We start from the raw sequence: 57,671 nt of genomic DNA, 5'->3' as shown, positions 1-57,671 counted from the left end.
ATCATCCTCATGACGCTCGCGTTCACCTGGCTCAATCCGCACGTGTATCTCGACACCTTCCTGCTGATCGGCACGGCCGGCGCGCGCGAACCGCAGGGCAGCCGCCTCGCCTTCGCGATCGGCGCGATGTCCGTGAGCGCAGTGTGGTTCGTCGCGCTCGGCTACGGTGCGCGCGTGCTCGCGCCGCTGTTCCGGCGTGCGGGTGCATGGCGCGTGCTCGACGGCGCCATCGGCGGCATGGTCCTGTTGATCGCCTTCGCGCAATTGCGCTGAAGTCCGCGAAAGCGCCGAGCGCGCGTTACGCGTTCGCCGCGTTTTCCATACGACCCGCTACTGCGCCGCGCCCCGCGCCTTCTGCTGCTGCAGCAGGCCCTCGACGAGCTCCGGCGACATGTAGTGCGGGCCGTCGAAGAGATACACGCGATAACCGTGATACGCCTCGAGCTGCGGCGCCAGCTCGGCGGCCGTGGCCGCGCGAAAGCCGCCGCCCTGTTTGGGCCGGAACGCCTCCGCGATGATGCGCACGCGCTTGTGGCCCAGATGCGCGGAGAGCGCATCCGCATATTCGCGCGCTGCCGCCGGGCCGCGCGCATAGACGCCGCAGCCGTCCTGCAGCAACACGCCGACATCGCGCGGCAGCCAGGAGTCGAGCCATTTCGCGAGCGCTTCGCCGCCGAGGTTGCTGGTGTCGTACACGCTGATCCACAGCGGATGCGGCAGCTTCTTCAGTAGCGGCGCCATGCGTGGCGCGTCGGTCCAGGTGGGATCGACTTCGACCGGAAAATACCAGCCTGTGATGTGCACCGGCGGGCGCACGGCCGCGAGCTTGAGCGAACGATCGACGAGCGTTTCGAGGTTCTCGCGCGCCTTCTTCTCGTCCGAATAGCCCGCGAGGCCGACGATCACGCCGCGCGCCCACGGTTCGCTGGCAATGCGCACCCAGTCGGGCACGCGCGGCGCGGGAATGCCCGCGCCCGCCATGAACGCGACGTCGTCCACGGCGATCCATTGCACCAGCAGCTCGTTGACGCCCAACCGGTCCCAGTCGCCGCGCAAGTCGAGATGGTCGTTGTCGGGCTGCCAGACGATGCCTTGCGCGAGCGCATCCGCGTGTGCGGGCACCTGCAGCGTGCATCCGGCGGCAGCGAGCGCGCACAGCGCCGCGCATGCGAGGCGCGCGTAGCGCGGCCGCGCACGCAAGCGCGTTCGGCTGCCCGCCTCTGCCTCGTCCGCGATGCCTCGAGCCTTTCTGCGCACCATCATCAGGTTTCCTCAATAAGAGAGCACGGCACCGAAGAACACGCCGCCCGCCCGGTCGTCGCCCGTGATGCGCCAGCGGTACTGCACCGTCACGTCGACGTAGGAGCGCGGCGCGTCGTAGAAGCTGTCGCGGAACCAGTAGCGCGTCGAGACGCCCACGCCCATGCCGACCGGCGCGCTGCGGTTGATGCTCGAATCGTAGTCCACGCCGGCCACCGCGTACGGAAAGACCGTGAGCCTCGGGCTGATGGTGTCGAGCCGCCAGGTACGGCCCGCCTCGATATAGCCCGTGCCGTAGTTCCAGCCGTTGCTCACGTAATGGCCGATTTCGCCATAGTCCTGCACCGTCCACCACGAAGGCACGTCGAGCCGTCGCTCGGTGCCGATGCCGCCCGAGTAGGCGAGGCGCAGCAGCCAGTCGGAAGGCGCGCGCGAGCCGATGGGGATGAGCCGCTCGAACGCCACCACCGCGTTGATCGACTCGAACGGCTTGGCGCGCGCGCCGATCGCGCCGAGCGCCGTGGAGATGCCGCTCGGCGCGTCGCCCTTTGCGCCGACGTCCTGATAGACGCGCGCGTAGACCTCGAAGTTGCGGTCGCCGAGCGAGCCGAACGGCCGCCAGTATCCTTCGACGCCCATCTGCCAGTTGTTGTACGAGCCGGGCACTTCGCCGGTCGAGACGCCGGGCTGCAGGCCTGCGCCGCGATAGTTGACCGAGGCGATCGCGCCCCAGTCGCGCGTGACGTCGGCGTGGGCGTTGCGCAGGTCTTGCAGCTGCACCAGCGTGGCCGGGGCCACGCCCGGCGGCGGCGAGGTACCGTAATCGATCGCGTGTTTGAAATAGCTTGCGGCCAGCGCGTCGAACGTCGCGCGGTACGCGCTGTAGCCGGCATCGCCAGTGGCCTGCTCAGGCAACTGGCCGGCTTCGTCGGCCTGCGCGAAGTACGTGGACGCGCGCCGGTCGTCACCCGCGCGCTGCGCGACGTACGCGGCGGAAAGCGGCGGCAGCGCGTCGAGCAGGCCCGCCTCAAGCATCGCGCGCGCTTCGCGCGTCGCGCCTTCGGTATCGCCCGCGGCCGTGAGCGCGTCGATCAGTTCGAGCCGATGCTGCGGATTGCGCGGGTCTGCGGCGACGGCCCGGCGCTGCGCGTCGAGCGCGGCCGCCTGATCGCCGCGCTGCGCAGCGACGATTGCCGCGCGCCGGTACGCAAAGCCGGGATCGGCCGCGTAGACGTCGCAGGCGCTGCCGTACTGGTCCACCGTGCAGTCGAGCACCGGGCGCGCCGCCGCGGCCACCCGCTCACCGGGCGTAGCCGGCGAGGTCGGCGCGGCGGCCTGCGCGAGCGCCGCGCGCGCGTAGTACCGGCGCATCGCGATCAGCGCGTTGGTGTCGTCGCCGACGGGCGGCAGCGTGGCAAGCAAGTCGAGCGCGCGCTGCGGCTGCCCTTCGGCCGTCCACACATCGGCGATGATCGCGTGCGCCACGCGCTCGTCGCGCAGCGAGGCGCCTTCGCTCAGCAGCGCCTGCGCGAAATCCTCATCGGCCTGCGCCGACCTGCCCTGCGCTGCACGTGCATAGCCGCGCAACACGTACGGCATCAGCGTCGGCGTGGCACCCGATGCAATCGCCTCGCCCGCCGCCGCTTCGAGGCCCGCCATGTCGTTCTGTTCGAGCAGCATCTCGCACAGCAGCAGCCGGTTGCCCAGTTCCAGCGGCGCGTAGCCGATCGCCTCGTGCATGAGCGCGACAGCCTGCGCGGTGTCGCTGCGCGTGCGCGCCGCCTGGGCCGCCTGCACCGCCGCGGGCGCGAGCCGCGCGCCGATCTGCGTGCGGCGCTCGCGCAGCGCCTCGCTGTCGCCGAAACGCCGCTGCGCGTCCTGCGCAGCCTGCCAGGCTTCGCGGTCGTGGCCGCCCGCCGCGGCGGCGTCGATGGCGAGCAGCCGCAGACGCAAGATGTCGGGCCGCAATGCGATGACGGCATTCGCCTCCCGCCACGCGGCGTCGTATTGCTTCGCCCCGTATGACTTGTAGGCATCCTGAGCAAGCTGCCATGCGCGGCCGGTCAGATGGTCGGGCGGACCGGAACCCGGCGGCGGCGCGGCGCGCGCCGTGCGGCCGCCAGCGGTTGGCGCGCCCGGCCGCGCCAGCGCCGCCACCTGCGCATCGACCTCGCGCCGCCGGGCCGTGAGCGCCGCGTCGGGACCGACCTGCGCGATCGCGTCGGAGAGCGTGCGGCTCGCCTCGCGCCATTGCCCGCGCGCCGCCTGGGAGTCCGCGAGCAACAAGCGTAGCGTGGCGAGATCGGGCCGTTGCCGGATCGCCTCGCGCGCATAGCGCTCCGCCGCCGCGTAGTCGTGGCGCGCATAAGCGTCGTAGCCTTGCTGGGCGACGCGATAGGCCGCACCGCTCAACGGCAACGGCTGCGTACCCTGCGGCAACGCCTCGGCCTGAGCGCGCCCCGCGCCCGCGAGCGCCGCCCACAACGCGGCGAGCAGGAACACACGCGGCATCGCCGCACGACGCGGCACACCCCCACCCCAGCCGGATGAAGATCGCGTCGCCGGAAAACGCTTCGGAGTCCGTCTCATGACGCGGCTGCACCTTCGGCGCGCAGGCGTTCCTGCTCCGCGATCGCCGCAGCCAGCGCATCGCGTGTGATCACGCCCTGCTCCACCATGAAATCGCCGATCCGTCCGTGCTCGGCGGGCCGATAGCGTTGCAACGCGCCTTCAAATGCGGCGCGCTTGACCGCACCGCGTTCGATCAGCAGATCGCCCAGCAGCGGCACGCCCGGGGTAGCGGCGCCCTGCGCCTCGGCGTTCGCCTTCGCTTCATGCGCCTCGCGCACCTGCGCCGGCGGCACGCCGCGCAACAGGCGCAAGCCGTCCGCCACCTCGCCCTCGCGCACGATGCGTTGCACGATCGGCAACGCGCATTGGGCCTGCAATTCAGCGAGCGCCGCCTCCGCGAGCGGGCTCGCGCACAGCAGCACTTCGTGCCCCTTGCCGTCGTCGCCTTGCGGCAGCACGCGGTAACGGACCGCAAATTCGATCGGCAGATCGCTCGCGTAACGCGTGAGCCGTTCGCGATCGAGCCGGCCGCGCGGCAGGTCCGCCTGGAACGCGATGGCCTCCGCGAGCGTTTCCTCGTCGAGCCAGCCCTGCGCCATCAGCACGCGCCCGAGCGGCGCTTCCTGCGCGTGCTCCTGGGCCAGCGCCTGCTCCAGCTCCTTCGGGCCGATCGCCTGCCACGAAAGCAACAGTTCGCCGAGGCGTTGCCGGCGGTCCGTGAAGCCGTCCGACGAGGGGAAGTCGTGCATGGTCTTGTCCCACACGAGCCGCTTGCCGGTAACCAGATACGCGAGATACATCTTCCACGCGCGCGAGACCGCCATGAAGTTCACGAAGTTGCCGATCACCATGCGCGGCACCGACAGCACGCCATGCTCCCAGCCGTAGAGCCGCGAGACGAAGTAGACGCGCTGGATCACGCGCAGCAGCAGCGCGACACCGTTGGCCCACAGCACGATGGTAAGAAAGCGCGAGCCCGCGAACGGCGAGGCGACCAGTTCCGGCCGAATGCCGAGAAACTCGGCGTACGCGAAGAGCAGGAACTGCGCGAGCAGCACGTAGGCAATGATGCCGACGAACGCCGTCACGATGCCCTTGCGGTCGCGCGCGAGCAGATACCGGTTGGCGATCGTGCCGACCCAGCCCGTCTGCTCCCAGCCTTGCAGGCCGATGCCGAGCGTCCAGCGCGCGCGCTGACGGTAAGCGGTCCGAAACGTATCGGGAAAGAACTCGCGCACGCACAGCGGCATGGTCAGCGTGACGTCGCGCTCGGGCCCGAAGCCGAACCACGACTTGCGCCGCGTGGCGAACTCCACGGGAAAGCGCGCAAAAATCGAATGCATGCCCATGCGGCCGAGGCGCTCGCCCACGTCGTAGTCTTCGGTCAGCGTCTCCGTGTTGAAGGGCTGGTTCTGCGTTTCCTCCGCGAGCCCGGCCAGCGCGCGGCGCGAGAAGCACGTGCCCACGCCGGCCGACGGCACCGTGCCGGCCAGGCTCTCGCGCACCACGAGATCCTTCGCATGCCATTCGGCGAACTCGTCCATATAGGTGCCCGCGACGAGTTCGTACCATTCGCGCTCGAGCGACGCCACCGGCAACTGGATCATGTCCTTGCGCGGCAACAGGTAGTTGAAGAAGCGCAACTCGAGCGGATGCAGCACGTCCTCGCTGTCGTGCAGGATCACGCCCGCGAATTCGATGCCGGTTTCCTTCTCCATGCGAAAGATCGCCTGCACGATCCAGTTCAGGCAATCGGCCTTGCAGGTGGGGCCGTCGTGCGGCACCTCCACGCGGTGGAGCTGCTTGTAGCGCCGCCGCATGCGCTCGACCTCGGCAATCGTCGCCGCGTCGTTCTGGTAGGTGCCGGCGAACACGACATAGTTCTTGTAGTCGAGCACGCGCACGAGGTCGGTGACCATCGAGGCGATCACATCCTCCTCGCGCCACGCGGGCACCATGATCGCCAGCGGCTGCTGCTCGCGCGTGTAGAGCTGCTCGGCGCGCAACGGCTCGTAGCGGCGCTCGATCGTGTAGTGGCGGATGATGCGGCGGACCCAGTACCACGCATCGATAAAGAGATCGTCGATGCTCGACAGCAGGATCACCACCGCCACCACCGCGGCGAGATACTCCATGCCCTCGTAGTAACGGCCGGCAAAATAGTTGAGCCACCAGTCGATGGCGTTCGCGCTCACGATCCGCTCTGCTTGTTGTCCGGGTTTTCGGCGCTCTCCTGCGCCGCGCGCGCCGCGGCGGCGGCCGCCGTCCTCGCCCGCGCCCGCTTGCGCGCGAAGCCCGCGGCGAGCAGCAGCAGCACCATCACTGCGATGGCAATGCTCGGCACGCCCCAGCCCGCCCAGTGACGCGTGAGCCACGCGCGCTGATCGTCCGTCGGCGGCACGCCGCCGGGATACTGCGTGTCGAAGGTCTTGAGCACGCCGCTCGCATCGACGATCGCCACGTCGCCCTGCTGCAACTGCATGCCGGGCGGCAGAACCGGCGCTTCGCCCACGCTGCGGTAGACGATGCCAGGCGTCGTGCCCGAGCGCACCACCTGGATCAGGCCGAGATTCGCGAGACCCGACATGTCGACGAGCATCGAGCCGCCGCGCCCCTTGAGTGTGAGGCGGCCGTTTGCAAAGCTCGCGTGGCCCGCCTCGCTGTCGAGCGCGACATCGGCGGCGAGGAACGCAGCTTTCGGCTGCGCGCTCTGGCCGTTCGGCACCACCCGGAGCGTCGCGCGCGTGGGCCCCACGCCCGCCGCGTTGGCGAGCCGCGCCACGCGCGGCAGCGTCGTTACCGGGTCGGCCAGATAGGCGTCGGGCACGAGCACATTCGCCGTGCGCGAAAAACGCGCCACCATGCCCGTGAAGTTCTCGCCGAGCGGTCCCTTGCCGATGACCAGATGGCTGCCCGGCAGCACGGCCGCGGGATAGCCCTGCTCGCGCGGGCGGCAGCCGCCCGCCGGCTGACGCTGGAACAGCACGCGCAGCGCATTGGTGGTGCCGAGCGCATACACGGGGATGTCCGCGCTCACACGTTGCGCGTGGCCGTCGGTGTCGAGCAGGTGCGAGCCGATCAGCACGCCGTTGAAGAAGATCGACGCCGTCTGGCCGTTGCGGTCCGCCGCGGGCGCGGCAGCGAGATCGAGCACCACGCGGCGCGGAATCCGCCCATCGCCCGAGACGGCCGCGAGATCGAAATTGGCCTCCCATGCCGCGCTCGTCAGCACCTCTAACGTTCGCGGCGTTCCGCCGATCAGCGAAAGCGCGATCCGGTCGCTCGAACCCCCTGCGCTCAGGTTCGGCGAAGCGGCCAGTTCGTGCACGACGAGCCGGCGCGACACGTCGATGCCGCTCCACGTGCGCGAAAGCGCGCTCACGCCGGTGTCGTCGCCGACCACCACGGTAGGCAGGCCCCCCAGATGCGCGAGGCGCAATTCGCCCTTCTCGAACGGCGCGGCAAGTGCGCCGCCGGAATGCGTGCGCCACGCGTCGAAGGCGCTCGCGGCGTCGGCGGAAACCGCCAGCACTTCGCCGCGCAATGCATCGAGCGCCGCGCCCGCTTGCGCGCGCAGCGCGTCGTCGGCGACCACGACGTTGGGCGCGAAGGCGCCCGCCGGCGCGAGCGCGATGAGTGCACCGAGTTCCGCCGGATTGGCGATCTTGTGCGAACCGCCCGCTGCCAGCGCAGCAAAAGCGGGCACCGCCTGCAACGCGGCCGGCACCTGCACGGTGCCGGGATTCACGGTGTCGCCCACCGCGGGCATGCGCGTCGTGACGGGCGTGGCGCCGCCGCGCATCAACAGGGCTTCGAGCCGCCACGCCACGTCGTAAGCCGCGCCATCGAGCTTGCCGCCGCTCACGAGCACCACGGGTTTCGCAGGCAGCGCGCTCCACGCGGTGCGCACGTCGTTCACGGCCGACGTGTCGAACTGATACGTGAGGCGCGTGGTGGGCGCGACCTTCCAGACGTTGCCGATCGCCGTCTGGTCCGTGCAGACGTTTTCGTTGAGCACCGACGACCATTGCAGCCCCACGCGCACGAAGCCCGAAGGGCGCGGCCCGCCATCCACGCCGATGCTGAGCGAGCCGTCGCCCTGCGCGTCGGTGACGTTGCGCGCCTGCACGGGCGAGCCGTCGAGCGAGAGCAGGAAGGTCGTGCGCCCGCCGTTGCCGCGCAGATAGTTCGCGTCGAGCTGCAGCGTCGCGTTGCTGATCGGCAAGCCCGCGGGCACCGGCAGATAGAGTTCCTGAGTCGCATCGGGGGCGCGCAGCACGACCGGATCGCGCACGCCGAGATCGGCCAGCGACACGGTTCGCGATTCCACGCGCCCGGCTCCAAGCTGTGCGAACGCACCGGCCAGGTCGCCAGGCGCCGCATATGCACAGTGCCCCAGCACCGCGAGAAACGCTGCGGCCACATAGACGCAAACCGGCGCGCCCACGCCCTTGCGCCCCGCTGCGCGCCCCTGCCCGATCGGATCGAATCTCACGTGTGATGCCTCATGGTGTCGGCGCGGCGGCACATCCGCCGCGTGGCGGTCCTTGCCATCCCGCCTTTGGAATGCACTGATTGCCTGGCACTGCGATGCAACTGATGCGTCGGCATCGAACCGCCGTCAAGGCGCCGCGTCGGCCTCGTCCGCCTCGCCGGGCTCCGGCCGCATGGCGACCACCGGATGCCGGTAGCCTGGCAACTCGCGACTCGGGAACGGCTCGAACGGCTGGCCGGTGAGCGCCGCGACGATGCGCTCCGAAGCGTGCCCGTCGCCGTACGGATTGACTCGCCGCGCGTAGGCGCGCCGCTAGTCCTCGTTCTCGACGAGTTCGAGCACCGCGCGCACGATCGCCGTCCGGTCGGTGCCGATGAGCTTCACGGTGCCCGCGGCGAGCGCTTCGGGGCGCTCCGTCACGTCGCGCATGACGAGCACCGGCTTGCCGAGCGCGGGCGCCTCCTCCTGCACCCCGCCCGAATCGGTCAGCACGATCGCCGCGCGCTGCATGAGGCGCACGAACTCGGGGTAGTCGAGCGGATCGGTGAGATGAACGTTGGGCGCGTTGCCGAGCGTGGCGAGCACGGGGCCGCGCACGTTGGGATTCAGATGCACGGGATAGACGATCTGCATCTTGCCGGAATGCGCCAGCGTGGCGAGCGCCGCGCAGATATGCTCGAAGCCCTCGCCGAAACTCTCGCGCCGATGGCCGGTAACGAGCAGCAACGGGCGGCCGGTGTCGGCGGGTTCGAGAAACGGAAACTGCGCGTCGAGGCGCTCGCGCAACGCCGCGTCGTTGTCGAGCCGCTCGCACATGAGGTGCAGCGCATCGATCACGGTATTGCCCGTCACGACCACGCGCCCCGCCAACGCCTCCGCTTCGAGGTTCGCCTGCGAGCTAGCGGTCGGCGCGAAGAGCAGATCGCTCACGACGTCCACCACACGCCGGTTCATTTCCTCGGGCCACGGCTCGAACAGATTGCCGGTGCGCAGCCCGGCCTCCACGTGCCCGACCGGTATGCGCCGATGAAAGGCGGCAATGGCGCCCGCCATGCTCGTCAGGGTGTCGCCGTGCACGAGCACGCGCTCGGGCTGCTCGGCGGCGAGCACATCGTCGAGCCCGGCGAACAGGCGCCCGGCGAGTCCGTTGAGCGTCTGGTTCGCGGTCATCGCGCCGAGGTTGTGCGCGGGCACGATGCCGAACAGGTCGAGGACCTGCTGCAGCATGGTCTGATGCTGCCCCGTCACGCAGACGACCGACTGCACGCCGGGTTGCGCTTCGAGACATTTGACGAGCGGCGCCATCTTGATGGCTTCGGGCCGCGTACCGAATATCGACAGGATGCGCACAGGCAGGTTTCCGGTTAGCTGGAGTGTCCAGGCGCCGCGGCGTTGCCCGCATGCGACGCCCCCTTGACCGACTGTCTTCATGCCGTTGCCGCCGGCCCCCGTTGCTGCGCCGCCGCCTGATTCAGGGCGACGCAGCAGGGGGCCAGCCAGCAGTACTCTACCTGCTTAATTAGACCATTGCGCGCATTCGTGCCGCGCAGCAATGTTCGGGCACGACCGTTCGCACCGCGAATGTTGCGTTCGTTCAGCGAATCGATATGGACCGGGTCATTATTGCGTCGAACGAGACGGATTGAATATTGAAGCCGCATGCGGCGTGCATGCGCGACGTATGAGCGTTAGCTAACGATTCAATGGAGCGCCGTGCTCGTCGCGCGTTGCGCCGGTTCGAAGTAAGCTCTTGCGACGACGGCAGTCTCTTATGCATCCCGGCGACCGCGAAAACATCGCGTGCGTTAGCCACCAGCAAAAGAACAGCGAGATGGACGACCTGATCCTTGACGCCTTCGATGCGTCGCAATTCATTCCCGGCTTCAGCGCGCCCGCGTTGCCCGTCGAGCGTCCAGACCGCGAGACGCTCGACGCCGCCGAGCGCAACACGCGCCATTGGACGAGCCGTGTCACCGGTGCGCTCACGCCCGGCTCCGACGTGCATCGCGACGAGATGTGCCGCATGTTCCGCGAGACCTTCAATCCTTACCGGCCCTCGGTACTCGACTGGCCGCAGCTCGAACCCGCGGCGCTCAAGCGCATTACCGACCTGCCCATCTGGGACATTGCCGTGCAAACGGAAGGCCGCGCGCGCCTGCGCATGGCCGCCTATGCCGCCTCGCTCGACGACGCCGTGATGCGCGATGCGCTCGCACTCAACGCGTGGGAGGAGAACCGCCACAAGGAAGTGCTCTCGCGCATGGTGGCGGCGTACGGCATCAAGCTCGCGAGCGAGCCGCCCTACGTGTATCCCAAGGACGCCGAATGGGCCTACCTCGTGACGGGCTACAGCGAATGCGTCGACAGCTTCTTCGCGTTCGGCCTCTTCGAAGTGGCGCATCGCTCGGGCCTCTTTCCGCCCGAACTGATCGACACGTTCGAGCCCGTCATGCAGGAAGAATGCCGCCATATCCTGCTGTTCGCGAACTGGGTGGCCTGGCATCGCGCCCGGCTCAACTGGTGGCAGCGCATTCGCTTCGAGCTGAAGGTGGCCGGCGTCTGGGCGTTTCTGGCGTGGGAACGCGTCGGCCTCGCGCGCGCCATGGATGCCGAGGGCAACGAACACCGGCACGACAACAACTTCACGATGAACGGCGCGCAGCAGGTGACGGACGTCGACATCAGCGTGCCGGAACTCATGCACCTGTGTCTCGCCGAAAACGAGCGGCGCTTTGCGGGCTACGACAAGCGTCTGCTGCGGCCCGAAACCATGCCGCGGCTCGTGCGCTTCGCACTGCGCTTCGTGCGCGACAAGAAGAACTGACACTCCCCTCTCGCTTCCATGCGCGCCGCTTCGTTCGAACGGACGATTGCGGCGCGCGCTGCTTTCATGCGACGCTTCGCGCCCATGCAGGTTGCGCGGCGCCGCTTTAGCGCGCTCGAAGCACGCCTTCCACAAAGCTGAATTCCGCGCAGCTCACGCGTCTGTCACAGTGACGAAGGTCTTCGTCAGCGACGAAAGCATTGCCCCTATCGAGGAGAAAGAGCTTGAAAATTCTGGTGCCCGTCAAGCGCGTGGTCGATTACAACGTGAAGGTTCGAGTGAAGTCGGACGGCACGGGGGTGGATATCGCCAACGTGAAGTTCTCGATGAACCCGTTCGATGAAATTGCCGTTGAAGAAGCGGTGCGTCTGAAGGAAGCCGGCGTGGCGACCGAGGTGATCGCCGTTTCGTGCGGTGTTGCGCAGGCCCAGGAAACGCTGCGCACGGCCCTCGCTATCGGTGCGGATCGCGCCGTGCTGGTCGAGTCGAACGACGATCTGCAGCCGCTGGCAGTGGCGAAGCTTTTGAAAGCGCTGGTCGACAAGGAACAGCCGCAACTGGTCATTCTCGGCAAGCAGGCCATCGACGACGATTCGAACCAGACCGGGCAGATGCTCGCTGCGCTGGCGAACCTGCCGCAAGCGACGTTCGCTTCGAAGGTGGTCGTAGCAGACGGCAAGGCCACGGTTTCGCGCGAAGTGGACGGTGGCGCGGAAACGCTGTCGCTCAAGCTGCCTGCTGTTGTGACGACGGACCTGCGCCTGAACGAGCCGCGCTACGTCACGCTGCCGAACATCATGAAGGCGAAGAAGAAGCCTTTGGAGACGATCCAGCCGTCGGATCTGGGTGTCGACGTCGCGCCCCGCCTTAAAACGCTGAAAGTTGCCGAGCCGCCGAAGCGTTCGTCAGGCGTGAAGGTGCCGGACGTAGCCGCGCTGATCGAGAAGCTGAAAACCGAAGCCAAGGTGCTGTAAGGGGAGCGAAACAAGATGACGAATCTGGTGAATCTGGTAATAGCCGAACACGACAATCAGTCGATCAAGGCCGCGACGCTGAACACGGTCGCCGCAGCGCGGAAGATTGGTGGAGACGTGCATGTGCTGATCGCAGGCCACGATGCGCAAGCCGCTGCCGACACAGCCGCGAAAATCGTAGGCGTTACGAAGGTGCTGCTGGCCGACGCGCCGCAACTCGAGCAGGGCCTCGCGGAGAACGTCGAAGCGACGGTCCTCAATATCGCAAAGGACTACTCACACATCCTGGCTCCGGCAACCGCTGCGGGCAAGAACGTCACCCCGCGTATCGCGGCGAAGCTCGACGTCGCCCAGATCAGCGACATCACCGCGGTGCACAGTGCCGACACGTTCGAGCGTCCGGTCTACGCGGGCAATGCGATCGCGACGGTGCAATCGGCCGATCCGGTCAAGGTCATCACCGTGCGCACGACGGCGTTCGATGCGGTTGCGGCCGAAGGCGGCAACGCAGCGGTCGAGAAGATCGAAGCCGCAGCGGACAGCGGACTCTCACAGTTCGTGAGCCGTGAAGTCACGAAGCTCGACCGTCCGGAACTCACGAGCGCGAAGATCATCGTTTCGGGTGGCCGGGGTCTCGGCAGCGGCGAGAACTACACGAAGGTGCTGGAGCCGCTCGCGGACAAGCTCAACGCAGCCCTGGGCGCCTCGCGCGCAGCCGTCGACGCTGGCTACGTCCCGAACGACTATCAGGTCGGCCAGACCGGCAAGATCGTCGCGCCGCAGCTGTACGTGGCAGTGGGCATCTCGGGTGCGATCCAGCATCTGGCCGGCATGAAGGACTCGAAGGTCATCGTCGCGATCAACAAGGACGAGGAAGCGCCAATCTTCAGCGTGGCCGATTACGGCCTCGTGGGCGACCTGTTCACGGTCGTGCCGGAACTCGCTGGCGCTATTAGCTAATACGGTTCCCTGGCGAGCCGCAAACAAGAAAGGCGCCTTTGTGAAAACAAAGGCGCCTTCTTTATCGACTGCATCGCGGCAACTTCAACGACAGCGGCCAGCGTTCAAACACCCAGAATCCGCCGCGCCTTGAGGATAACCGGCATGTCGACCATCTTGCCGTCGAGCGCCACCGCCGCCCCGCCACTCGCCTGCACCGCATCGAGCACGCGCTGCGCCCATGCGCGCTCCGTCTCGCTCCATGCGTACGCGCGATGCACGGGCTCGATCTGCTTCGGGTGTATGCACAGCTTGCCGCCGTAGCCGAAGCGCCGCCCGCGGCGCGCTTCACGCTCGAGCCCGTCGGCATCGTCGAAGACGGTCGAAACGCCGTCCACGGGCGCCCCAATGCCCGCAAGCCGCGAGGCCAGCACGATCTGCGAACGGAACGCGTCGAGTTCCTCGCCGTCGCCGTCGATGCCCATATCCACCTGAAAGTCGAGCGTACCGAACGCCACGCGCAGCACGCCTTGCGCGCCACACAGCGCATTCAGGCCCGCAATGCCGCGCGCCGTTTCCACGATCGGCAACACCTGCAGCGTGCCGTGCGCGCCCGAGCGCACCGCCGCGACCTGCTCCGCGCTTTCCGCCTTCGGCAACATGACGCCCGCCACGCCCGCATGTCCGGCGAGCGCGGCGGCGTCATCGGCGAACCAGGGCGTGTCGGTACCGTTCACGCGCACCCACACGGGGCGCGCGGCGTCCAGCGCCGCAAGCACGGCGTCGCGCGCCGCGCCCTTTTCCCCCGGCGCAACCGCATCTTCCAGATCGAGGATCACGGCATCCGACCCTGCGCCGCGCGCCTTCTCGAAGCGCTCGGGCCGGTTGCCCGGCACGAAGAGATACGAGCGGGAAAGCGCGGCGCTCATACGCTCGCCCCTTCGCCGAACAGCGTGCTCACGCGCGGCGCTTCGGCGATGCCCCACGCCGCGTCGAGCAGGCGCTGCGCATCGCTCTCGCTCGCGGCGCCCGAGAATGCCGCGAGCCGCACGAACTTCGCGCCGATCTCTTCGCGCGAAAGCGTGTTGCCCGGGTCGCCCTTCGGTTCGTCCACGCGGCCTTGCAACGTGCGGCCGTCGCGCGTCGTCACGCTGACCTTGCCGATCCAGCGGACGGGATATGCGCGATCCACTTCTTCGTCCAGCGCCATCGTCACGCGTTCGCGAAACGCGGCGATATCGGCCGCAGAGTAGTCGCGCTCGAACTCGTTCACGCCCGCATAGCCGCGCCAGGCGACCAGTCCGAGCACGGTCCCCATGTTGAATTTCGCCTGGTGAACGGTGCTCGGTACCACCACGCTGCCGAGCACGTCGATGGCGCCTTGATGCACATGCGCCGTCACGCTCGCGATATCGTCGGGATTCAGACGGTGCGCTTCGATCACGGACAGCAGCGCGTCGGCGGCCGGATGCGTGTGACGGCACGCGGCGTGATACTTGAACGACGTTTCGACCGTGGCCCACCGCTCGCCCAGGCGATCGACCAGCTTTGCGGGATCGGCGTCGCTCGACATGCCCGCCGCCATGCCCTGTGCGCCTTCGAGAATGCGTTGCGCGCCGCGAAAACCGTCCGCCGCGAGCTGGGCGGCCATCAGGCCGTTCGCCGCCGCCATGGCCGTGTGCAGTTGCTTCGAATCGGCCGCATCGCGCAGGAACTCCCACAAGCCGCTCGCCTGCGTGCCCGCCGATCCGAACGCGTCGAGCATCTGCTCGGGCGTGAGCTTGAGCAGACGGCCCGCGGCGGCCGCAGCCGCGATCGTGCCGACCGTGCCCGTGGTGTGAAATATCTTGTAGTGCGAACGCCCCATAAATTCGCCGACGCGGATGCCCACTTCGTAGCCCGCCACCGAGGCCGCGATGAACTCCTGCCCCGAGACGCCCAGCGCCTGCGCGAGCGCGAGCGTCACCGGAAACACGACGGTGGCCGGATGCAGCACCGAGCCGTTGTGCACGTCGTCCTGCTCGACGAAATGCGAAGCCGCGCCGTTGGTCATGGCGGCGAAATACGCCGTCGTGCGTGTGCGGTCGATGATGACATCGCACGGTCCCTGCGTTTCGGGCGCGCCGCGCGCGGCGCGTGCGAAACGCGCAATCGTCTCGACCGGACGCGCGCCCTTGCCGCCCAGCGCCGAGCCGAGCCAGTCCACGTAGAGATTGACAGTGCGCTCGACCACGTGAGTCGGGATCGAATCGAAGCGCAGTTGCGAGGCGAACGCCGCGAGTGCGCGGCTGGGATGATCTGTCATGGCAGCGTAGTTCAGTGAAGTCGGTTTGCGAGGCGCGAGGCGCGTTCAGATGGCGCCGGCTTTGCGCAGCGCGCCGATGCGCGCCGCGTCATAGCCAAGCTCACGCAGGATTGATTCGGTATGCTGACCGAGCGCCGGCACCGCATCCATACGCGCATCGAATGCGGATGGCGCGCCCGGCGGCAACAAGGCTGGCACGATCCCCGCCGAGGTCTGCACATCGCGCCAGCGCTCGCGCGCCTGCAATTGCGGATGCGCCCACACGTCGGCCATGGTATTCATCTGGGCGTTGGCAATGCCGGCGCGCTCGAGCCGCTCGATGACCTGCGCCGCGGTCAGCTTCGAAAACGCCTCGACGATCAGCTCGCGCAGTTCCGCACGGCGCGCGGAACGCTGGGAGTTCGCGGCAAAGCGTTCATCGGTGGCGAGTTCCGGTTGCAACACCACGTGCTCGCAAAAGAGCTTCCATTCGCGATCGTTCTGCAGGCCGAGCATCACCGACTTGCCGTCGCCCGCGGGAAACGGCCCGTACGGGTAGATCGTCGCGTGCGACGCGCCCGCGAGCGGCGGCGGCGTTTGTCCGTCGATCGCGTAGTAGAGCGGATAACCCATCCACTCCACCATGCTCTCCAGCATGGAAACGTCGATGCGGCAGCCGCGCCCGGTGCGACCGCGCATCAGCAACGCGCTCAGGATGTTCGAGTAGGCATACATGCCTGCGGCGATGTCGGCGATCGAGCAGCCCGCCTTCGCGGGCTCGCCGGGCGACCCCGTGATCGAAAGAAAGCCCGATTCGCTCTGGATCAGCAGGTCGTAGGCCTTGCGCTCGCGGTAAGGACCGTCGTCGCCATAGCCGGAGATGTCGCACACGATCAGCTTCGGGCAGCGCTCGCTCAGCGCCTCGTAGCTCAGCCCAAGCCGCGCCGCAGCGCCCGGCGCGAGATTCTGCACGAGCACGTCGGCGTCCGCGAGCAGCGCGTCGAGGATTGGCGCGGCCTCCTTGTGCTTGACGTCGAGCGAGAGGCTTTCCTTCGAGCGGTTCGTCCACACGAAGTGCGATGCGAGTCCATGCACGCGCTCGTCATAGCCGCGAGCGAAGTCCCCGACACCAGGCCGTTCGATCTTGATCACGCGCGCGCCGAGATCGGCAAGCTGACGCGTGCAGAAGGGCGCGGCGATCGCGTGTTCGAGCGTGACGACGTTGATGCCGTCGAGTGGTCTCATGGCGCGCGCCTCCGGTCAGAACGAACGCGGCAGGCCGAGCACATGCTCCGCCACGTACGAGAGGATCAGGTTGGTCGAGATCGGCGCGACCTGGTAGAGGCGCGTCTCGCGGAACTTGCGCTCCACATCGTACTCGCAGGCGAAGCCAAAACCGCCGTGGAATTGCAGGCAGGCATTCGCGGCTTCCCACGACGCGTCGGCGGCCAGCAGCTTCGCCATGTTGGCCTGCGCGCCGCAGGCCTCGTGCGCGTCGAAGCGGCGTGCGGCCTCGAAGCGCATCAGACTCGCGGCTTCGACGTTGACGAACGCGCGCGCGATGGGGAACTGCACGCCCTGGTTCTGGCCGATCGGCCGCCCGAACACGATGCGCTCTTTCGCGTAGGCGCTCACCTTGTCGATGAACCAGTAGCCGTCGCCGATACATTCGGCCGCGATCAGCGTGCGCTCGGCGTTCAGGCCATCGAGGATGTACTTGAAACCCATCCCCTCCTCGCCGATCAGGTTTTCGGCCGGAATTTCGAGGTTATCGAAGAAGAGTTCGTTGGTCTCGTGATTGACCATGTTGAGAATCGGCTGCACCGTGAGGCCGTTGCCGATCGCCTCGCGCAAGTCCACCACGAGAATCGACATGCCTTCGGACTTCTTCTTCACGTCGGCAAGCGGCGTGGTGCGTGCAAGCAGAATCATGAGGTCCGAATGCTGCACACGCGAGATCCACACCTTTTGCCCGTTGATCACGTAGCGGTCGCCCTTGCGTACCGCCGTGGTCTTGATCCTGGTGGTATCGGTGCCCGTGGTGGGTTCGGTCACGCCCATCGATTGCAGGCGCAGTTCGCCGCTCGCGATCTTCGGCAGGTACTTGCGCTTCTGCTCGGCCGAGCCGTGGCGCAGCAGCGTGCCCATGTTGTACATCTGGCCGTGGCAAACGCCCGAGTTGCCGCCGGAGCGGTTGATCTCTTCCATGATGACCGAAGCCTCGGTCAGGCCCAGACCCGATCCACCGTACTCCTGAGGAATCAACGCAGCGAGCCAGCCGGCTTTCGTGAGCGCATCGACGAATGCCTCGGGATAGCCGCGCGCCTCGTCGATCTTGCGGAAATATTCACCGGAGAACTGCTGACACAGATCGCGCACGGCTTCGCGGATGTCCTGAAACGAATCTTGTTGCGTGGTTTGCATGATCGATATGAATTCGCTATGAATAATCGTGTTGGCGTTCAGGCCAGCGTGGCGGTGGCCTGCATCGTCAGATAGCCGTCGTGGTCTTTCGCCCAAAGTTCGACCGAGCGCGCGTCGTCCGCGAGCTTGCCGCACAGCGTGAACGGGTTGCCCGCGAACGTGGGCCGTACCGCGCGAAACGCGAACGTCGCGATGGTGGCGTCCGGCCGCTCGCGGTGCACGAGGTCGAGCAGCAGCGTGGCAATGAGCGGGCCGTGCACGACGAGGCCCGGATAGCCCTCTTCCTGCGTGACGTACGGGAAGTCGTAGTGAATGCGATGGCCGTTGAAGGTCAGCGCGGAATAGCGGAACAGCATGAGCGCGCTGGCCGTGAGCGTTCGCGACCATGTCTCGCCTTCGGGAGCCACGACTGGCTTGGGCGCGCTCGCGCCGGGCTGCGGCGCGTCGCGATAGACGATGTCGTGCTCTTCCTCGATGCACAGCGCCCCGCCACTTTCATAGCGATGTTGGACGGTCACGAACACGAGTCGGCCGCTGCGGCCGGTTTTGTCCTCGATGTTGGCGATGGTGGAAGTGCGCGCGGCCTCGTTGCCCGCATGCAGCGGCGCGTGAAAGGTCAGGCGCCCGCCCGCCCACATGCGGCGCGGCAGTTCGACTGGCGGCAGGAAGCCGCCGCGTTTCGGGTGGCCATCGGGACCCGCTTCCGCGAGCGGCGAGACAGGCAGGAAATAGAGCCAGTGCCACAGCGGCGGCACGGCGCTATCGGGGGCCTCGCGATCGAGCGTGGCCGCGAGCGCGCGCAGCGGAAACGCGGTGATGTCGTCGGTGAGCGTTTCGGTCTTGTCGAGCCACGTACTGAGCGTTGGCGTTTGCGATTCCGGCATGGCGTTTCTCCGTTTCGAGACTGTTGGCCATACTATGAACGGCTAGCGACGCTTCGCGAAGTTGCCTTTGCCGAATCAGCCCTTTCGCTTTCGTTAATCCCCCGACCATTGTGGCCCGATACTTGCGCGCGGCTTACAACCCTGGCCGCGCGCCGGCCTCACGCTTCCCCGCGCAAGTGCGCGGAGGCCTCGTCTTCCACGCGCTGCCACAACTCGAACGACATGGGGCGCTCGCCTTCTTCGAGCAGATGACCCACGAGGCCGATCGCGCGCGCCATCACGCCGAAGCCGCGCACGATGCGCCACGGGAAGCCGAATTCGCAGCAGATCGCGCCGATGGCACCCGTGGCATTGATCGGCAGCGCTTTGCCCGAGACACGCTCGGCTTCCGCGCCAATCAGTTGCATGAGCTTCACATAGCGCCCCGACATGCCGTTTTGCGCGGCCAGTTCGAAAAGGCGCGGCGTGCGCGGATCGATGGGCTTGTGCAGCGGATGGCCGAGCCCCGGAAGCGGCGTGCCGCGCGCGCGCCATGCGGCGACGGTATCGACCGCGAGTTTCTCGAGGTCGTCGTAGTGGCCGTCATAAGGCAGCGTTTCGGACAGCATGCGGCACGCACCTTCCATGCTGCCGACGAACACCGAGCCGAGCCCGCATAGCCCCGCTGCGACAGCCGCCTGCAGCGACTCGGGCGCGCCCGCGTAGGTCATGCGCGCGGCGATCGCGCTCGGCGTCATGCCATGCTCGACGAGCGTGATGACGATGGCGTTGAACATCGCGGACTGCTGCGGCGTGGCCGTCTTGCCCGTGAGTTGCAGAAACGCGAAGTCGCCGAGATTCATGTGGCCGAGCACTTCGTCGGGCAGGCTCTTGCCGCGAACGACGATACGATCGGGCGTGCTGTACGCGATATCGGAGCGCACGAGCGGTTTCGGTTGACGGGCCATAGTCTCGATTCCTTCGTTATACAGAATAGCGTTCAGCGCAATTGTGCGCGGCCGTGGTTGAGCACCAGCACGTCGCGTTCCAGCACGCGCGCGCGGAAACTCACCTCGTTGCCGTCGCGCCACATCTCGGTACGGATCGTCTCGCCCGGATACACCGGCGCGGTAAAGCGCGCGTGAAAGGCCGCGAGGCGTTGCGGGTCGCTCGCGCACAGCGTCTTGAGCACGGCATGCGCGGCCACGCCCCACGTGGCGAGCCCGTGCAGGATAGGCCGCTCGAAACCCGCCGCACGCGCGACCTGCGGGTCGGCATGCAACGCGTTGTCGTCACCGCACAGACGATAAATCAGCGCCGTTTCCGGGCGCGTAGGCAGATCGCAATGATGATCGGGCGCGCGCTCGGGCATCGGCGGCGGCGGCGCGGGCGCTTCATCGCTCAAGCCGTCGTTCGCGCTGAAGCCGCCGTCGCCACGGCAGAACGTGAGTTGCGTGACAGTGGCATACCGCTCGCCGCTTGCCTTGTCCGTAATGCTACGCTGGATTTCGAGCAGCGCGCCCTTGCCTGCGCCTTTGTCGACCACGCGTGTAATGCGCGAACGGCCGATCACGGTCGCGGCCGGCGGCAGCGGCTTGTGCATCACGAGGCTCTGCTCGCCGTGCAACAGCCGTACCCAGTCGATCCCCGAGCGCGGGTCGCGTGCCCAGAAGCCGGGAAAGCCGAGCACGACGGCAAGCGTGGGCGGCACGCGCAGCTCTTTTTCGTAGACGAATGCCAGGTCGTCCGGATCAACGGGATCGGCGCCGTATCCCACGGCGAGGCTATAAAGCATGGCGTCGCACGCGGTATAGGTCTGCTCGACGTCCTTGAACGGCCAGTTGCGCAGGGTGTGATAGTCGATCGTCATGGCGGTGCGTTCGGTGAAAGTTCAGGCCTCGGCGGCGGGCCACTTGAAGAGCGGATCGGCCTTGTCGCGAAAGCGCTTCACGGCTTCGCGATGGAATTCGGTCGTGAACGCAATGCCCTGCGCCGCCGACTCGATTTCGAGCATCGCACGCAGGTCGCTGCCAAGCGACTGGTTCAGCGCGCGCTTGGCCAGACCGAACGCGATGGGCGACGCCGTCGCGAGGCTCGCCGCGACCTGCGTCGCGCGCGCATGAAGCTGGTCGGGCTCGACGACTTCGAGCACCGCGCCGATCTCCTTCGCTTCCGCAGCGCGTATTTCGCGCGCCGTAAAAACGAGATCCTTCGCGCGCGCGAGTCCCACCACGCGCGGCAGCGTATAGAACGCCCCGCAATCGGGCACGAGACCGACTTTCATGAAAGGCATGCAAAAACGCGCCCGCGTGCTGGCAATCACGAAATCGGCGGCGAGCGCGAAGCTGAAGCCCGCGCCGTAGCACACGCCATCCACGGCCGCGATTACCGGGCGGTCGAGGTCGATCAGCATGCTCACCCAGCCGTGCAGGTCGTCGATCCGGTCGCGTCCGGCTTCGGCGCTCGTCACGTTCATGCCGCGCACGTCGCCGCCCGAGCAGAAGTCGTTGTCCGCGCCGCGCAAAACGACCGCGCGCACGCTGCGGTCGGCACGGATGCGCTGCACGGCGTCGAGCAATTCCACCCGCATCTCGCCGTTCAACGCGTTCTTCGCCTCCGGACGATTGAACGAGAGCGTCGCCACGCCCGCGTGCTGTTCGATCAGCAAGGATTTTTCGCTCATGCGCTCACCCCGGCGCTTGCGAGTTCGGCGAGCGCCTTGTCGAGCGCCGTGATGAGATGCACCGGCTCGACGCCTGCGAACTCCACGTCGGAACGCGCGAGAAATGCCTCGATGTGCGCCGCGCACGCCTCGCGTGTGGCGGCGAGTCCGCTGAAGCCGTCTTCGAGCCAGGCGACCGAGGCCAGCGGACGCGGGTGCCAGTCGCCGTTGACGATCGCCTTGACCACCGTGCCGTCACGCACGAGCAGGCTCAGCCAGATCAGACCGGCCGGCGCCTTTTCGCGTCCGCGCACGATACGGTCGCCCGTCAGGGTAACCGGGCTGTAACGCGTGGCCTCGCTCTTTTCATGAAACCAGCTTTCCTCGTGCAGTTCGCGGTCGTATTGCTGGGCGAAAACGCGTTCGTCGCTGCCTAGTGCGCCAGATTCGAGCGCCATTTCACCGAACGTGCGGCGAACGCAGGCCGTGACCCAGGCGGTCAACTCATCGGCGCTCACCGCGCGGCCGAGTTCCTGCTCCAGAAACGTGTAGCGCGAGCCGAGATCCTTGTGCTTCTTGTCCTTGACCTTCTCGGGCGCCATCGGCATGGCGCGCGCCGCGATCGCCGTGTTGATCGCCTTCACGTTCAGCAGAATGCGGAACGTCAGCACCCCACCTTCGATCTTGAGCGACGTGGCCACCAGCTTGCGGCCGTCGATCTCGACGTCGTTCAGCGGCCGGTAAGCGGCCTGCAGGCCGAACACATCGCGCAGCGCTTCGGCGACGTGGCCCAGTATCGTGGGAAACGCCTGCGCCGCCGTTTGGGGCACGCCCGGCAGACCGACCGGCAGATAGAACGCGAGAAATGCCGAGCCGCGCCCTGCGTAGATCGCACCGCCGCCGCTCACGCGTCGCCGCGCGAGCACGTTGTTGTCGCGGCAGAACGGCAGATCGAGCACCTGGTTCGGATCTTCGTTCACGCCTACCGTGATGCTGTCTTCGTTGAAGATGTTCAGATAGACCGTGGGCGGCGCGAGATTCTCGGCCACGGCACGCTCGACGGCCGGCGACACCGAAATCGAAAAGTCCGCGTAGCTGTGGCCGCCTACGACGAGGCGCCACGGGGTTGGGGTCTGCGTTGCGCTTGCACTCATGTCGTCTCTCTCCGTTGATCTTCTACCAGGGCCGCGCCTTCGATCTTCGCGACCGTCTCGATGGCGTCCGCGTGTATCAGCGTCTGGCGCTTGAAGCGCTCCGCGATGGCCTCGATCGCGCCGCCCTGCACCGCCCCCTCCACCTGCAGCGTGAGATGGTCGCCGCCATGAGCCTTTGTGCCGACCACGAGCCGATACGCGCCCGTCGCGCCCTCCACGCCCAGCAGCACCGTCTTCAGCTCGGAGGGGTACACCTTCACGCCCTTGATCTTCACCATCGAATCGGCGCGGCCGAACACCACGCGCGGCAGCGACACCGTGCGCCCATGCACGGGCGCGGTGCGCTCGAGCACGGTGAGGTCGCCGGTGCGATAGCGCACGAGCGGTTGCAGTTCCTTCTTCAGATGGGTGAGCACGAGTTCGCCACGTTCGCCCTCGGCAACCGGCATGCCGGTGTCCGGGTCGATGACTTCGGCATACAGCAGTTCGTCGAACACATGTACACCCGTGCCGCCGGGAAACGTACGCGCCACGGGCAGGCATTCGGAAAGCGAGTAACTGTCGATCAGCAACGTACCCGGCATCGCTTCGCGCACGCGGGCGTACAGCGCGGCATTGCCGGTGAACGCTTCTCCGCCCGCGAAGAACACGCGCGGCACGGGGCAGCCCGCTTCGATGAGCTTGAGCGCGTGCGACGGATTGCCGGCCAGCACCGTCACGCCGCATTGCTGCGCAACGCGCGCCGCGCGCTCGGTCTCGCCGGGACCATGCGGAATGCACGCGACGCCGAGCGCTTCCATCTGGGTCTGATAGAAAAGCCCCGCAACGAAGAGGTGATAGCCGAACGTCACCATGCACACGTCGCCGGGACCGATGCCGCACGCGTCGAGATGCTGGCCACACGCGGCTTCGATCGCGCGCAGATCGGCCGCGCTCTGCAGAATCGGCACGAGCGACGCGCCCATCGGCGTGAGGTGCACGCGCACCGGCGGCACGGCCGGCGCGAACGCGCCGTAGCCCGGACGATTCATCTCGGCCACCAGTTCGGCGCGCGTCATGAGCGGCACGCGCTCGGCGTACTCCGCCGCGCTCGCGACGCTACGCGGCAGACGTCCTTCATAGAACGGATGCGTGTGCAGCCGCGCAAGCTGCGCGTTGAGTGCATCGAGCATCGTCTCCTCCTTCTTATGTTCAGTAGGGATGCGAAGCGTTCGTCCTCAAGCCGCCCGTTCGAAGATGGCCGCGATGCCCTGCCCGCCGCCCACGCACATCGTTTCGAGGCCATAGCGGCCCTTGCGGCGCTGCAGTTCGTAAAGCAAGGTCGTGAGCATGCGCACACCGGTCGCGCCGATCGGGTGACCGAGCGAAATGCCCGAGCCGTTCACGTTCAGACGCGCTTCGTCATGCCAGCCCCAGCCCTTGAGCACCGCGAGCACCTGGCACGCGAAGGCCTCGTTCAGTTCGACGAGATCGAGTTGATCGAAGGTGAGCCCGGTCTTTTGCAGCAGCTTGTGCACGGCCGGCACCGGGCCGATGCCCATCGTCGCGGGCTCGCATCCCGAAGCCGCCCAACCCGTCAGGTAGCCAAGCGGCGTGAGACCCAGATTGTCGAGCTGATCTTCGGCGACGATCAGGCACGCAGCCGCGGCGTCGTTCTGCTGGCTCGCGTTGCCCGCCGTCACCGTGCCGCCTTTCATGAGCGGCTTGAGCTTCGCGAGCGACGCCTCGGTCGCGTCGGCGCGCACGCCTTCGTCACGTGCGAACAGCACCGGGTCGCCCTTGCGCTGCGGCACCGAAACCGCCACCACCTCTTCGGCGAAGCGGCCCGACTCCCATGCCGCCGCCGCGCGCTGGTGGCTGCGCACGGCATAGGCGTCGGCTTCCTCGCGCGTGATGCCGTATTCCTTCGCGAGGTTCTCCGCCGTTTCGATCATCCCGGAGATGTAGCCGAAGCGCGCTTCGGGCTGCGAGCGTTCGCGGCCGCGCTCGAGACGATCGTGCATCTTCACCGAGCCCGCGCGGGCGCCCCAACGCATGTCGGTCGTGTAGTACTCGATGTTGCTCATGCTTTCCACGCCGCCGGCCACCACCACGTCCGCCGCGCCGCTCTGCACCATCATCGCGGCGGTCACGACCGCCTGCAGGCCGCCGCCGCAACGGCGATCGAGCTGCATGCCGGGCACCTGCACGGGCAGCCCCGCTTCGAGCGCGGCCCAGCGGCCGATGCAAGGCGTTTCGCTGTTCGCGTACGACTGCGCGAAGCGTCTCGACGGAAACAGGGCGCAGGCTGCCGCCGAACGTGCCGACCGGCGTGCGTACCGGTGCAACTATCGCTGCTCTTCTCATTTCGGATTCCTCTGCATGGTATCTGGTTGTTGTTCGCCGCGTCATGCGCCCTGCGTACCGTCAAACCGCTATCGCATCCCGCCGTGCATGGTGTTGCGCGGCCAGCTGTTCGCGCCACTCCGGCGGCGCGATGGCGAGCATGCGTTCAGTGCGTTGCGCGAGCGTAAGCCCTCGCAGATCGGCCACGCCGTGCTCGGTGACGATCACCGCCGCGTCGCTGCGCGGCGTGCTGACCGCCCCTGAAAGTCGCGCGACGATGCGGCTGCCATGCCGCGTGCTGGCTGCGAGCGCGACGATCGCGACGCCCCCGTGCGAGCGCGCCGCGCCGCGCATGAAATCGAGCGCCCCGCCCACCGCGCCCACATAGCGGCCGCCGGCGGCCTCCGCATTGACTTGCCCCGTCAAATCGACTTCGAGCGCCGAGTTGATTGCGACGAACCGGTCGAGGCTGCCGAGCACGTCGATGTCGTGCGTATAGGCCGTGGCGCGAAACTGGATCTGCGCGTTGCGGTGCGCATGCGCGTAGATCTTGCGCGTGCCCATCATCGTGCCAGCCACGCTCACTCCGCAATCGCGCGACTTGCGGGCATTCGTCACCACCCCGGCTTCGATCAGATCGACCACGGCGTCGCCGATAGTGCCGCTATGCACGCCAAGGTCGCGCCGGTCGCGCAACTGCGCGACGATGGCCTCGGGCAGCGCGCCCAGCCCGAACTGGATCGTCGAGCCGTCTTCGATCAGGGAAGCGGCGTGCTGCGCGATGCGCCGCTCGATGTCGCCGGCCTGCGTGGCCGGCGCTTCCAGTGGCGCGCGCTCGGTATGGATCAACACGTCGAAATCGTCGGCGTGCAACATGCGCTCGCCATAGGTCCAGGGCGCCGCCGCATTCACTTCCGCAATGACCACGCGCGCGCTGTCGATCAGCGGCACGAGATACTCATGGGCGATCGAGAGGCTGTAGCGGCCCGCCTCATTGGCGGGGGCCACTTGCAGCAGCAACACGTCGATGCGGTTCGGACCGCTCGTCAACGCGCTGCGAAACTGCGAGTAGTGACACGGCAGGATGTCGAGCACGCCTTCGCGTTCGAGCCGCCGGTTCGTTCCCGACGCGCCATAAGCCATGAAGTCCACGCAGTCGGCATACGCGGGCTCGAGCGTGTCCGACCACGACGCCCCCACGAACACGCGAAAGCGCCCGCCGATCGCCTTGCGCTGCGCCATCAGCAGCGCGGTGAGCGTGCACGGCTCGGCTCCGCACTGGCCCCATGCGAGCGTGTCGCCGGGGCGTACGTACTGCGCGAAGTCGAGCTGCGCGGCGTCGACGATGCGCGCCGCGCGCGGGCCGCGCGTCATCAGACGGGGTCCCAGCTGAAGACATCGGCGGAAACATCGAGCGTGTGGAACGACTTGCGCAGCGCCGGCATGGCATGCTCGGCGATCGTCTCCGGCGTCCAGCCCTCGCCGCGATGCACCGAACGCACGGGGCGCGGCTGGCTCATCAGGAAGATTTCGTTGTTGCGCACCGCGAAAATCTGACCCGTCACGTCGGCGGCCTGTTCGCTGGCGAGGTAGACGGCGAGCGGTGCGATCTTCGCGGGCGTCATCTGCTTGATCTTGGCGACGCGCGCTTCCTGTTCCGGCGAATCGATCTTGATCGAGTTGATCATGCGGCTCCATGCGAACGGCGCGATGCAGTTCGAACGGATACCGAACTTTTCCAGATCGAGCGCGATGGATTTCGACAGGCCCGCAATGCCGAGCTTCGCCGCGCTGTAGTTGGCCTGCGCCAGATTGCCGATCAGCCCGGACGTCGACGTCATATGCACGAACGCCCCGCTGCGCTGCTCCTTGAAGTGGTCGGCCGCGGCGCGCGAAACGTAGTAAGAGCCGTAGAGGTGAACCTTCAGGACGGCGTCCCACTCTTCTTCGCTCATCTTGTGGAAGAAGCGGTCGCGCAGGATGCCCGCGTTGTTCACCACGCAATCGATACGGCCGAACACGTCCAGCGCGTTCTGCACGATGCGGGCGGCGCCGGCGGCGTCGGCCACGCTGTCGGTGTTCGCGGTGGCCTGGCCGTCGAACGCCTTGATCTCGTTCACCACGGCTTGCGCGGGACCGTCGTTATGGCCCTCGCCGGTGAGCGAGGCGCCCACGTCGTTCACCACGACTTTCGCGCCGTGGCGCGCCATCATGAGCGCGATATCGCGGCCAATGCCGCCGCCCGATCCCGTCACCACCACGACCTTGCCGTCCAGCATCCGTTGCGTCGTCATCGTTTTCGCTCCTCCAGCCCGCATGGCGCCGGGCATTCATTCAATTTGAATCGTTATGCGGCAATCTGTGCCGTTCGTGTTGCAGCTTGACGCATCGGCCAGGGCTGCACAATTTGGATATGCCGAACGCCTGTTTCGGCCAGGATTAACCCGTACTATCGCTAATGGCGTGCATTGCGCTGCGGCGCAATAATGGCTGGAGTCTGCTCGTCCCGCATGTTTTTTGCATCCCTCGAACGAACGAGCTGACGGACACTGGAGTCACGGCAAGCCAACCCATGCATTTCGATCTCGTCGACCTGAAGCTCTTCACCCACGTAGCCGAAGCGAGCAGCCTCACGCGCGGCGCGGAACGCGCGCACCTGTCGCTGCCCGCGGCGAGCACGCGCATCAAGAATCTCGAAGAACAGGTGGGCGTGAAGCTCCTGAGCCGCACGAGCCAGGGGGTCACGCTGACGGGCCCCGGCGAGACGCTGCTCGCGCATGCGCGCCGCGTGCTCAAGCAGCTCGAGCAACTGACGGGAGACCTGCAGGAATACTCGCAGGGGGTGAAGGGCCATGTGCGCGTGTTTGCGAACACCACGGCGATGAGCGAGTTCCTGCCTGCCGTGTTGCGCACCTACCTCATCAATCACCCCGACGTGTACGTGGACATTCACGAGCGCCTTTCGCCCGATATCGTGCGCGCCGTGCAGGACGGCACGATCGACATCGGCATCGTGGCCGGCAATGTGCGCACCGAGGGACTGCAGGTGCTGCCCTACCGGCGCGACCGGCTCGTGCTCGTCACCGCACTGAGCCACCCGCTTTCGCAGGCGAGCGAGATGGCGTTTGCCGATACGCTCGACTACGACTTCATCGGGCCGCCCGACGAAAGCGCGATTTTCTCGTTTCTCAAGCGCGCTTCGTCGGATTTGCAGCGCACGATACGCTGGCGCATCCAGATCGGCAATTTCGAATCCGCGTGCCGCATGATCGAGGCGAACATCGGCATTGGCGTGCTGCCCGAGGGCACGGCGCGCCGCCACGCGCAAACCATGTCGCTCAAGATCGTGCCGCTCACCGACGAGTGGGCCGTGCGCAAACTGCAGATCTGCATGGCCGATCGCGACGCGCTGCCGCTGTTCGCGCGCAAGCTCGTCGATCTGCTGGTGGCCGACGGCATCGGCCGCCTCGAATAAACCCTTGACGCGGCGCGCGCGGCGCGCCGCCCTCTCGCCTAGCGCCCGGCCGCCGCGCGGATCATGTTGCGCGCGATGACGATCTGCTGGATCTGACTCGTGCCTTCGTAGATGCGGAAAATGCGCACATCGCGGTAGAAGCGCTCGATGCCATAGTCGGACATATAGCCCGCGCCGCCGAAAATCTGCACCGCGCGGTCTGCGACCCGTCCGCACATTTCGGATGCGAAGAGCTTCGCGCACGCCGCCTCCGTGCTCACGCTCTGGCCGGCGTCGCGGCGGCGCGCCGCGTCGAGCACCATGCAGCGCGCAGCGTAGAGTTCGGTCTGGCTATCGGCGAGCATGGCTTGCACGAGCTGGAACTCGGCGATCTTCTCGCCGAACTGCTCGCGCTCCATCGCGTAACGCAGCGCGTCGTCGAGCATGCGCTGCGCCACGCCCACGCAAATCGCCGCGATATGGATGCGCCCTTTGTCGAGCACCTTCATCGCGGTCTTGAAGCCCACGCCTTCCTTACCGCCGATGATGTTTTCCGCGGGCACCTTCACGTCCTCGAAGATGACATCGCAGGTATGCGCGCCGCGCTGCCCCATCTTCTTGTCGCGCTTGCCGAAGCTGATCCCGGGCGTTTTCGCGTCGACGATGAACGAGGTGATGCCGCCCGCGCGCGGCTCGTCGGGATTGGTGCGCGCCATCAACGTGAACATGCCGGCCTGCGGCGCATTCGTGATGAAGCGCTTGGTGCCGTTCACCACATAGTGGTCGCCGCGCCGCTCGGCGCGCGTCTTGATCGAGGCGGCGTCCGAGCCCGCGCCCGGCTCCGTGAGCGCAAAGCTCGCGATGATCTCGCCGCTCGCAAGCTTCGGCAGCCACGTGGCCTTTTGCTCGTCGGTGCCGTCGATCACGATGCCCTGCGAGCCGATGCCCACCGTCGTGCCGAAGATCGAGCGAAACGCGGGCGACGTCTTGCCGAGTTCGAACATCACGAGCACCTCTTCTTCCATCGTGAGATCGAGCCCGCCGTACTGTTCCGGGATGGTCAGGCCGAAGAGGCCCATGGCCTTCATGTCGTCGACGATATCGGCCGGAATTTCATCGGTTTCGGCCACGCGCTCTTCGTTCGGCACGAGACGCTCGCGCACGAAGCGCGCGACGTTGTCGAGCAGAACGTTCATCGTTTCCTGGTCGCGAATCATGGTGTATGCCCTGCAATCGTTGAGCGGGCGGCATAACGCCGCCCGTGATGATGAGAAAAATCAGGAATGCTCAGTGAGCGCGTACGGCGCGTTTGGCCATTTCGCGCAGCGGCTGCTTTTGCAACTTGCCGCTGGCCGTGGTCGGAATCATGTCGATGGCCACGATCTCCGAGGGGCGCTTGTAGGCCGAGAGCCGCTCGCTCAGGTAGTGGGCGAGATCGGCCGTGTCGATCGTTGCGCCCTCCTTCGCTTCCACGAAGGCCACGACTTCCTCGTTGCCTTCGGCGTCGCGCCGCCCCACCACTGCGCTCTGGCGCACCGCCGCGTAGGTGTTGATGACCGACTCGACCTCGATCGGATACACGTTGAAGCCCGAACGGATGATGAGATCCTTCGAGCGGCCCACGATGAAGAGCGCACCGTCCGCATCCAGCCGGCCGAGGTCGCCGGTCTTGAGCCAGCCTGCTGTGTCGAGCACTTCGGCGGTGAGGCCCGGCTCGCGATAGTAGCCGCGCATGACGCCGGGACCGCGCACCCACAACTCGCCCGCTTCGCCGCGCGGCACGTCGTGGCCATCGGGCCCGACCACGCGCAACTCGGCGCCCTCGACGATCTCGCCCGAGGACACGTCCTTGCGCGGCCGGTCCATGCGCGTGATGAAGAGCGAGCCCGCGTACTCGGTCATGCCGTAGCCGTGATGCAGCGGCATGCCGAAGAGCGCTTCGACCTGCTGCTTGAGCGTGGGATCGAGCGGACCGCCGCCCGTATAAAGGTAGCGCAGACGCGGCGCATGCACCGCGCCGCCGTGCTCGCGCACATAGGCGACGATGCGCGTGAAGAGCGTCGGCACGCCCTGCAGGATGGAGATTTCGGAGGCGCCGAGCGCCTTCACGACCTCCTCGGCCGAGAAGCGCGCGGCCAGATGCAGGCTCGCGCCCGCCTCGAAGGTGGCGAGCAGCAGCGTGGCGAGGCCGAAGATATGCGACATCGGCATGACCGCGTATGCGCAGTCCGCCTGTGTCATGTCGCGCGAAGTCGCCGAGACATGCGCGAAATGCAGCAAGCCGCGATGCGTGGCCATCACGCCCTTCGGCTGGCCCGTCGTGCCCGACGTGTAGATGAGCACCGCGACCTCGTGCGCGAGCGCCTCGGCCTCGCGCACGGCGTTGACGTCGGGCGCGGCCATCATCAGCGGGCCGAGTCCGGCGGGCGCGATTTCGCGCGCGCGATAGCGCACGCCGTGGCGCAGCGCGTCAGGCGAAGCGCCGTGCGTAAACAGCATTAGACGCGGCCCGCAATGCGCGCGGATCGTCTCGATCTCGCGCTCCGAGAGCCGCGCATTGACCACGGCCGGCCACGCGCCGATTTCCGAAAGCGCGAACAGCAGCGTCACCACGGCCGAGCAGTTTTCGGCCACGATCAGCACGCGGTCGCCCACCTCCACGCCCTGCTCGCGCAAAAACCGCTGCGCCTGCCCCACGTCGCTCCAGAGCTGCCCGAAGCTCGTCACCTTTGCTTCTTCGCGTATCGCCACGGCCTCGGGCGACGCCTCCGCCCAGTGCCGCGCGATATCGCTGATCTTGCGCGCCGCTCGCCTCACCACTGTCACCTCCCGTCGTTGCTCTTTGACTGCGTACGGCGCGCCGTGGCACGCCGCATCGCGACAGGTATCAGTGTGGTTCAGGCGCGGCCTGCCAACAATTCGTTTTCGAGAAAGCCGGCATTCGTCTGCCGAGAAGTCGGAATTCACCCCGATGGCCGGAGCTTCGAGGCGATTATCTGCTCGACCGGCTGCGTGCCTGGCGGGCGCTCAGCCCTCTTGCGTGCCGCGTGCGAGGCACCGGCGCCGCCCTGCGCAGGCGCTGGCGCCAGTCACTCCATCTGCGCCGCCGCACGCTCGCCTCCCATCGTGCCCCTGGAAGCGCCATTCGCCCGATGAATCGCTACGATGCCCGCGAGCGACACACAGGCCGGCACGGCAGCCGCGAGAAAGAGCGCCGAGGACGACCATTGCAGGTGCAGGAGCGCGCCGCCCAGCACCGGGCCGACGACCGAGCCGATCCGCCCCACGCCGAGGCTCCAGCCGATGCCGGTCGAGCGCAGCGAGGTCGGATAGTAGGTCGCGGCGAGCGCGTTGAGCGCGGGCTGGCCGCCGATGATCGTAAAGCCCGTGACGAAGATCGCCACGAACATCGCGGCCACGGAGACCATCACGGCCGGATTGCCGATGGCGGCCGTCGAGACGATCGCGAGCAGGAACGTCGTGGCGAGCACGCGCGTAAAGCCCGCGAAGTCGATGATGCGACCGAGCAGCAGCGTGCCGATCACCCCGCCGCCCCACAGCGCCGTGCCGGCGAACACGGCGGTCTGGGTCGAATAGCCGGCGTCGCGGATCACGGTCGGCAGCCAGTTCGAGAGGAAATACATGGCGAGCAGGTTCGCGAAGTTCACGACCCACAGCAGCATGGTTACCCGCGCGCGCCCTTCCTTGAACAGCTCGACGAACGGCACGCCGCGCGAGCGCGTTTCCGCGCTCGTGAACTGCACGCCGGCCGGCCACGCGAGCGCGGGCGCCACGCGGGACAGATTGCGGCGTACGCGCGCCTGAGTCTGCTCACCACGGCCGCGAAACAGCAGGAACTGGATCGACTCGGGCAACGCGAGCCACATCAGCACGCCGAGCACGAGCGGAATCGCGCCGCCCACGAAGAACACGGCGCGCCAGCCGAACGCGGGAATCAGCGCCGCCGTGATCAGGCCGCCCACCACGCCGCCCAGTGTAAAGCCGCACGAGACGATCATCATGAGCGTGACGCGCATGCGGCGCGGGCTGTACTCGCCCGCGAGCGCCATCGCATTCGGCATGATGCAACCCAGACCCAGCCCCGCAACGAAGCGCCAGGCCACCAGCTCCGCGATCGAATGCGCGAAGCCCGTCGCGACCATACACGCGGAAAAGAACAGCGTCGCGCCGATCAGCACCGGGCGGCGGCCGATCTTGTCGGCGAGCGTGCTGAACGTGAGCGAGCCCACCAGCATGCCGAACAGGCCCGCGCCGAACACCGGCGAGAGCGTTTCCTTCGCAATGCCCCACTCGCGGATCACGACCGGCGCGACATAGCCCATCGCCTGCACATCGAAGCCGTCCATCACGAGGCACAACGCGCACAGCGTGACCACGAGTAGCTGATACGGCCCGAACCGGCTTTCGTCGATGATGCCGGTAACCTCCACCGCCTTGTTCATGCAATGTCTCCAATATTGTTTTGTCGTCATTGATCGCTCTACGGCGACTAAAGTTCGAGGATCAATCGCCCGCTCCTTGCTCGTGAGCAGCAGGTCATCATGCGGGTTTGCGTGTCGCGCTCGGCGCGCGTGAGCACCACGTCGCGGTGGTCGATCTCGCCCGCCAGCACGCGCACCTCGCACGAGCCGCACAAGCCCTCTTCGCAATCGCTTTGCACGTCGATGTTCGCGCGGCGCAGCGCGTCGAGCACGGTCTGGTCCGCGCCCACGTTGAGCACGAGCCCCGAGTCTTTCAACTCGACTTCGAACGCGTGCTCCTGCGAGGGGTCGAGCTTGCCGCCGGTCGCCGCGAAATGCTCCACGCGCAGCGCATCCTCGGGCCACGCCTCGCTGCAGGCTTCGAGTGTTTCGAGCATACGTGCGGGGCCGCACGCGTAGACGCGTGTATGTTCGTCCACGGGCAGCGCGGCAAAGTCGTTGCGCGTGCCTTCGTCCGAAACGTGCAGATGCAGGCGCTCGCCGTGCAGCTGCGCGAGTTCGTCGACGAGCGCCATCGTCTTGCGCGAGCGCCCGCTATAGTGCAATTCGTAGTCGATGCCCAGCTGGCGCGCGCGGCGCGCCATGGCGCTCACCGGCGTGATGCCGATGCCGCCCGCAATGAAGATCGCGCGCCGCCCGTCTTCGTCGAGCCGGAAGTGGTTGCGCGGGCCGCGAATCTTCAGGCGCATGCCTGCGCGCAACGTGTCGTGCACCCAGGCCGAACCGCCGCGGCCTTGCGTTTCGCGCAGCACGGCGATCTCGAAGGCGCCCGTGTCGGCAGGGTCCGAGCACAGCGAGTACTGGCGCGAGATGCCGGTCTCGCCGCACTCCACGTCGATGTGCGCGCCCGGTGCCCAGCGTGGCAGCGCGCCGCCGTCCGGTGCGACGAGACGCAAACGGACGATGCCTTCGGCCACGGCGTCCACACGCTCGACCACCACGGGCCGCGAAAGCGAGTGTGCCGACGGCTCGCCGATACGCACCGCAGCGTGCGCGCCGAGCAGCGCCGGATTCGCGCGCTCCGGGTTTTGCGCGGGGTCCCATTCCACCAACACATGCTCAGGACCCCGGAACGACGTGTTGGGCACATACGTGAACGTCTGCTCGGCCAGACGCATGTGCGGCAAGCGGCGCGTGAACTCTTCGAGGAAGATCTGCATCTCCATGCGCGCGAGGTTCTTGCCCATGCACTGGTGCGAGCCATAGCCGAACGTGACGTGGTCGCTCGCGTTGTCGCGGCGAATGTCGAACAGGTCGGCATCGGCGAAATGGCGCTCGTCGTGGTTCGCCGAGGACGTCACGATGAGCAGTTTCGAGCCCGCCGGAATGTCGATGCCGCCAATCTGCACGTCCTTCGTCGCGAGGCGCCGCCAGGCCGCCACCGACCCGTTGTGGCGCAGACACTCCTCCACCGCGTTCGGAATCAGGCTCGGGTCCTCGCAGATCTCGCGCCACGCGTGCGGGTGCTGCAACAGCAGCTTCATCGCGTTCGCCGTGGCGTTGGCCGTGGTCTCGTGCGCGGCCACGATGCCGGCCATCATCATCGAATGCAGATAGGAGTCCGTGACAACTTCGGGATGCGTCTTCTGCTTGCGAATGCCGTATTGCATCCAGCCCGGGCCATCCGGATTCTGGCGCATCTTGTCCAGCACCTTGCCCGCGAACTGCCAGAAGTTGCCCACCGCGTGGGCGACTTCGACCTGCTCGTCGGGGCGCGGCCGGCCCCACGTATTGACCGTGTGCGCGATCGAGTACTTGCGCAGCAGGTCCATATCCTCCTCGGGAACGCCCAGGAAATGCAGCGCCACGGTGAGCGGCACTTCCCAGAGCATCTGGTCCACGAGGTCGGCGCGGCCCGCGTCGATGAAACGGTCCACGTACTCGCGCGTGAGGCGCCGCACCATCGGTTCGTGGTGCTTGAGATGTTCGGGCGTGAACGGCTCCATCAGCGCGCGGCGGCGCGGCATGTGGGCAGGCTCGTCCTCGTTCACCAGCGTGCGGTTCATGGCGTAGCCGTACGACTCCAGCACGGCGTTCGCCTCGGGACCGGTGGGCGTGATCTTTTCGAGCGCAATGGAGGGCGAGAACGTGAGGTTGTCGCGAAAAATCGCCTTGATGTCGTCGTAGCGCGTGACCACCCAGTAGCCAAGCTGCGGGCTATAGAACACGGGCTCCTGCTCGCGCGCCCAGCGCACGTACTCGGGTGGGTCCTGCTGGTAGCCGTCGCTGAAGGGGTCGAATTCTGCGGCATTGGCGCTGACCGGGCAGCGCGGCGCGACGTTTGCGTCGTTACTCACTGCGTGGGGGAACGGGCAGCGGCCCGTCGATGGGGAAGGTGTCTCGCTCATATGCCTCTCCTGCATCTTGCATGAATTACGTTTTGCGTAACTCTAGTACGCATTGCGTAATTACGAGATAGGGGTTAACGTGCAAGCACAGCAGGCACTATGCTGCCGCTATGCGCCCTAAAATCCGCGTGAACTCAACCGATATGCCAGCCTCTCCGTCCAGCATGGAAAGCAGGAAAACCACCCCCCGTCGCCCCGCGGCAAAAATCTCCGAAGCCACCACGTCCCCCAAAGTCGCGAAAGAGACGAAGGCCGTAGCCGCGCCGCGCGAGCGCCGCCAGCGCGTGCAATCCGCGCAAACGGGCATGGCCGTGCTCAAGGGTCTTGCGCGCCTGGGCGGCCGCGCGAGCCTCTCGGGTCTCGCCGCCTGCGTGGGCGAGAGTCCCGCGAAGGTGCATCGCTATCTCGTGAGCCTGATCGAGGAAGGCCTCGTCGCGCAGGACACCGTCACCCAGCAGTATCGGCTCGGCGTCGAGGCGATGATGATCGGCGTGGCCGCCATGCGCCAGGCCGATCCGGTGCGCATTGCGGAGCCCGCGCTCGTGCGCCTGCGCGAGACGCTCGAAGTGACGTCGTTCGTCGCGGTGATGGGCAACAAGGGGCCGACGATCATCCGTTTCGAGGAGCCGGGGCTGCCCGTGACCGTCAATGTGCGGGTGGGTTCGGTGATGTCGCTGCTATGGTCGTCCACGGGCCGCGTGTTTCTCGGCCTGCTCGACGACACGCGCGTGCTCGCGCAAGCTGAGGAAGAACTCGCGCACGCCGACGCTTCGTTGCGCGCGCAACTGAGTGCGAGCGAACCGATCGGCACGCTGCGGCGCGACGTGCAGCAAGCGCGCTGCGCGAGCGTGCGCGACACGAATCTCAAGGGCATCAGCGCCGTTTCTGCGCCGCTCTTCGATCACACCGGCAAGCTCTGCGGCGTGCTCACGGCGCTGGGCGCCACGGGCGGCTTCGACGCCACGCCCGAGGGCCCGAATGGGCGCGCCGTGCGCCGCGAAGCGGACGCCGTGAGCGCCCTCCTCGGCTACGTGGCGCGCGGCGCTTAGCGCTTCGTCAGCGCATAAAAAAACCCGGTTCAAAACTGGCCGGGTTTTTCCTTTTTCTGAACGACGTTAGCGAGCCACCGTCTTTGCGTCCGCGTCGGTGAGGGTATCCAGGAACGCCATCACGTCGCGGATATCCGCGTCTGACCAGACCGGTTTGCCGCCCAGGTGATTCGTCAGCGGCTCCGTCTTGGTATCCACATTACTGCGCAGATTCTTCGGCAAGTCGTCAAACTTCACGACGTGGCCGTGCGCGTCTTTCGAATACCACTTCTCCGGGTTCGTGTCGCGCTCGACATAGAAGCGTAACGAATCTTCGAGGGTGTGGTACATGCCATTGTGAAAGAAGACGCGTCGCGTGGCGACGTTGCGAAGCGTGGGCGTGCGGAACATCCCGCAGAACCACTTCTGCTGCTTCGCCTCGTCTTGACGCAGCGGCCCACATAACCCCATGTCGAAGAATTTCGGATCGCGGTTGGCCGGAATTTCCATGTTGCGTGGCACACCCAGCGTCTGAAAGTTGTAGTCCGTCAATGCCGGATGTGCGCCGTGAGCGCCTTTGTTGATCAGGTGACAGCTCGCACAGTTGCCCTTGTCCGGGTCGCTGAACAGCACCAATCCGTGCGCTTCCTGTGGCGTGAAATGATCCTTGCCGTCGAGCACCCGGTCGAACTTGCTGGAGTACGGCGCGAACGACGGATCGTTGAACTGGAATGCCTGCAATACCTTTCCAAGGTCCGCCAGCGCCTGCGCCGGTCGCGAGAAAATGTCCTGACCGAATGCTTCCCGGAACTGCTGTGCGTAGGCGCTTTTGCTCAGCTTCTGCGCCACGTCGTCCGCGCTGCTGTTTGCCATTTCATCCGGATTGAGCAGGGGAAATGCAGCCTGATCCGCAGGGGAGTTGTAGCGTCCATCCCAGGTGTATCCGCCGCTGGGCTGATTGTCTCCGTCCTCGAGACGCTCTTTCAGGCTATTTGCCTGCGTGAACGTCCAGTAAGGCACAGCACGCAGATAGCGCAGCGACGGCGCCGCGCGCAGTCCGGCGTGATCGAGGTTGGGACCACCCAACTGGACAGCCAGACCGTTCGGCGGCCCATAGGCATTCGCAGGGCTGTGACAGGAGGCACATGACTGCTTGCCGGAAGCCGAAAGCGACGGATCGAAGAACGCTGCCTTGCCGATAGCGGTCAGATCAGCAACACCCGCTTTGATCCCGGCAGCTTGAGCGTCCGGTGCATGTTTGTCGCATGCGGACAGAAGGAAAATGCAAAGGGCCGTTGCGAGAACAGCCCTTGAAGAACAATGGCGCATAACGGATCAAGAAAATAGCCCGGTTCGAACCGAGAACCGGGCCAGGACAACAAAGTTCTTGTGAGACCGCTAGGGATTAGCGGTTATCAATGTTGGCCGATGTGAAGATCGGCTTGAGCGATGCATCATCTGCGTAGCCGAGATACGAGCCCATGCCGAAGTTGTCTTCGAGCGAACGCAGCAGCGCGTAGTGGTTGTAGCCCGTACCATCCACGTGACCGCCTTTGATGAACGGCGACAGCAGAAGCGTACCAATCTGATCGCCGCCGACTCCCAGGTAGTTCAATGCAATCGAGACGTACTGCACAGTTGCAGGCAGCGACGCCGTGCTAATTCCGAGCAGGCCTGCTTGAGCCACCGGCAGCGTGGACATCGTGACCTGCTCCGGACGCGTCACGTTCGGACCCGTTTGCTGATTGCAGCCAGGGCACTGGTCGCCCATCTCCGGCTCCAGCACAGAAAATGTCGTGCCATCAGTACTGAGTTGCGTTGACGGCGTAAGTCCGGTCACGACACCTTCGTCCGTGGTGATGATGATCAGGCCGTCCTGCTTGTAGGCGGGAGACGCCTGGATCAACGGGATCGTCTGCTTCAGGAACGCGTCGATCGAAGTCAAGCCGCCGGGCTGACCATTCTTGCAGCCCTTGCCCGCAGCACCCGTACCGTCTCCATCATGACCATCGTCACACAGGTTCGGCGTGATGAAGGAGAAGTTCGGCGTGGTGGCAATCGACTGAAGATCCGTTGCCAGGTTGTCTTGCAGATTGACCACGTGCGCGTCACAGTTCGCCAGATCATCGATGGTCGAATGGAAATACGGGAACGGATTGTGACGCGTTGCGTACTCATCGCCCGCCACGTCACCCGAAGCAGAAGGAGCCTGCGCAGCCTGCGTGCCGTCCACAGCCTTCGTCGGGTCGGAGCCCGCAAGCTGCGCGGTGCGGCGCGGGAACGAACAGGTTCTCGTGCCGTCACGGTTCAGGTCGTTGCCCATGTCCTCGTTGTAGCTGCGCCACGTGAGCCTGGCCTGTTCCATCTGGTTGCCAATATGCTGCACGCGAGCCGGGAGCACGCAGCCGCCGCTCGCGTGGCCGTTTGCGTCCGTACCTGCCTTGAGAACTTTGGGGTTCGCCGAGTCGTTGCCGGCATCCACGATATCGGACCACAGCTGGAAGCAGTCCGTTTCGGTGTCGTGCGTCGACGGCTGACCCGACACCATCGAGATGTAGTTGTCCAGCGAAACGTGGCCAGTGCCGTAGTAGTTCGAAAGGTACGTGCCCTGCGGAACCAGCGATTTCAGGTACGGGTCCTGGCTCGAATCCGAGGCCGTCGTGCCGTACGTCGATTCCGCGCTCTTGTTTTCGAGCACGATAACCCACACGTGCTTGATCGCCTTGCTCGAAGCGACGGTTGCAATGTACTGGTCGCTCGCTGCCTTCACCGCGGCGTTGCCGTTGGTGTTGAAGTCGCCCAGCAGGGCGTCCGGCGTCGTGCCGATCTTGTTCGCCAGTTGCGTTTGAGCATCCGACCGCGACAGGCCGCTGTCGATCAGTTGCGAAAGCTGCGTGGTGATCGCGCTGACTGAACTGACGCCGCGCGGCGAACGGAACGTCGCCGTGCTGTTGAATGCCGTGCCCATGTTCTTGCCCGATGCGTCGTTCTCCGTGGCGCCGCTCAGGTCGGCAACGATGTACTTCCACGACCCGTTGCTCGTATCGGAGATCGAGAACTTGCCCTGGGCATCCGAGCGCGCGACCGGCTCGCCCTGGTCGCACTTGCCATTGTTGTTCACATCGAGGCAGATCGCCGCATTCTGGATATAGCTGCCGAGCACCTGACCGGTGACCTTCGGTCCGCCGTCCGAACCATTGCTTCCGCAACCAGATAACCCCGCCAATACGCCGATGCTCGCCAGCATCGCGAGCGCCCCCCTGCGCGACTGTATTTTCTTCACAACTGTCCCTCGTTATAAGTCGGACACACCCGACGGATTTTGTCTCGCCGAAAGTCTATGTAAGCTGTGTTACACGCCTGTTAAGGAGTTGTTAGATAAATATAAAAAGACTGCGTTTTACGAGCGCACGCTCGAAAAACGTTCAAAGGAACCATGCTTGCGCACACAACCAACATGCGCGCCAGGCGACTCACGGCCATCGCGATTCCCGGCCCGCCGCGGTGCAACCGGCTATCATGTGAATTCACACCGTAGATGGAACGAATCAATCACATGGCTTCCCCCCAGGAAAACGTCAGCATGGCGGTGTTCTGCGACTTCGAGAACGTCGCGCTCGGCGTGCGCGACGCGAAGATCGACCGCTTCGATATCCAGCCCGTGCTGGAGCGGCTCTTGCTCAAGGGCAGCATCGTCGTGAAGAAGGCCTATTGCGACTGGGAGCGCTACAAGGGCTTCAAGGCCGCGATGCACGAGGCGAGCTTCGAGCTGATCGAAATTCCCCACGTGCGCCAGTCGGGCAAGAATTCGGCCGATATCCGCCTCGTCGTGGACGCGCTCGATCTCTGCTATACGAAATCGCACGTCGACACGTTCGTGATCGTGAGCGGCGACTCCGACTTTTCGCCGCTCGTCTCGAAGCTGCGCGAAAACGCCAAGAAGGTGATCGGCGTGGGTGTGAAGCACTCCACCTCCGACCTGCTCGTCGCCAATTGCGACGAGTTCATCTTCTATGACGACCTGGTGCGCGAGCTCGTGCGCGACCAGCACGCGCACGGCAAGGGCAAGAACAAGGACGGCGGCGCGAAACGCCAGGGCGGCGACGAACGGCAGCCGAAGCAGGACGGCGACGAGCGCAAGTCGAAGGCCGTGGCCTTCGCGATCGAAACGCTCGACGCGCTCGTGCTCGAGCGTGGCGAAAGCGGCAAGATCTGGGCTTCGGTGCTCAAGAGCGCCATCAAGCGCCGCCGGCCTGACTTCAACGAAACGCGCTACGGCTTTCGCGCATTCGGCAACCTGCTCGAAGAGGCGCAGTCGCGCGGCCTGCTCGAAGTGGGCCGCGACGACAAGTCGGGGACCTGGGTGTCGCGGCTGAACCCGCCCCCGCTCCCGGCTGCCGCCGCGAGCGTCTCAGCGCCGGAAAGCCCGGCGGCGCGTGCCGAGGAGCCGCGCGGTCGGCGCAAGGGCCGTCGCAACGGGCGCGGAAGCGGCGCCGCGGACGTGCACGAAGCCGCCGTCGAGCAACCGGTCGAGACGCAAGGCGAAATTCCGTTCGAGCCGGTCGAGGCGCTCGCGCAGGCAGCGCATCGGCACGAAGCCGTGCCGCCCTTCTCCGCCGAGCCGTTCGACGCGAACGAGAGCACCCACGCGCCGCAAGAGGCCTACGAGGCGCATGCGGCAGCCGAGCCGGCTGCCGATGTCGAGCCCGCCGCGCCCGCCCCCGCGCGAGCGCGCAAGACGGCGGCCCGCAAGAGCCCTGCGCGCAAGAAGACAGCGAAGAAAGCGGCCGAATCGCCGGCCAGCACCGGCGAGGAACCGGCGGCCGCCGCAGCAGCGCCGGTCGAGCCCGCTGCCAGGAAAGCGCCGTCGCGTGCGCGTCGCGCGCGCAGCAAGGCCGCTGCGGAAGAAAGCTGAAAATCGCGCCACGCGCGCCGCTCGAACTGGGCGGCGCGCGGCGCATCGATCAATCGCCGAACGGATTCGTGGGGCGCTTGCCCTTCGCAGGCGGCGCTTCCCCGCTCTCGGGCGTGGTATCGCCGAAAGGATCGGGCTTGCCCGACGGCCCCGCCTCTCCAAACGGGTTCGCGGCCTGCGCGGGTTTCGATCCGCCAAACGGATTCTGTGCGGCGGCGCGCTTCGCTCCGCCGAACGGCTCGCGCGGGTCGGCCGCCTCGCCGGCATCGTCCTCCACGGCTTCATCCTTTGCCTGCGCGAGGTTGTATTCGGCCTGCACCTGCTCCAGCACGCGCGCCACGCTCGCTTCGAAGCCAGCCGCGTTATGAAAGTGCTGCATCGTCCAGTTGCAGCCGCTGCGGTCGGGCTCCTGCGGCTGCGGGCGCGGCACGCCGATCTTCACGCCGTCGTCGACCACCTCCTGGAGCTTGTGGATGCGCCGGTGCACTTCCTCCTGCAGCCGCGAAGCATTGAGCGTCTTGCGCAACATTGCGAACCTCCTTTCCTGTACGCGTCACGTCGCGCGAGTCTATCGAGCTCGATCAGATCGGCGGCGTAGGCGCGCATGTCGTTGGTCGCCGTATCGAAGCTCGATTTCGCGGACGCGGTGAGCAGGCTCAGCAAGAGCGCCGCAAAGGTCACCAGCATGCCGATCACGAGTTGCACGAGCTGCACCGTTTCATGCTTGCGATGCTCCTCGGGCAATAGCGGCCGCAACAACACGCCGAGGCCCGTGCCGCCGAGCAGCAGCGCGAACACGAGCAACGCCGACTGGATTTCGGTCATGGCGACGGCCTGTGCTCCTCGGCTGCGGCGTTGACCACCTGCGCGGCGGTGTCGGTGTGCGTCTTTGCAGGCTCTGCGTGGGCTTGGGCGCCGCCGACGCTCAATGCGTCGATGCGCGTATGAATCTCCTTCGCGTGTGCCTCGCCCGGCACGAGATCCGGATGCGCGCGCGGCACCGCGAGCTTCCACGCGGCGTCCAGCTCGCGCCGGATCGAATCGTAGATCTCCTTCGAAATCGAGCGGTCCTCGTACATGGCCTGTACGCGTTCGCGCCCTTCACGCAGCGCGTAGAGCAGCAGCATGCGCCGCTCGAGCACGTCCGAAGCCTGGCCGAAGCAGCGGCGCACGTCCGCGAGCCCATGCTCGGCGGTCGCGATGCGCGCCTTGAGTATCGTCTTGAGCAGCGCCGCGAGACGCTCGCCCAGCAGCGGGGTCAGGCTGCGGTCGTTGAAGACGATCAACTGATGCAACACCACCCGGCGACACATCAGGAGTTCGAAGCGGTCGGCGAGCGCGTCGCCATACGGCTGCCGCACGCGCAGCCAGCGATACAGCAGGCGCGCGACGCGCATCTCGATCGTATCGGCCAGTATTTTTGCGGCCGCGCGCTGATAACCGAGGCGCCCGCCCACGCGCGCCTCTTCGATCATGGCGTCGGTGTTACGCATCATGGCGTCGAGATTGCGGATCGTAATGATGCCGCTGCCATACTGCGGAATGAGGTCGCGCTCCTTCGCCGCGAGCGTCACGAGGCCGATGACGAGACGCTCGCGGTCCGAGAGCGCCGCTTCGAAATCGAATGCCGTCGCGCTCATGTCGACGCTGCGCCGGAACGTATGGCAGGCCTGGTCGGCGATCGCATCAGGAATGTGAAAGGTGCGTGCCGCCATATGCACGCGCTCGGATACGCCGATCGACGACAGCTGCACCGCCTTTTGCTGCAGCGCCTGCTCCTGCGGCGACAGCAGATCGAGGCGCAGCCGCCGGATCAGCAGCTTGAGCGACGTGCCGTTCACGATCAGGCTCACGAGCACGAAACCCGTCGCGAGGATCGCGACGAAGCGGCGCGTGGAATCGGGCAGCGCCGTGTCCTGCGCGAGGCCGAGCGCGAGCACGAGCGTCACCGCACCGCGCAGCCCGCCCCAGGCGATCACGAGCTTGTAGGCGGCGCTCACGGGCTCGGTGAGCCGCAGTCGGCTCAGTAGCGGCAGCATGCCGAACACCACGACGACGCGCGCCGCGAACGCCGCCACCACCACGACGGCGAGCGCGACGAGATCGAGCCACTGCGCGTTGCGCAGCGTGGCCGGAATCTGCATGGCCGCGAGCAGAAAGATCGCCGCGCCCGCCATGGCCGCAATCTGTTCCCAGATCAGTTGCAGATGCTTCCAGTTGACAGGCGACAGGCGCGTGCTTCCCAGCCCGCTGATGACGAGCCCGGCCGCGACCACGGCCACCACGCCCGAGACGTGCAACATCTGGTCGGCGAGGAGATAGAGCGGATACGGCAGCGCGAAACTGAGCGAGATCTCGGCTTTGCCCTCGCCGCCCAGGGCCGGCAGGAGCCACGCGAACGCGCGCCCGGCCAGCGCCCCGACCAGCAGCCCGCCGCCGAGCGCGATGCCGAGCGCGCGCAGCGCGGACGTTGCCGAGACATGGGCGGCGTCTCCCGTGATCGCGGCGATCAGCACACTGGCAATGGCGATGGCGGCCGCGTCGTTGAGCAGGCTCTCGCCTTCCACGAGGCGCACGAGCCGCTCGGGGGCGCCCACTTCGCGGAACACGGCGAGCACGGCGGAAGGGTCGGTCGTCGCGATCATGGCGCCGAGCAGGAGGCCGTCGGCGAGCGGACCGAGGCCCGTGAGCCGGACCGCGCCGCCCACCATGCCGGTCGCCACGAACACGGCCACCACGGCAAGCAGCAGAATGGGCGCCGCGTCGCCGAGCATCTCGCGCACGTTCACGCTGAGCGCGGCCTGGAATAGCAGCGGTGGCAGGAAGATCCACAGGTAAGCCTCGGGCGGCAGTCGAGGCGCAAGCGCGGGCATCACGAAGTTCGCGGCGAGCGTGGGCCAGGCCTCGCCGCTCACGAGATAGATGCCGCCCAGCGCGAAACCCCACGCGGCGAGCAGGACCGATTCGGAAATCGACCAGCGCAGGCTCACCGCCTGCACGAGCGCGATGCTCGCCAGAAGGAAGCCGCTCAGGAGAAGGACGTGGATGACCATGGCGTGCAACCGTCACGGCGCCGGCAGCCACACCACGGTCAACGACCTCACCCCTTGTGCCCCCTGGATCAACACACCTTCGATATCGGCCGTCGCGGACGGCCCTGTGACGAGCGCCGCGTAGCGCGCGCTGCGAAAATCGTCGCGCCGGTACGCGTCCTGCAGCCCCGCCACCAGTTGTGCGGGATCGAGCAGCACCACGAGATGCTGCACGATATAGCCGAGCGCGTTCACCACGTACTCGCGCTCGCTCAGCCAGAGCGATCCCGTTTCCGCCACGCCGAAGCGCGCGCGCACCACGCCCACGTCGACGTCTTCGAGCGAGGCCGGTTTCGTGGCGGCGCTGATCTCGCGCGTGCCCGGCACCTCCGGCGTGGCCGATGCGATGCGCGCCTCGCTGCCAAAGCGGCGCAAGATCATGGCGCGCACCTCGGCCGCGCTTTGCACCTGCGTCTCGCCGCCGCCCATCAGTTTGAGAGCGACGCCGAAGCGCTCGCGCAGATCGCCGGCGGGCGCTTCGAACAGCGGCACCTCGGGCAACGGTTCGTGCGCGGGTTGCGCGGCGCGCACGCGCGCGAGAAACGCCTCACGATCCGCCATCGCCACCTCCCTTGCGGTTTTTCCGGTACCAGGCATGAAATGTCGTGTGCGGCACGTGCGGCAGATCGCGCTGCTTGCCCCAGATATTGAGCGGGTTGTAGAGCATGAAATTCGGCAAGCGCCGCAACGCGCCCTCGAGCGACTTCACCGTGCCGCGATAAAGCGTCGGACTGCCGAGCAACCGGCCAGCCATCTTCAGTACTTCCTGCTTCACGAACGGGACTTCGTGCTGTGCCGCGATGACCTGCCGCCACTGGTAGATCTGCTCGTGAATATTGATCTTCACCGGGCACACGTTCGTGCAGCTGCCGTTGAGCGTCGAAGCGAACGGCAACGCGCTGAAGCGTTTGAGGTCGAAGGTCGGATTGATGATCGCCCCAATCGGCCCCGCATAGGTGCTGCCGTACGAGAGCCCGCCGCTGCGCCGGTACACGGGACAGGTATTCATGCATGCGCCGCAGCGAATGCACTTGAGCGAATACCAGAACTCGGGCATGGCGAGCCGCTCGGACCGGCCGTTGTCGACGAGCACGAAATGCATTTCGGCGCCGGGCCGCGGCGCACGGAAATGCGAGGTGTATTGCGTGATCGGCGAACCGAGCGCGCTGCGCGAGAGCATGCGCACGAATACGCCGAGATCGGAAAGACGCGGAATCAGCTTCTCGATGCCCATCGAGACGATGTGCAGCGGCGGCACGTTGGCGGAAAGGTCCGCGTTGCCCTCGTTGGTGCACACCACCACCGTGCCCGTTTCGGCCACTGCGAAATTGCAGCCGGTCATGCCCGCCGTCTTCTCGCGCACGAACCACGGCCGCGTATTCATACGCTGGCTTTCCGCGAGATAGTGAATGTCGTTGTTGTGCGGGTCCGTACCGATGGTGCGGCCGAACACTTCGGCCACGTCGTCGCGCAGCTTGTGCACGGCGGGTACGACGATATGGCTGGGCGGCTGCTTGTCGAGCTGCTGGATGCGCTCGCCAAGGTCGGTCTCCATCACCGAAATGCCGCGCGATTCCAGGTACGGACGCATCTCGCACTCGTCGGTGAGCATCGACTTGCTCTTCACGAGCGCGGTCATGCCCCGCTCGCTCAGGATGCGATAAACGATTTCGTTGTGTTCCTCGGCCGTATCCGCGAAATGGACCTGCACGCCATTGGCTTGCGCCGTGCGCGTGAAATGGTCGAGGTAGTCGGCAAGATGCGAGAGCGTATGCGCCTTGATTTGCGAGGCGAGCGTGCGCAGCATTTCCCATTCTGGGATGGCATGCGCCTGGGCGTCGCGCTTCGAGCGCAAGTCCCACAGACGCTTGTCGTGGAAGGCGACATGCTCGGGCCGCGAGAGAAACGTGCCGGCGAGCTTCGCGTGTTCGACTCGCTTCATTCGCGCGCTCCGTTCAGCACCTGGGCAATATGGATGAAGCGGATGTCCGCGTTCATGCGCTCGGCGCAGCCCTGCTGGTGCATGAGGCAGGACATGTCGGCCGACACGATGTATTGCGCGCCCGCGCTCACGTGATCGATCACCTTGTCCTGACCCATGCGCACCGACACCGCCTCTTCGGTCACGGCAAACGTGCCGCCGAAGCCGCAGCATTCGTCGGGGCGCGCCGGCTTCACGAACTCGATGCCCTTCACATGTTCGAGCAGCGCGAGCGGCTTCGAGAAGGTCGGACCCGCGATTTCCGAAACCGACGCTTCCTTCAAGTGGCGTAGTGCGCTGCAGCTATTGTGCAAACCCACGCGCCAGGGAAATTCGGCCCAGGGGAATTCGCGCACGCCCAGCACGTCATGCAGGAACTCGACGAGTTCGTAGGTGCTCTCGCGCACCTTGCGCACGGTCTCGGTCTGCTCGATCGCGGTGAGGTGGTCGCGCACGTGATTCACGCAGCTCGCCGAAGGCCCGACGATATAGTCGTAGCCTGCGAAGGCGCGCGCAAACACGCGCTCCGCGCCGGCTGCCTCGGCCTGCGCGCCGCTGTTGGCCATGGGCTGGCCGCAGCAGGTTTGTTCGAGCGGATAGTCGACCTCGCAGCCTAAACGCTCCAGCAGTTCCAGTGTGGCGATTGCCACCTCGGGGTAGAACGCGTCGATGAAGCAAGGGACGAACAAGGCAACTTTCATGCGCGGGCTCACACGAAAAGCGGACCCGAACATTCTACTGCCGAACGGCGCGGGCGTCGCGCCAAGCGTGTGCGCGCCGCGGGTTGCCGCGGCGCATCATGCGCGATGGCTTTTCGCTCAAAAGTTGTGGCGAATGCCCGCGATCACGGCAAGCTGCTTGTCGGTGTTCGAATTCACGAGATTCGGAATCTGCGCCAGGTTCTGCGTCGCGCCGCTCGCGGCATCGATCCCGAGACCCGCCCCCGACGACTTCTGGCCGATCGCCACCGCATAAACCGCCGTGCGCTTGGAGAGGCTGTAGACCGCGCCAAGGTTGATCTGGTGAAGCCGTGCGGACGAGCCGCCGTCCGGATGCGCGTCGTTGAAGATATAGGCGAAGCCGAACTGCAGCGCGGGCGAGTATTGCCACGACGTGTTCAGCTCGGCAATATCGAACGAGATGTCCGCGCCCCGCGGCCGCGCCGCGTCAGCGAAATACAGACTCTGCGAGAGAAGCGTATGGGTATAGCTGAGCGCCACGCTGACCTTGTCGAACGCGTACGAGCCGCCTGCGCCGAAAATACTCACGCGCTGCGCATTTTGTAGTTCGCAGTACGATGCATTCGGATTGCTGCAGCTGAAGTCGCCGATATAGCCGGTCTCGCCGCCCAGCGCTGCCTGCAGCGGATTGCGCAACTCGAGGTAGCCGGCGGATAGCGAAAGCGGCCCGTTGGCATAGTTCGCCGCCACCGACCAGCCGCGGTTCTGCGAGAAGCTGCCCGCCACGCCGCCAAAACTGAACAGGCCGCCCAGCGTGAAGCCGCCGAAACTCGGGCTCACGTATTTGATCGAGTTATTGAAGTTGAACGCTTCGTTGAGATTGTCCACGTCGCCGAAGTGCGAGCCATAGAGCGTCGCCCAGTTGTTGCTCGACACATAGGCGCCCAGATCGTCGGAAAACGGATCGTACTGGCGGCCCAGCGTGAGCGTGCCGTAGTGGCTGTTCGCCACGCCCACCCAGGCGTTGCGGTTGAAGAGCGTGCCACCCTGCAATAGCGCGCCGTTCTGCGAAAAGAAGCTGTTTTCGAGCGTGAAGTTCACGCTCGTGCCGCCGCCGATGTCCTCGCTGCCCGTGAGGCCCCAGCGCGACGGCACGAGGTTGCCGCCGCCCAGTTGCCAGTTGGCGTGGCCGCTCGTGCTGCCGTCGGCGTGCGTGGTCTGCTGGTTGGTCGAATAGATGAGGCCCGCGTCCACCGTGCCGTAAAGCGTGACTGAAGATTGCGCGAGTGCGCCAGTCGCGAGGGCGCACGAAGCCAGCGCCAGCGCCGAGCGCTTGACGAGATTTGCCATGTCGTTGTCTTGTCTAAGAGAGGTGGGCCGCTGCGCTGCATGCACGTGCGCACCCGGAGCGCGGCGCCAGAGGGCGCGCCGCGCTAGTCAGGAACTGCGGGAATCGAGGGCTTGGCGCGAGGCGCGTCCCGGGCGTCTAGTTATTGGCCGAAGCGCGCGTAGATGTCCGGCCGCGAACGCTTGAGCACGAAGGCGATCATCACGCCGATCAGCGCCACCGCGAGCACGACCCACGGGAACGCGCGCACGACGGGACTATCGGAGCCGGCGAGCGCGTCGAGATTGCCGATCAGCACGATGCCGATGGAGAGCAGACCGCAACCGCCCAGCACCGGCGCGAGGAAAGCGTGCCACAGGCGCGTGTCCTTCTTCGTGGCGCGGAAAAACGCCGCCACCGAAAAACTCGTGACCGCCTGCAGCATGACGATGCCGATGGTGCCGAGCGCCGAGCCCCAGCTGAACACGATATTGAACGGATCGCTGCCCGCGAGAACGAAGAAGCCGACCGGCACAGCAACCGAAAGCGTCTGCAGATAGCTCGCGAGATACGGCGATCCATACTTCGGATGCAGGCGATCGAGCACCGCGGGAAGAATCCCCTCGCCCGAGAGCGCATGGATGTAGCGCACGATCGTGTTGTGGAACGACAGCAGGCTCGCGAAGATGCTGGAAAGCAGCAGGAAGCTCATCGTCGTGGTCATCGCGCCGCCCAGGTACTTCGTCGACTGGATGAACCAGAAGTCGCCTGGCTGTTTCGTCGCGACGTCCGCGACGTTGCTGATGCCGTAGGCGCAAACGATGGCCCACGTGACGAACGCAAAGAACACGAGAATCAGCGTAACGGAAACATAAGTGGCGCGCGGCACCGTGACCTTCGGATCGCGGCACTCCTTGCCGTAGATCGCCGTGGCCTCGAAGCCGATGAACGACGCGAGCGCGAACATCACCGCGATGCCGGGGTGGCCGCTGAAGACGTGACGCGGCGAAAACGGCGCGAGCGTGAGGCCGTCCGGTCCGCCATGATGAATCACGATCGCGAGGCTCAGCAGCAGCAGGATGCCGAGTTCGAGACACATCAGCACGCCGAGCAGGCGGCTGTTCAGGTCGATGCCGCGAATGCCGGTGAACTGCACGACGACGAGGCACGCGAATGAATACGCGTACCACGGCAACGAACTATGCAGCAATGGCCCGAGCACCACCGTGCAGAAGAAGCCGAACAGGCCGTACAGCGCAATCTGGATGCTCGTGTACGAGAGCAGTGCGACGAGCGCGCCGGCCATGCCGACGGGGCGACCGAAACCCGCCGTGATGTACGCGTAGAACGCGCCGGCGCGCACGATGTGGCGGCTCATCGAAGCGAATCCCACGCTGAACACGAGCAGCACCACGCCCGCGATCACGAATGCGCCGGGAATGCCCGCGCCATTGCCAAGGCTGATGGCCGGGGGCACCGCGCCCAGCATGCCGGTGAGCGGCGCCGCTGCGGAAATGACGAGAAAGACGATCTGCCAAAGCCCGAGCAGGCTGCGCTGTGAGTCCACTGCCGCGTTGTCTCCAACGAGGTGAGCGGGAGAAGAATACGGTTCGTTCATCGTTGCCTCTGCTGGTGTCTGTTCTGGGTTCGCCATACGACACGATGAAGAACCGCGTGCCTCCGGCGCTCGACGAATCGAATTTCCCGATTCGGATTGAGCGCATGGTAGGCAGCTAATAAACTCGCCGACCTGGCGCAACGCGCCAATTACTCGATAAAGTGCGCCAGGGCTGGAGCGGGTTTTCACTTAACCGCGCTGAAGCGGTCGATATTACCTTCGACATCCTGATTAATGCCGCGAGCTGGGAATTCGTACTTTATTCAGCCCACAAACTTACTGAAAGCCATCAGTCAGCTTTCACGATTTGCGCGCTAGCGGGTTCGTTTCGCGCCTGCACGGCCCCAGTTGCGTGTCGCACGCCATAGCACCGTGGCGTCGGCATAACCCACCGCGCGGGCGACGGCCGCGTTGGTCATGCCCTCCTGCTCGCGCAGCACCGCAACGCTGCGCTCGCGCTCTTCACGAATGATCTGGCGCACGGAGGTGCCGGCGTCGGCCAGATGCCGCTGCAAGGAGCGGTCCGAAAGCCCGAGGTCCTTCGCGATATCGCCGACCACGAGCTTCTCGCGCGCGAGCCGGCGCGTCACGAGATCGCGCACCTGGTCGACGAGCGTATGCGGGATCGTGTCGCGCGAAATGAGGTCGGTGGCATGGCGCTCCATCATGCGCGCCATCTGCACGTCGGCGCTCTTGAGCGGCGTGTCGAGATCGTGCGGGTGCAGGACCACGCCGTTGGCCGGCTGCTGGAACCGCACGGGCACGCGAAAGAGGCGCAAATAGGGCTTGAGGTCCTCGGGCGCTGCGTGCTCGAAATGAATCTCGCACGGCGTCCACGCCGCGCCCCGCACCTGGCGAATCATGTGGCACATGGCGGATACGCTGTACTCGGCGTCCTGCCGGCGCGGCCAGATCTGCGTATGCGCGATGCGATAGCTCCACATCGGCCAGGCGTTGTCGCTCACGAGATCGACGGCCGTCGCGCTTTGCCACGAGCCGAGCGTATCGGTGAACTTACGGATTGCGGCGCCGAGCGTGGGCGACGACATGAACACGAGGCCAGCCGGCCCCAGTTCCGTGAGCTGCAATTCGGCGCCTAAACGCAGGCCGAGAAAGGGCTCGTCGAGCACTTGCGCCGCGCGTTCGAACGCGCCCACATAGCGCCCCAGCGCCACGATTTCATAGGGATTGGAAAGCTGCCGGCGACTCAGTCCGAAGTCGGCCAGCAATGCATCGCAGTCCGCACCAGCGGCGTCGAGGGCACGCACGATGGGACCCATCACGGCACCGCGAATCATCGGAAACCCGCTATTGACAGGCACTCTTTTCATGTCTCGCTCCATTAGGGCCTGTATGCGTCGACAGTTTTAACCATCGATCTACTCTGGCGCACTCTATCGCCCCTTTGGCGCGTTTTGCAAGCGCGAAAAAAATACGGCGTTTCTACGATTCACCCATCGACATCGCACGAGACGAATGCGGATTCTTCATACCGTCCCATGCCCTGTTGCGCCCAACGTCTTCCTTACGAAATGCTTATGAACACGAATCCGAACGCGCATCCGCTCGACCCGTTGAGCCTCGCCGAAATGCAGCTTGCCTGTGACATCGTGAAAGCCACCGAGCAGCTCGATGAATATGGGCGTTTTCCTGTCACCGAATTGCGCGAGCCGCGCAAGGCGGAAGTGCTCGCATACAAGCACGGCGATTACTACTCGCGCCGCGCCTTCGTCATCGCGATCGATCGCACCCGCAGCCAGACGCTCGAACTCGTCGTGGACCTGCGCGAGAAGAAAGTGGAATCGCGCAAGGCGCTCGCCTTGCAAAGCGCGCCCTATGGCCAGCCGCCCGTGATGATCGAAGACTTCATGAATGCAGAGCGCATCGTCAAGGAAGACACGGCATGGCGCGAGGCCGTGAAAAAGCGCGGCCTCACCGAAGACGAACTCGAGCGCGTGCAGGTCGATCCGTTCTCCGCCGGCGCGTTCGACCGCCCGAAGGAGAATGGCCGCCGCCTCGTGCGCTGTGTGAGCTACTACCGCGAGTCCCTGACCGACAACGGTTACGCGCACCCCATCGAAGGTGTCGTCGCCGTGGTAGACCTGCTCGCCCACAAGGTGATCGAGCTGATCGACGACGGCCGCATCATCCCCATTCCGCGCGCGAAACACAACTACGACACGCCGAGCCTCGGCGAGCCGCGCACCACCGTCAAGCCGCTTTCGATCAGCCAGCCCGAAGGCCCGAGCTTCACGATAGACGGCTGGCAGGTTAGTTGGCAGAACTGGAAATTCCGTGTGGGCTTCACGCCGCGCGAAGGGCTCGTGCTGCATCAGATCACGTGGGACGACGGCAAGAGCGCGCCGCGCCCGATCGTCTACCGCGCGAGCGTGACCGAGATGTGCGTGCCCTACTCGGACCCCACCACGAACCACTACTGGAAAAGCGCCTTCGACGCCGGCGAATACGGACTCGGCAAGCTCGCGAACCAGCTCGAACTGGGCTGCGACTGCCTCGGCACGATCCGTTATTTCGACATCCCCTCCGCCGACGACTTCGGCAACGGCTTCACCATGAAGAACGCCGTGTGTCTGCACGAAGAAGATTACGGCACGCTCTGGAAGCACTACGAGTTCCGTACCGGCGTGTTCGAGATGCGCCGCTCGCGCCGCCTCGTGATCTCGTTCTTCGCGACCGTGGGCAACTACGACTACGGCTTCTACTGGTACTTCTATCAGGACGGCACGATCCAGCTCGAATGCAAGCTCACGGGCATCATCCAGACCTCGGCGGTCGCCGATGGCGACACGTACCCGTGGGGCGGAATGGTCACCGAAAACCTCGGCGGCCCGACGCATCAGCACTTCTTCAACGCGCGCCTGCACATGATGGTGGACGGCGAGAAGAACGCCGTCACCGAGCACGAATTCGTGCCGCGTGCAATGGGTGCGGAGAATCCGTACGGCAACGTGTTCGATACGACCAGGCGCGTGCTCAAGACGGAGCAGGAAGCGGCGCGCAACGCCAATGGTCAGACGGGGCGCTTCTGGAAAGTGGTGAACCCGAACGTGAAGAACCGCGTGGGCGCGAACCCGGGCTACAAGCTCATCATCAACGACTCGCCGCTCATGCTCGCCGATCCCAACTCGAAGGTGCGCCAGCGCGGCGGCTTCGCCACGCGCCACGTGTGGGTCACGCCGTACGACGCGACGCAGCGCTACGCGAGCGGCGACTACCCGAACCAGCACGCGGGCGGCGACGGCCTGCCGCGCTATATCGAGGCGAACCGCAACGTGGAGAACGAGGACATCGTGCTGTGGCACAGCTTCGGCCACACGCACGTGTGCAAACCCGAGGATTTCCCCGTGATGCCGGTGGAGTATGCGGGCTTCATGCTCAAGCCCAACAACTTCTTCTATGGCAATCCCGCGATGGACCTGCCGGGCGGCCGCGATCCGCACAGCGTGCAGGACGGCGCAGACGCGCCCGAAGCAAAATCGTGCTGCCACAGCAAGCAGTGAGCACGCGATGATGCCGCGTAAGCGCCGCCTGGCTGTGATGCACGCCGCGCGCCTGCTGTGTGTCTGGGCGTCGATCACCGGTGGCGCGAGCGCGCTTGTGGGAGGCGTCATGATCGCGGCAATGCAGGCCGGCGCGCCGTTCACCGCATTCGCCGCGAGCGCGCTTGCCTTGCTTGCGATGGCGCTGATCCCGGGCACGCTCGCGCGCGGCTTCGCCACGCGTGCCACCGTGCCGATCGCGAGCGCACTCGTACTCACGATGGCGGCAATGGGCGCCGGTGCTCACGCAGGAGCAACGTTCGCGCCGACGCCGCTCATCCTGGGCGGCATCGTCCTGCTCGCCGCTGGGTGCATGCACTTGCGGCGCACGCGTGATAGCGCGGCAAGATCGGTGCATACGCATACCATCGCGCCGGCATGGCGCAACGGCATGCTGCTGATCGCACCCGCGCTGCTTGCGGGCCTGTCGAGCGGCGTGCTCGCGCGCTTCCAGTTTTTCGCGCTCTGCGGCGGCGCCGCGATGTCCGTGACGCAGGTCGTGACGTCAGTCGCAATGGTGAGTCTCGCAGGCTGGCTCGCCGATTGCGTCGATTACCGGCGCGCGCTGCTCGCGCTCTTCGTGTTGCGCGGCGCGCTGCTCGCCGCGCTCACGTTCGATTGCCTCGCGCCGTGGGCCGCGCTCGCTGCCCCCGCATTCGCCGTGCTCGACTACCTGACGCTCCCCACGCTCATGCGCGGTGGGCGAGCGTCGCGCGCGTCGGGCGCCGGCTGTCCCGGCCTCGCCCATCACGCGGGCATGCTGGCAGGCGCGGCGTTCGCCACCACGTCATGGGGCTTTGGACAAGGCTTTTACGCGCTGTTCCTCATTGGCGGCACGCTCAATCTTGCATGCGCATACGCATTCGCGACGCCACGCCGATTCCGTACGCGCGCGCCCTACCCTGCTTCAGCCGCACTCGCTGCGGGCAACGCAATCGAATTACGCTGAGACACTCACCGAATAAACGTACGCATTACTACCGAAATCAGGAGACGGAATGGACCGCCAGGACTTCACGCACACGATCCGCACGCAGATGTTCGTCGACGGACGTTTTAGCAAAAGCGGCAACGGCCGCACGTTTGCCGTATTCAACCCCGCCACGGGCGCGGAGATCGCGCAGGTGCCCGACGCCAGCGACGCCGACATCGACGCCGCCGTCACCGCCGCGCGCCGCGCATTCGAAGCCGACACGTGGCGGCGCATGCCGCCCGCCGCGCGCGAGCGCCTGCTACTCAAGCTGGCCGACCTCGTCGAGCAGCACGGCGACGAACTCGCCGCGCTCGAAACGCTCAACCAGGGCAAGCTGCTCGGCTTCTCGAAGATGCTCGAAGTGGGCGGCAGCGTGCAATGGCTGCACTATATGGCCGGCTGGGCGACCAAGATCGAGGGCAGCACCGTGGATCTCTCGCTCGCGTTCCCGCCCGGCGTGCGCTACAACGCCTCCACGCGGCGCGTGCCCGCGGGCGTAGTCGCCGCGATCGTGCCGTGGAATTTTCCGCTGCTGATGGCGGTCTGGAAAATCGCGCCCGCGCTCGCCTGCGGCTGCACCGTGGTGCTCAAGCCCGCCGAGGAAACGCCACTCACCGCCATCCGCCTCGCCGAACTCGCGCACGAAGCCGGCTTTCCGCCGGGCGTGTTCAATGTCGTCACGGGCCAGGGCGAAACGGCGGGCGCCGCACTCGTGCGCCATGCACAGGTCGACAAGGTCACCTTCACGGGCTCGACCGAAGTGGGCCGCATCATCGGCAAGCAATGCGCAAGCGACCTCAAGCGCGTCTCGCTCGAACTAGGCGGCAAGAGTCCCGTGATCGTGCTCGACGACTGCGATCCGCAGCGCGCGATCGAAGGCGCGGCCGGCGCAATCTTCTTCAATCACGGCCAGGTCTGTACGGCAGGCTCGCGCCTGTATCTGCCGCGCGCGCGTTTTGATGAGATCGTCGACGGCATTGCACAGGTTGCGCGCGCAACCGTGCTCGGCTCGGGTTTCGACACGGCCACGCAGATGGGCCCGCTCGTTTCGGCACGCCATCGCGCCAAGGTCGCCGGCATGATCGCGCAGGGACGCGCCGAAGGCGGCGAGATCGTGGCAGGCGGCGGGGACGGCAATCGCCCCGGCTTCTTTATCGAGCCCACAGTGATTGCGAACGCGGCCAACAAGCCGCTTACCGTCGTGCGCGAAGAAGTGTTCGGGCCGGTGCTCGTCGCCATGCCGTATGACGACGTCGAAGAAGCCGTCGCGGCGGCGAATGCTTCGGAGTACGGTCTGGGCGCGAGCGTCTGGACCAACCAGCTCGACCGCGCGCTGCGCGTGGTGGATGGCGTGCAGGCCGGCACGGTATGGGTGAACACGCACAACATGGTCGATCCGGCGCTGCCCTTCGGCGGGTTCAAGGCCTCGGGCATCGGCCGCGAGCACGGCCGCGCGATCATCGACGCGTACACGGAGACGAAATCCGTCTGCATCGCCTACTGAGCGCCGCCCTGCAGCATTGTTAATCGAAATGGAATGATGAAACCCGGCGGCGCCCAATGATCGCCGCTGCGGTTTCGTCCATGATCGAGCCCGTTCTCACCACTCACGAGAAGGACTCCGATCATGAATGCATCCACGAATTCGCGCGGCGTCGCCATCATCACGGGCGCCTCGCGCGGCATCGGCGCCGCCATTGCCGAACGTCTCGCGCGCGACGGTTACGCCGTCGTCATCAACTACGCTTCGCGCAGCGCGGAAGCCGAGGCGCTCGTCGCGAAGATCGCGGCGGGCGGCGGCCGCGCCGTCGCCGTGCAAGCGAACATCGCGAAGGCCGACGAGGTGCGCCGCCTCTTCGCAACCACCGCCGAAGCGCTGGGCCAGCCCACGCTGCTCGTGAACAACGCGGGCATCATGAAGACGGTCACGGTTGCCGACTCGACCGACGCGATCTACGACGAAACCTTCGACATCAACGTGCGCGGCACGCTCAACACGCAGCGCGAAGCGGCGACGAAGCTCGCGGACGGCGGCCGCGTAATCAACTTCTCGACCTCCGTGCTCGCGATGAATCTGCCCGGTTACGCACTGTATACGGCGAGTAAGGCGGCCGTGGAGACGATCACGCGCGTGTTCGCACGCGAACTGCGCGGCCGCTCGATCTGCGTGAACGCGGTTGCGCCGGGGCCGGTGGCGACAGAGTTGTTCCTCAGCGGCAAAACCGAAGAGCAGGTCCAGCATTTCGCGAACATGCCGCCGCTGCAGCGCCTCGGGCAACCCAACGACATTGCGAGTGTCGTGTCGTTCCTCGCGGGCCCGGACGGCGGCTGGGTCAACGGCCAGGTGCTGCGCGCGAACGGCGGGATCGTCTGACGCGCCGCCCGGCGCGGGTTCAAGAAAGAAGCTGGGCAAGATATGGTCTGAGGGCAAGCCGCCGTGGCGTGAAACCGCCGGTCCCGGCCGGTGCTACACTCCGTGCTCGAAAACGGTAGACAGACAGGGCCGTCAGCGCATGGCGCACCGGCTCATATTGCGCCCTCAACCACTCCAGACCATGTATTTGTCCATCTTCGCCGTCGGCCTTGGCGGCGCGCTCGGTTCGCTGCTGCGCTGGGTTCTCGGGCTACGCCTGAATGCCCTCTACCCTGAACTGCCGCTCGGCACGCTTGCGTCGAACATCATCGCGGGCTATGTGATCGGCGTCGCAGTCGCGTATTTCGGGCGCATGCCCCAGCTCTCCGCCGAATGGCGCCTCTTCGTCATTACCGGGCTCATGGGCGGCCTCTCCACGTTTTCGACCTTCTCCGCTGAAGTCGTTTCGCATCTGCAGCACGGACGTTTCGGCTGGGCCGCGGGCGAGATCGCGATTCACGTGTGCGCCTCGGTCGTCATGACGATCCTTGGCATCGCAACGGTCTCGGCACTGATTCGCTGATCGGCAACGAAAACGGCCGCGTTCGCCATTGGCGCAACGCGGCCGCATCGGCGAGGCGACGGGAAGATCAGGCAGGACGCCGATAGCCGCCCAGCAAACCGTTCTTCGAAAACACCCACTGCCACAGCTGGATGTCGCGCGCACGGAACGCCCCGGCGCACGAAAGCAGGTAGTAACGCCACATGCGGTAGAACCGCTCGCCCATCTGCGCCTTGAAACGCGGCCACGCGGCCTCGAAATTCGCGTGCCACGCCATCAGCGTGCGGTCATAGTCGGCGCCGAAGTTATGCAGGTCTTCGGCCACGAACAGGCCGCCAGAAGCGTCGGCGATCTGGCCGATGGTCGGCAGCTCGCCGTTCGGGAAGATGTATTTGTCGATCCACGGATCGGGCGTGGTGTCGCGGCGGTTCTTGCCAATGGTGTGCAGTACGAACAGACCGTCGTCGACAAGACACCGCTGCGCGACTTCCATATAGGTGCGA

The 57,671-nt window shown here is 66.2% G+C and carries 42 protein-coding genes and 4 pseudogenes (2 of these 46 only partly in view); 12 read left to right on the top strand and 34 right to left on the bottom strand.

Annotated elements, in window-relative coordinates:
* On the top strand, positions 1–273 hold the 3' portion of the coding sequence (locus AB4Y42_RS15170) for a LysE/ArgO family amino acid transporter (protein ID WP_342925091.1). The gene continues 345 nt to the left of window position 1, outside the view; the window shows 273 of its 618 coding nt (coding positions 346–618); its start codon lies off the left edge, out of view; its stop codon occupies positions 271–273.
* Between the two features lie 57 nt (positions 274–330).
* On the opposite strand, the gene AB4Y42_RS15165 is transcribed toward AB4Y42_RS15170, so the two are convergent.
* The 5 genes and pseudogenes from AB4Y42_RS15165 to wecB form a co-directional block, all read right to left on the bottom strand.
* Positions 331–1,263: a hypothetical protein gene (locus AB4Y42_RS15165; protein WP_368694634.1), complete on the bottom strand. Its 933-nt coding sequence runs from the start codon at positions 1,261–1,263 to the stop codon at positions 331–333.
* A gap of 9 nt (positions 1,264–1,272) precedes the next feature.
* A complete protein-coding gene (locus tag AB4Y42_RS15160) occupies positions 1,273–3,849 on the bottom strand; it encodes a tetratricopeptide repeat protein (RefSeq protein WP_368694633.1) in 2,577 nt (858 codons plus the stop codon).
* Positions 3,846–6,026: a glycosyl transferase family protein gene (locus AB4Y42_RS15155; RefSeq protein ID WP_368694632.1), complete on the bottom strand. Its 2,181-nt coding sequence runs from the start codon at positions 6,024–6,026 to the stop codon at positions 3,846–3,848. The genes AB4Y42_RS15160 and AB4Y42_RS15155 overlap by 4 nt, the downstream gene beginning before the upstream one ends.
* Positions 6,023–8,326: a cellulose synthase gene (locus AB4Y42_RS15150; protein WP_368694631.1), complete on the bottom strand. Its 2,304-nt coding sequence runs from the start codon at positions 8,324–8,326 to the stop codon at positions 6,023–6,025. The genes AB4Y42_RS15155 and AB4Y42_RS15150 overlap by 4 nt, the downstream gene beginning before the upstream one ends.
* A 126-nt stretch (positions 8,327–8,452) precedes the next feature.
* Positions 8,453–9,676: pseudogene (gene wecB, locus AB4Y42_RS15145) on the bottom strand (non-hydrolyzing UDP-N-acetylglucosamine 2-epimerase).
* 481 nt (positions 9,677–10,157) lie between these two features.
* On the opposite strand from wecB, the gene AB4Y42_RS15140 reads away from it, so the two are divergent.
* From AB4Y42_RS15140 to AB4Y42_RS15130, 3 genes are all read left to right on the top strand, one after another.
* Positions 10,158–11,150 (top strand): ferritin-like domain-containing protein, encoded by a 993-nt coding sequence (locus AB4Y42_RS15140; RefSeq protein ID WP_368686519.1) that lies wholly within the window; start codon positions 10,158–10,160, stop codon positions 11,148–11,150.
* 224 nt (positions 11,151–11,374) lie between these two features.
* Positions 11,375–12,124, top strand: coding sequence for an electron transfer flavoprotein subunit beta/FixA family protein (locus AB4Y42_RS15135; protein WP_368686520.1), 750 nt, complete (start codon positions 11,375–11,377; stop codon positions 12,122–12,124).
* A gap of 24 nt (positions 12,125–12,148) precedes the next feature.
* Positions 12,149–13,084: an electron transfer flavoprotein subunit alpha/FixB family protein gene (locus AB4Y42_RS15130; RefSeq protein ID WP_368694744.1), complete on the top strand. Its 936-nt coding sequence runs from the start codon at positions 12,149–12,151 to the stop codon at positions 13,082–13,084.
* Positions 13,085–13,188: 104 nt separating this feature from the next.
* Here AB4Y42_RS15130 and AB4Y42_RS15125 read toward each other — a convergent pair whose 3' ends face one another.
* The 13 genes and pseudogenes from AB4Y42_RS15125 to AB4Y42_RS15065 all read right to left on the bottom strand — a co-directional run bounded on the left by AB4Y42_RS15125 (position 13,189) and on the right by AB4Y42_RS15065 (position 27,054).
* Entirely contained in the window at positions 13,189–13,992 is an 804-nt protein-coding gene (locus AB4Y42_RS15125; RefSeq protein ID WP_368694630.1) for a CoA ester lyase, read from the bottom strand.
* The gene (locus AB4Y42_RS15120; protein WP_368694629.1) at positions 13,989–15,368 is read right to left on the bottom strand and encodes an MmgE/PrpD family protein; all 1,380 of its coding nucleotides are present in this window, start codon (positions 15,366–15,368) and stop codon (positions 13,989–13,991) included. The genes AB4Y42_RS15125 and AB4Y42_RS15120 overlap by 4 nt, the downstream gene beginning before the upstream one ends.
* 45 nt (positions 15,369–15,413) lie before the next feature.
* Positions 15,414–16,592 (bottom strand): CaiB/BaiF CoA transferase family protein, encoded by a 1,179-nt coding sequence (locus tag AB4Y42_RS15115; RefSeq protein WP_368694628.1) that lies wholly within the window; start codon positions 16,590–16,592, stop codon positions 15,414–15,416.
* Between the two features lie 15 nt (positions 16,593–16,607).
* A complete protein-coding gene (locus tag AB4Y42_RS15110; protein WP_368694627.1) occupies positions 16,608–17,771 on the bottom strand; it encodes an acyl-CoA dehydrogenase family protein in 1,164 nt (387 codons plus the stop codon).
* Between the two features lie 38 nt (positions 17,772–17,809).
* Complete coding sequence (locus tag AB4Y42_RS15105) at positions 17,810–18,655, bottom strand: MaoC family dehydratase N-terminal domain-containing protein (RefSeq protein WP_368694626.1); 846 nt, start codon at positions 18,653–18,655, stop codon at positions 17,810–17,812.
* 158 nt (positions 18,656–18,813) lie between these two features.
* Positions 18,814–19,602 carry a citryl-CoA lyase gene (locus tag AB4Y42_RS15100; RefSeq protein ID WP_368694625.1) on the bottom strand — a complete coding sequence of 263 codons (789 nt, stop codon included), beginning with the start codon at positions 19,600–19,602 and terminating at the stop codon, positions 18,814–18,816.
* A gap of 32 nt (positions 19,603–19,634) precedes the next feature.
* Entirely contained in the window at positions 19,635–20,504 is an 870-nt protein-coding gene (locus tag AB4Y42_RS15095) for a MaoC/PaaZ C-terminal domain-containing protein (RefSeq protein WP_368694624.1), read from the bottom strand.
* A gap of 21 nt (positions 20,505–20,525) precedes the next feature.
* Positions 20,526–21,317, bottom strand: a complete 792-nt coding sequence (locus AB4Y42_RS15090; protein WP_368694623.1) for an enoyl-CoA hydratase/isomerase family protein — start codon at positions 21,315–21,317, stop codon at positions 20,526–20,528.
* Entirely contained in the window at positions 21,314–22,450 is a 1,137-nt protein-coding gene (locus tag AB4Y42_RS15085; protein WP_368694622.1) for a biotin/lipoate A/B protein ligase family protein, read from the bottom strand. The genes AB4Y42_RS15090 and AB4Y42_RS15085 overlap by 4 nt, the downstream gene beginning before the upstream one ends.
* Positions 22,447–23,622, bottom strand: coding sequence for a phenylacetate--CoA ligase family protein (locus AB4Y42_RS15080; RefSeq protein WP_368694621.1), 1,176 nt, complete (start codon positions 23,620–23,622; stop codon positions 22,447–22,449). Before AB4Y42_RS15080 ends, AB4Y42_RS15085 begins: the two co-directional genes overlap by 4 nt.
* 45 nt (positions 23,623–23,667) lie before the next feature.
* Positions 23,668–24,796: pseudogene (locus tag AB4Y42_RS15075) on the bottom strand (acetyl-CoA C-acetyltransferase).
* A 60-nt stretch (positions 24,797–24,856) separates the two neighbouring features.
* On the bottom strand, positions 24,857–26,149 hold the full coding sequence (locus AB4Y42_RS15070; RefSeq protein WP_368694620.1) for an acetyl-CoA hydrolase/transferase family protein: 1,293 nt from the start codon (positions 26,147–26,149) through the stop codon (positions 24,857–24,859).
* The gene (locus AB4Y42_RS15065) at positions 26,149–27,054 is read right to left on the bottom strand and encodes an SDR family NAD(P)-dependent oxidoreductase (protein ID WP_254314390.1); all 906 of its coding nucleotides are present in this window, start codon (positions 27,052–27,054) and stop codon (positions 26,149–26,151) included. The genes AB4Y42_RS15070 and AB4Y42_RS15065 overlap by 1 nt, the downstream gene beginning before the upstream one ends.
* 293 nt (positions 27,055–27,347) lie before the next feature.
* Here AB4Y42_RS15065 and AB4Y42_RS15060 point away from each other — a divergent pair, with 293 nt between their 5' ends.
* Positions 27,348–28,250: a LysR substrate-binding domain-containing protein gene (locus AB4Y42_RS15060; RefSeq protein ID WP_342921940.1), complete on the top strand. Its 903-nt coding sequence runs from the start codon at positions 27,348–27,350 to the stop codon at positions 28,248–28,250.
* A gap of 38 nt (positions 28,251–28,288) precedes the next feature.
* Here AB4Y42_RS15060 and AB4Y42_RS15055 read toward each other — a convergent pair whose 3' ends face one another.
* From AB4Y42_RS15055 to AB4Y42_RS15040, 4 genes are all read right to left on the bottom strand, one after another.
* Positions 28,289–29,446: an acyl-CoA dehydrogenase family protein gene (locus AB4Y42_RS15055; RefSeq protein ID WP_368686533.1), complete on the bottom strand. Its 1,158-nt coding sequence runs from the start codon at positions 29,444–29,446 to the stop codon at positions 28,289–28,291.
* 70 nt (positions 29,447–29,516) lie between these two features.
* On the bottom strand, positions 29,517–31,049 hold the full coding sequence (locus AB4Y42_RS15050; protein ID WP_368686534.1) for a class I adenylate-forming enzyme family protein: 1,533 nt from the start codon (positions 31,047–31,049) through the stop codon (positions 29,517–29,519).
* 269 nt (positions 31,050–31,318) lie between these two features.
* Positions 31,319–32,692, bottom strand: a complete 1,374-nt coding sequence (locus tag AB4Y42_RS15045; RefSeq protein ID WP_368686535.1) for an MFS transporter — start codon at positions 32,690–32,692, stop codon at positions 31,319–31,321.
* Positions 32,693–32,739: 47 nt separating this feature from the next.
* Positions 32,740–35,079 (bottom strand): cytochrome P450/oxidoreductase, encoded by a 2,340-nt coding sequence (locus AB4Y42_RS15040; protein WP_368694619.1) that lies wholly within the window; start codon positions 35,077–35,079, stop codon positions 32,740–32,742.
* Between the two features lie 164 nt (positions 35,080–35,243).
* Between AB4Y42_RS15040 and AB4Y42_RS15035 the strand changes: the two genes are divergently transcribed.
* Entirely contained in the window at positions 35,244–36,128 is an 885-nt protein-coding gene (locus AB4Y42_RS15035) for an IclR family transcriptional regulator (protein WP_368694618.1), read from the top strand.
* Positions 36,129–36,194: 66 nt separating this feature from the next.
* Here the strand turns inward: AB4Y42_RS15035 and AB4Y42_RS15030 are convergent, their stop codons facing one another.
* Both AB4Y42_RS15030 and AB4Y42_RS15025 read right to left on the bottom strand, forming a co-directional pair.
* The gene (locus tag AB4Y42_RS15030; protein ID WP_368694617.1) at positions 36,195–37,436 is read right to left on the bottom strand and encodes a cytochrome-c peroxidase; all 1,242 of its coding nucleotides are present in this window, start codon (positions 37,434–37,436) and stop codon (positions 36,195–36,197) included.
* A 76-nt stretch (positions 37,437–37,512) separates the two neighbouring features.
* The gene (locus AB4Y42_RS15025) at positions 37,513–39,390 is read right to left on the bottom strand and encodes an alkaline phosphatase family protein (RefSeq protein WP_368694616.1); all 1,878 of its coding nucleotides are present in this window, start codon (positions 39,388–39,390) and stop codon (positions 37,513–37,515) included.
* Positions 39,391–39,663: 273 nt separating this feature from the next.
* On the opposite strand from AB4Y42_RS15025, the gene AB4Y42_RS15020 reads away from it, so the two are divergent.
* A complete protein-coding gene (locus AB4Y42_RS15020) occupies positions 39,664–41,022 on the top strand; it encodes an NYN domain-containing protein (protein WP_368694615.1) in 1,359 nt (452 codons plus the stop codon).
* Positions 41,023–41,317: 295 nt separating this feature from the next.
* On the opposite strand, the pseudogene AB4Y42_RS15015 reads toward AB4Y42_RS15020, so the two are convergent.
* From AB4Y42_RS15015 to AB4Y42_RS14975, 9 genes and pseudogenes are all read right to left on the bottom strand, one after another.
* A pseudogene (locus tag AB4Y42_RS15015) lies at positions 41,318–41,551 on the bottom strand (hypothetical protein); the annotation flags it as partial.
* A 47-nt stretch (positions 41,552–41,598) separates the two neighbouring features.
* Positions 41,599–41,847: pseudogene (locus AB4Y42_RS15010) on the bottom strand (hypothetical protein); the annotation flags it as partial.
* Positions 41,844–44,075, bottom strand: coding sequence for a cation:proton antiporter (locus AB4Y42_RS15005; protein WP_368694614.1), 2,232 nt, complete (start codon positions 44,073–44,075; stop codon positions 41,844–41,846). The gene AB4Y42_RS15005 and the pseudogene AB4Y42_RS15010, both read right to left, overlap by 4 nt.
* A 12-nt stretch (positions 44,076–44,087) precedes the next feature.
* Complete coding sequence (locus tag AB4Y42_RS15000; protein WP_368686542.1) at positions 44,088–44,675, bottom strand: lactate utilization protein C; 588 nt, start codon at positions 44,673–44,675, stop codon at positions 44,088–44,090.
* Positions 44,662–46,056, bottom strand: a complete 1,395-nt coding sequence (locus tag AB4Y42_RS14995; RefSeq protein ID WP_368686543.1) for a lactate utilization protein B — start codon at positions 46,054–46,056, stop codon at positions 44,662–44,664. The genes AB4Y42_RS15000 and AB4Y42_RS14995 overlap by 14 nt, the downstream gene beginning before the upstream one ends.
* Complete coding sequence (locus AB4Y42_RS14990; protein WP_368694613.1) at positions 46,053–46,796, bottom strand: (Fe-S)-binding protein; 744 nt, start codon at positions 46,794–46,796, stop codon at positions 46,053–46,055. Before AB4Y42_RS14990 ends, AB4Y42_RS14995 begins: the two co-directional genes overlap by 4 nt.
* A gap of 117 nt (positions 46,797–46,913) precedes the next feature.
* Positions 46,914–48,125, bottom strand: a complete 1,212-nt coding sequence (locus AB4Y42_RS14985) for a porin (protein ID WP_368694612.1) — start codon at positions 48,123–48,125, stop codon at positions 46,914–46,916.
* A gap of 140 nt (positions 48,126–48,265) precedes the next feature.
* Positions 48,266–49,720 (bottom strand): APC family permease, encoded by a 1,455-nt coding sequence (locus AB4Y42_RS14980; RefSeq protein WP_368694611.1) that lies wholly within the window; start codon positions 49,718–49,720, stop codon positions 48,266–48,268.
* 314 nt (positions 49,721–50,034) lie between these two features.
* Complete coding sequence (locus AB4Y42_RS14975; protein ID WP_368694610.1) at positions 50,035–51,051, bottom strand: AraC family transcriptional regulator; 1,017 nt, start codon at positions 51,049–51,051, stop codon at positions 50,035–50,037.
* A gap of 207 nt (positions 51,052–51,258) precedes the next feature.
* Between AB4Y42_RS14975 and AB4Y42_RS14970 the strand changes: the two genes are divergently transcribed.
* The 5 genes from AB4Y42_RS14970 to crcB all read left to right on the top strand — a co-directional run bounded on the left by AB4Y42_RS14970 (position 51,259) and on the right by crcB (position 57,189).
* The gene (locus AB4Y42_RS14970) at positions 51,259–53,241 is read left to right on the top strand and encodes a primary-amine oxidase (protein WP_368694609.1); all 1,983 of its coding nucleotides are present in this window, start codon (positions 51,259–51,261) and stop codon (positions 53,239–53,241) included.
* A 7-nt stretch (positions 53,242–53,248) separates the two neighbouring features.
* Positions 53,249–54,229 (top strand): hypothetical protein, encoded by a 981-nt coding sequence (locus AB4Y42_RS14965; protein ID WP_368694608.1) that lies wholly within the window; start codon positions 53,249–53,251, stop codon positions 54,227–54,229.
* A gap of 49 nt (positions 54,230–54,278) precedes the next feature.
* Positions 54,279–55,757: a phenylacetaldehyde dehydrogenase StyD gene (gene styD / locus AB4Y42_RS14960; protein ID WP_368694607.1), complete on the top strand. Its 1,479-nt coding sequence runs from the start codon at positions 54,279–54,281 to the stop codon at positions 55,755–55,757.
* A 123-nt stretch (positions 55,758–55,880) separates the two neighbouring features.
* Complete coding sequence (locus AB4Y42_RS14955; RefSeq protein ID WP_368694606.1) at positions 55,881–56,627, top strand: SDR family oxidoreductase; 747 nt, start codon at positions 55,881–55,883, stop codon at positions 56,625–56,627.
* Between the two features lie 181 nt (positions 56,628–56,808).
* Positions 56,809–57,189: a fluoride efflux transporter CrcB gene (gene crcB / locus AB4Y42_RS14950; RefSeq protein ID WP_368694605.1), complete on the top strand. Its 381-nt coding sequence runs from the start codon at positions 56,809–56,811 to the stop codon at positions 57,187–57,189.
* Between the two features lie 67 nt (positions 57,190–57,256).
* On the opposite strand, the gene cfa is transcribed toward crcB, so the two are convergent.
* Positions 57,257–57,671 carry the 3' portion of a cyclopropane fatty acyl phospholipid synthase gene (gene cfa, locus AB4Y42_RS14945; RefSeq protein ID WP_368694604.1) on the bottom strand. Its footprint extends 749 nt past the window's final position, so only the last 415 of its 1,164 coding nucleotides appear in the window; the start codon falls outside the window, past its right edge; its stop codon occupies positions 57,257–57,259.

This window comes from Paraburkholderia sp. EG286B, from assembly GCF_040965655.1.
Taxonomy (GTDB): Bacteria; Pseudomonadota; Gammaproteobacteria; order Burkholderiales; family Burkholderiaceae; genus Paraburkholderia.
The sequence above is the reverse complement of the archived record's forward strand: the minus strand, read 5'-3'. Positions and strand labels throughout refer to the sequence as shown.

Coding starts and splice junctions, on each gene's coding strand:
- AB4Y42_RS15090 (WP_368694623.1), bottom strand. CDS start 21,317: ATGAGCGAAAAATCCTTGCTGATCGAACAGCACGCGGGCGTGGCGACG.
- AB4Y42_RS15035 (WP_368694618.1), top strand. CDS start 35,244: ATGGAAAGCAGGAAAACCACCCCCCGTCGCCCCGCGGCAAAAATCTCC.
- AB4Y42_RS14965 (WP_368694608.1), top strand. CDS start 53,249: ATGATGCCGCGTAAGCGCCGCCTGGCTGTGATGCACGCCGCGCGCCTG.
- AB4Y42_RS15045 (WP_368686535.1), bottom strand. CDS start 32,692: ATGAACAAGGCGGTGGAGGTTACCGGCATCATCGACGAAAGCCGGTTC.
- AB4Y42_RS15005 (WP_368694614.1), bottom strand. CDS start 44,075: ATGGTCATCCACGTCCTTCTCCTGAGCGGCTTCCTTCTGGCGAGCATC.
- styD (WP_368694607.1), top strand. CDS start 54,279: ATGGACCGCCAGGACTTCACGCACACGATCCGCACGCAGATGTTCGTC.
- AB4Y42_RS15100 (WP_368694625.1), bottom strand. CDS start 19,602: ATGGCCCGTCAACCGAAACCGCTCGTGCGCTCCGATATCGCGTACAGC.
- AB4Y42_RS14985 (WP_368694612.1), bottom strand. CDS start 48,125: ATGGCAAATCTCGTCAAGCGCTCGGCGCTGGCGCTGGCTTCGTGCGCC.
- AB4Y42_RS15085 (WP_368694622.1), bottom strand. CDS start 22,450: ATGAGTGCAAGCGCAACGCAGACCCCAACCCCGTGGCGCCTCGTCGTA.
- AB4Y42_RS15115 (WP_368694628.1), bottom strand. CDS start 16,592: ATGAGACCACTCGACGGCATCAACGTCGTCACGCTCGAACACGCGATC.
- AB4Y42_RS15165 (WP_368694634.1), bottom strand. CDS start 1,263: ATGATGGTGCGCAGAAAGGCTCGAGGCATCGCGGACGAGGCAGAGGCG.
- AB4Y42_RS14955 (WP_368694606.1), top strand. CDS start 55,881: ATGAATGCATCCACGAATTCGCGCGGCGTCGCCATCATCACGGGCGCC.
- AB4Y42_RS15000 (WP_368686542.1), bottom strand. CDS start 44,675: ATGGCGGATCGTGAGGCGTTTCTCGCGCGCGTGCGCGCCGCGCAACCC.
- AB4Y42_RS14975 (WP_368694610.1), bottom strand. CDS start 51,051: ATGAAAAGAGTGCCTGTCAATAGCGGGTTTCCGATGATTCGCGGTGCC.
- AB4Y42_RS15125 (WP_368694630.1), bottom strand. CDS start 13,992: ATGAGCGCCGCGCTTTCCCGCTCGTATCTCTTCGTGCCGGGCAACCGG.
- AB4Y42_RS15020 (WP_368694615.1), top strand. CDS start 39,664: ATGGCTTCCCCCCAGGAAAACGTCAGCATGGCGGTGTTCTGCGACTTC.
- AB4Y42_RS14970 (WP_368694609.1), top strand. CDS start 51,259: ATGAACACGAATCCGAACGCGCATCCGCTCGACCCGTTGAGCCTCGCC.
- AB4Y42_RS15060 (WP_342921940.1), top strand. CDS start 27,348: ATGCATTTCGATCTCGTCGACCTGAAGCTCTTCACCCACGTAGCCGAA.
- AB4Y42_RS15105 (WP_368694626.1), bottom strand. CDS start 18,655: ATGCCGGAATCGCAAACGCCAACGCTCAGTACGTGGCTCGACAAGACC.
- AB4Y42_RS15030 (WP_368694617.1), bottom strand. CDS start 37,436: ATGCGCCATTGTTCTTCAAGGGCTGTTCTCGCAACGGCCCTTTGCATT.
- AB4Y42_RS15040 (WP_368694619.1), bottom strand. CDS start 35,079: ATGAGCGAGACACCTTCCCCATCGACGGGCCGCTGCCCGTTCCCCCAC.
- AB4Y42_RS14980 (WP_368694611.1), bottom strand. CDS start 49,720: ATGAACGAACCGTATTCTTCTCCCGCTCACCTCGTTGGAGACAACGCG.
- AB4Y42_RS15055 (WP_368686533.1), bottom strand. CDS start 29,446: ATGATTCGCGACCAGGAAACGATGAACGTTCTGCTCGACAACGTCGCG.
- AB4Y42_RS14990 (WP_368694613.1), bottom strand. CDS start 46,796: ATGAAAGTTGCCTTGTTCGTCCCTTGCTTCATCGACGCGTTCTACCCC.
- AB4Y42_RS15160 (WP_368694633.1), bottom strand. CDS start 3,849: ATGAGACGGACTCCGAAGCGTTTTCCGGCGACGCGATCTTCATCCGGC.
- AB4Y42_RS15065 (WP_254314390.1), bottom strand. CDS start 27,054: ATGCTGGACGGCAAGGTCGTGGTGGTGACGGGATCGGGCGGCGGCATT.
- AB4Y42_RS14995 (WP_368686543.1), bottom strand. CDS start 46,056: ATGAAGCGAGTCGAACACGCGAAGCTCGCCGGCACGTTTCTCTCGCGG.
- AB4Y42_RS15110 (WP_368694627.1), bottom strand. CDS start 17,771: ATGCAAACCACGCAACAAGATTCGTTTCAGGACATCCGCGAAGCCGTG.
- crcB (WP_368694605.1), top strand. CDS start 56,809: ATGTATTTGTCCATCTTCGCCGTCGGCCTTGGCGGCGCGCTCGGTTCG.
- AB4Y42_RS15080 (WP_368694621.1), bottom strand. CDS start 23,622: ATGCTCGATGCACTCAACGCGCAGCTTGCGCGGCTGCACACGCATCCG.
- AB4Y42_RS15120 (WP_368694629.1), bottom strand. CDS start 15,368: ATGACAGATCATCCCAGCCGCGCACTCGCGGCGTTCGCCTCGCAACTG.
- AB4Y42_RS15140 (WP_368686519.1), top strand. CDS start 10,158: ATGGACGACCTGATCCTTGACGCCTTCGATGCGTCGCAATTCATTCCC.
- AB4Y42_RS15070 (WP_368694620.1), bottom strand. CDS start 26,149: ATGACGCGCGGCCCGCGCGCGGCGCGCATCGTCGACGCCGCGCAGCTC.
- AB4Y42_RS15095 (WP_368694624.1), bottom strand. CDS start 20,504: ATGACGATCGACTATCACACCCTGCGCAACTGGCCGTTCAAGGACGTC.